Genomic DNA, 57,671 nt, shown 5'->3' with positions numbered 1-57,671 from the left:
AAATTAAACTGGGTAAAATCAGTTCATTTCAAGGTAGTGCGTTGCCTTATGTTACTAATTCCGTCGCCCAAGAAATCGTGAAAAATTTTGGACGCGAGGCATTAATCAAAGGCGGAATGCGGGTACAAACTACAATAGATGCTAAATTTCAATTAATGGCGGAAGCAACTATTAAGAAATGGCATAAAACTCTTTTAGGTCGAGGATTATATAAAAATCAAATGGCTTTAGTTGCCATCGATCCGCGTACCCATTTTATTAAAGCATTAGTCGGGGGAGTAGATTCTAAAGCTGGGGAATTTAACCGCGCTACTCAAGCATTACGTCAACCTGGTTCGGCTTTTAAACCATTTGTTTACTACACCGCTTTTGCTACTGGTAAATTTACACCCAATAGCACAGTAATTGATTCTCCCGTCAGCTATCGCGATGGTGATGGGTGGTATTATCCCCGCAACTATGACGGCGGCTTTATGGGCGCAATGCCAATTCGCACCGCCTTAGCATTATCTCGCAATGTGCCAGCGATTAAAATTGGTAAAGCAGTGGGGATGAATAGAGTTATCGACACCTGCCATACTTTAGGAATTAATAGTCCAATGGTAGCGGTGAGTTCTTTACCATTAGGGGCGATTGGTGTCACACCGCTAGAAATGGCTAGTGCTTATGCCACCTTCGCTAATTATGGTTGGCGATCGCCTGCAACGGCAATTATGAGAATTACTGATAGTAGTGGTAATATCTTATTAGATAATACACCTAAACCTCAGTTAGTCCTTGACCCTTGGGCATCAGCCGCAATTTTAGATGTGATGCAATCGGTAGTAACTGATGGAACAGGTAAAGGTGCTGCAATAGATAGGCCTGTTGCAGGTAAAACAGGGACAACTTCTGCAGAAAAAGATATTTGGTTTATAGGTACTGTACCCCAATTAACAACCGCTATTTGGGTAGGTAGAGATGATAACAAACAATTAGCCAGTGGTGCCACAGGTGGGGGAATGGTGACTCCCGTTTGGCGCGATTTTATGCAGCAAGCGCTTCAGGATGTACCAGTGATGAAATTTAAATCTCCTGCTGAATTTCCCCGCCCAAAGTCAAAGTGAAATATAGCCTTTCTCACCCGCCTGAGAATGAATTCTCAGGCTAATAGTCCAAGTCTACTAAAGTAGACTCAAGATTTTGAGCCTATCTAGTCATCTTTAGATGACTTTCGCTATTAGCAAGGAACTGAAGTTCCTTGCGGGGAAAAATGCGCCAAATTTATCATTTACACATATTCAGGACTCATTTTTAAATTTTTTGTAAACAAAAAAGCATTTCGCTTTCTCATTTATCGAAATCAAGTACCCATTTTCTTGTTTTAGGTAAGCAAAAAGCCATTTTATCTTCTCATTAAGCCTTAACGAGTTCTCACTTTGGTGTTTTCCGCAAGTAAAATACTATTTCACCTACTCAAAAAGCCATATCACTTACTCATTTCAGTAAATCGCGCACTTATTTTAGTGTTTTCCGCAAGTAAAAAGCCATATCACTTACTCATTTCGGTAAATCGCGCAATTGTTTTAGTATTTTCCGCAAGTAAAAAGTTATATTTCTGGCTCAAAAATTGTGCTGTTTGACAATAAACTGCTGTGTAGTTAGCCTTTCTCGTTTTTGGCGATGCCGAAGGCGGTTTACGCCTACGCACTTATTATCAAATCAAATTGTTTAATTGAATATACGAACCGTTCCCCGTTCCCTATTCCCTTCTTCGATGAGGTACGCGCTTCGGGGCATGGCAGTGCCAGTGCCCCTACAATCAACGATTATCTCTACCTCACCAACTTGCAATCTGCTGTAATTGCTAATTGCTAATTATTACCTATAAATAGCTAGCACTGATACTTTAAAAACAAAGTCAATATGCTCTGTATTTTATGTGTTTTAAATGCAGAAATATTTAATTTTATTCGGCAAAATTCATTGGCAAAACAGAATTAACCCAAAAAATTAAGCCTATGAAATTGCCTCATGGCCCGAAATCTCCAGCGCTTGTGCAAATGCTGAAGTGGATTTTCCAACCAATGCCTTTCATGACAGATTGTGCCCAGCGCTATGGTGATATTTTTACCATGCAATTAAATGCACCTGTGGTGTTTATTAGCAATCCCCAGGCTTTAGAAAAAATGTTGACTAGCGATACTAAAGAATTTGCCGCACCTAGCGATTTCAACACGGTATTTGAACCGATGTTAGGAAAAAATTCTGTAATTACAGTTAGCGGGGAAGTACATCGCCGTCAACGTCAATTATTAATGCCGCCGTTTCACGGTGATAGAATGCGTACCTATGGACAGGTAATAAATAAAGTTACAACCCAGGTAATTAGTCAATGGGAAATAGATAAACCATTTTGTACTAGATCGGCAATGCAAATTATTACTATGCGGATAATTATGCAAGCTGTATTTGGATTATACGAAGGCCCCCGCGCCCAAGAATTAGAGGAAATTTTAGCAGCAATGCTGAATGAAAACTCGCCTTTAAGGGTTGTAGAATTGTATTTTCCTGCCTTGAGAATGGATTTAGGCCCCCGCAGTTCTTGGGGAAGATTTTTGCGTCGTAAACAGCGCGTTCACGAACTATTAAACGCAGAAATTCAAGAACGGCGAGACAATCCCGATTCATCGCGGACTGATATTCTCAGTTTACTGATGGCGGCGCGTGATGAAGCAGGTGAAGCCATGACTGATGCAGAATTACGTGATGAATTGATGACACTGTTAACAGCAGGACATGAAACCACAGCCACAGCATTAACTTGGGCTTTGTACTGGATTCATAAGTTACCATCAGTTAAGGAAAAACTATTACAAGAATTAGATACTTTAGGTGAAAATCCAGACCCCAGCAGCGTGTTTAAATCACCATATCTTAACGCTGTTTGCTGCGAATCTTTGCGGATTTATCCTGTAGGAATGTTAACTTTCCCCCGTGTAGTCAGAGAACCTGTATCTTTATGCGGTTACGATTTAGAACCCGGTACAATCGTTCTTGGTTCCATTTATTTGACTCACCAACGCGAAGATTTATACCCACAACATCAAGAATTTAAACCAGAACGCTTTTTAGAACGTCAATTTTCGCCTTATGAGTTTTTACCCTTTGGCGGTGGTGTGAGACGCTGTATAGGTATGGCATTTGCCCAGTATGAAATGAAAGTAATATTAGCAAAAATCCTTTCTAGTTGGGATTTGGCGCTAGTCGATGAGAATTTAGAGATTTATCCAAAACGGCGTGGTTTGGTAACAGGGCCTAATCGCAGCGTGCAAATTGTAGCAAAAAACCATCATCGCTTACCATCTCTGACTTTAGAGTCGAGTAATATCTAACGATTTGGCGATTTTGACAATCACCTCCCTAAAAGTGCGGTGATTGTCAAATTTAGATGGAAAGGGGATGAGTTTGTCGCGATCGCATTAATATGATTGTATGGTGTGAAAAAGCGATCGCATTGGGTGACGATGAGATCGCAGGTAAATTCATGAAGCGATTTTTGGTTGATGATGCGATCGCAAAATTTAAAATTTGCAAATGCTAAATATAGTTAAGGTTAAGGTAAAGTTGACTCTGATGTTGTACAACTACCTGAAAAACAATATTTTCCAGGCTAGATAAAGGAACTGAGGCGATCGCTTATCCAAAAATCTCGTTGTTAGCTTTGGCTACACCTAAATTATCACTTCCTCTAGGGATAATTTTGTTGTATCCTAGACTAGCTTAAGTAATTTTCCACACCAAACTTTACAAGAACTTTTTACGGATTTATCTGTTAGTTTGGGAAAGACTAGATTGTGCTGTTCTTAATTCTCGCTCAGAGAATTATTTTTTTGTCAAATCATACAATTTAAACGTCAATGGATATCCAACTCATCAAAAGAATTGAAAAACCCATTCTGCCAAAGCCAGAAGCACAAGAAGAGTTATCTCAGCCAGCTTCCAGCGATGATACTTTTGAGATTCAAGAATCCACAATTCAGCAACAGCCATTACTTGATGTTAACTATCAAGAATCCAAATATATTCCATTGCGCGATCGTCCTCTGATTCAATCAGTTGGTAATTCCGGCTGGCAAGTTTCAGAAATTTGGCGAGATTTAAGAATAGATAACTTCTATGATTAAACAATTGTTATCTTGCCAGAACAACGTCTAGCAATGTTCTAGATTCAGAGAACGACTTTCACCAGTGTTTGACGCAAAGAAAGTGCCTAAATTAGTATTTGTCTGGAAAATCGCCAGCCCCATCTCTTTATGTGGTGGGGTTAATTCACCAAATTTTAGATTTTAGATTTTAAATTTTGCATTAAACAAAATTTAAAATCTAAACATATCTGTAACCTCAAAGCAGTCACAGAATAAATCTAAAATCAAAAATTGATTTATCTAGAGCAACCACTCTTAATCATGAACTCTACCATCGGGCATAATCGCCCCTTGAAAGTCAACATCATCAAGAATAGCTCCGGTTAAATCTGCTCCTTGCAAATTTGCATTGCGCAAAATCGCGCCATCAAGATTCGCATAGCTGAGATCGGCTCCTTGGAAACTGGCTCCGCTCAAATCTGTAGCCAAATCCCCCCACTGAAGTCTGCGGCTGAGGTTGGCGCGGCACAATTTGGCTTTATCCAAGTTAGCATGATGCATAGTAGCGGCTCTTAAGTCAGCGTAGCTCAAATCTGCCTCAGTTAAAATTGCATATCCTAAATCTGTACGCTGATCGGAACTAGGACGCAAATCTGCTTGAAACAATAGCGAACGGGAAAGTTTAGCACCTGTTAAATTCGCACCGCATAAACTAGCTTTAATTAAATTAGCTGCTGTTAAATTAGTTTGAAGTAGTTTTGCACTCGTCAAATCTGCTTCTCGCAGCAAAGCACCAGATAAATCTGCATCGCTCAAATCTGTACCCCAGAGTAGCGCTTCACTTAAATCTGCTTGTTTGAGCGCAGCTTGACTCAAATTAGTTTTGCCTAAGCGCGTCTGACGTAAATCTGCATAGCTAAAATCGGCACCTGTTAAAATTGCATTTGTAAGTTCTGCTTCTTGTAAATTGACTCGCGGAAAACTGCGTTCTCCAGCGCTATAACGTTTGAGAATTTCATCCACATCCATAAATTACTCGACTTTTGATTGACAACTGGAGCGCGATCGCATCCCCTGTTAGCCATCTGTAGCAACCTTAAACCGGAATATTACAAGGCTGGGTTAATTCTGCCATCAGTTCTGCAATTGACATGATTCGCTCAGTGTACCTAACATTCGTCCCCTTGTCCCCCTTATCCTCCTTGTCCCCTAACCCCTATTTTCAGAAAACACTGCTGTATTATCTCGCAGCGCTTTGAGGCTTTCGCTTTGCTGTAACATATGTTGGCTAATGCGATCGCACGCTAAATCGCAAAGCTCAAAAATCATCGGATCGGTAATTGCGTAAAAAGCACTAGTACCTTTCGTTTGACGCGATACCAACCCTGCTTGAGTTAACACTTTCAGATGCTTGGAGAGATTTGCTTGTCCTAAGCCTGTTGCATCCACCAAATCCATCACATTCATCGGCCCTGACTTTAAACAAGTTAAAATTTGTAGTCGGCTAACTTCTGATAGCACCTTAAAATAATCAGCAAGAGCCACAAGTACTGTTGAATTAGTCTGAGATGGCTTTGGTTCTGGCATAGGAGGTTGCATCTTCAGCACATCAATTAATTGTATAACTATTTAGTATAATAACCAGATATTTTTATTAGTAAATTTTACTCATCAGTAAGTGCTGGTGTAAAAAAATTCGCTTGTTGAGATTATGTGGCTGATAAAAAACTCCACCCACAGTCATTGAGTTTTGTAGGGGCAGGTTCATGAGCAATTATTGTTGATCCTTGTAGGGGCGGGTTTATTTAGATCTTTGTGAATCAATGAAGATATCGGTGAACCCGCCCATACTACAAAGACTTGCTATACGCGGGTATTAAACCAGATTTTTTGAACAACTGACAACTGACACTTGTACAGACGCGATTAATCGCGTCTCTAGCAACTAACAACTGACACGCACAGCGCCATAAAAATCTCGACAAAAGTCTAATTAACTTCCCCAGGTAGGTACAGATAGTCTAGATACATCTGGATTCGCTACCAGCCAACTACCTTCATGCTTATCTTCGTTCTTCAAACTTTAGCAGAAATTCTAGCTGGAGGAACCTCACTCACCAGTACAGAGCAAATTGACTTTAGTCATCCTAGTAATCGACGGGAAGAGGGTGCAGGGCCGACTCTCAATTTGTATGTTTATGACATTCGTGAGAGTAAGCAGTTTCAACAATCTGGTAGACAAGTGGAACGTAAAGCTTCACGAAGTTTACAACCCACATCTGTAGGTTGGTCGCCTAATTGGTTTGATGTCTCTATGTTATTAACAGCCTGGGATCGAACCGCCTTAGGCGAACATCATTTACTCAGCGAAGCTTTAACAGTACTGCTGCGTCATCGGTCTTTGCAAGAAGACTATTTGGTTCCAGAACTGCGGGGTTACGGGAATTTAGCTCTGACAGTGGCTTTAGATCCACCTATTGAGATTGGTTCACTATGGAGTGCGCTGAATGTACCATTGCGTTCCGCCTTGTATATCACAGCCATGATTCCAGTTGAACCACAAACTACCCTCGTACCGCTAGTTTACGAACGGATTTTCAATTTGCAAAACCAATTGAGTGAGAACGGTAACGGCACAGTAGTTACCAGGCGAGTAGCGATCGCAGGTATGGTGAAAAGTGCAGTTACTAATTTACCCCTAACTACAGCAGAAGTAACTATACAAAGAACTAAAAAATCAGCGATAAGCAATAAAGAAGGGCTGTTCTTTTTTGAAGATATGCGTCTGGGTAATTATGTCTTGACAGTCAACTGTCCCGGCTACTTACCCCAGAATGTCAATGTCTTGGTGGATAGCCAAAATTATAGCTTCAAAGAAATCTTACTAACTCCTGAATAAAGAGGGCATGGGGCATTGGGCATTGGGCATTGGGCATTTTTCTACCTCATCCCCTACCCCTCTGCCCTCTGCCATTAACTTTTAACTAAATTGGAGAGACTTTTATGGCTAGACTAGATTACTTTGCACCTGGTGTCTATGTTGAAGAAATAGACAGAGGTAGTAGACCAATAGAGGGTGTCAGCACTGCAGTTGGCGGATTTGTTGGCTTTACCGAAGATATTCGTGATGGGGCTGAACTATTTAAGCCCATGTTGGTCACCAATTGGACGCAATATCTTAACTACTTTGCCCGTCCTAACTCCGATGGCTTCACCGATTTCAACGCTTATTTACCCTTCGCCGTTTATGGCTACTTTATGAATGGTGGCGGGCGCTGTTGGATAACTAGTATCGGTACACAATTACCAGGCGCACCCAAACCGCCAAATCCCGAACCAGCCAGCATTCGCATTAGCGGTCGCGGTAATCGTCCTACCCTCCGGTTGACATTACGCCCCGAACAAGCAGCAGGCGGTGCAATTAACATTTTCATTAGCGATAGCGGCCCTCGTGCCTTACCAGAAGGTACAGAAGGCGAACAACCACCAAATACAGGGGAATACTTTACCGTCCAAATCCGTCGGGGTGATGAAGTTCTCGAACAATATGAGAACTTAACTATGAATCGCGAAGTTCCCGGACAAGTAGCAACTTATGCGATCGCGGCTTTGAGAGGTTCCATGTATGTCAACGTCGAAGATATTTCTCAATCTGGACAACCTTTATCTCGGCGTCCGACTAATGGCCAGTATGAACTAGCGCCCCCCATTGTCGCCCAAACAGTTGATAGATTTTCGCGAGACTTTGAAGGAGTCCGCGACGATCGCACAGGGGTCAGAGGGATTTTTGAAATCGATGAAATCACCATGCTAGCTTGTCCCGACTTAATGCGGGCTTATCAATCAGGCGTGATGAACTTGGATCAAGTCCACGGCATCATGGAACTAATGATTAGTATGTGTGAGGGTTCTGCTAGTGGCGACATTCCCAACCCACCCAACCGCATGGTATTAATCGATCCACCACCAGAACAAACCAAACCCCAACAGGTAGTGGAGTGGTTAAACAGATTTAACCGCCGTTCCATGTTTGCGGCGCTGTACTATCCTTGGATTAAAGTACCCAACCCACGCGATCGCGGTAATCCCATCCTCATCCCTCCTTGCGGACATGTCATGGGTGTGTGGTCGCGTACCGACGAAACCAGAGGCGTTTACAAAGCACCAGCTAACGAAGTACCTAGAGGCGTCATCGGTCTAGGTTATGAAACCAACTTCCGCGAACAGGAACTGTTAAACCCCTTAGGAATTAACTGTATACGCAGCTTCCCCAATCGTGGTATTCGCATCTGGGGCGCAAGAACACTAGTAGAACCAGATAAAACCGAGTGGCGTTACATCAGCGTCCGCCGCTTAATTAGTTATATTGAAAAATCCATCGAACTAGGTACTCAATGGGTAGTTTTTGAACCCAACGATGAAGATTTGTGGGCTAGAGTCAAACGCACCGTCAGTAACTTCCTAGAAAGAATTTGGCGTGAAGGTGCCTTATTTGGTGCATCACCAGAACAAGCATTTTATGTTAAATGCGATGAAGAACTTAACCCACCAGAAACCAGAATTTTAGGACGTTTATACATCGAAGTCGGTGTTTGTCCAGTCAGACCAGCAGAGTTTGTCATCTTCCGTATTAGCCAATGGAATGGCATAGAAGATGAAGAATAAACTTTCTTAATTCACTCGATTTTATCAGTGCAGGACTTACGCAAAAACTCTCAAATTTTTATTAATCTGTGTCCTCTGTATTTGGTGCGGTTTATTTCTCCCTCAACCATGCGTAAGCCCTGTTTATATCCTCAATTTTGGATTAAAAATCCACCAGCCACAATCATAAATAGGAGTTAAATCATGCCCGGTCAACCAGAATTATTAGCTGCTTGTCTATTTTATTTTGAAGCAGATGGAGTTACAGAGAAATCTATTAAAGAAATTAGCGGGTTAGGTGTAGAAAACACCCCAGCCCAAGAAGTACATGGTTCGAGTAAAAGCGGTAAAATTTGGCGACAAGCAACTCCTACCGTTACCAAATTTACGAATATTACCCTGAAAGTAATTGCCACCGCCGATGTAGACCTTTATCAATGGTACCAAAAGTGTAACGAGGATATGGGTACACCTCGTCAATGGGATCAAAATCGGAAATCAGCTTCTGTAGTTGCCTATAATCAACAACTCACAGAAGTGGCGCGCTGGAATATTGTCAATTGCTATCCTGTGAAATATACAGGCCCAACATTAACAGCTTCTAGTGGTGATATGGCTACAGAAACAGTCGAATTAGTTCATGAAGGTGTTAAACGTGTTAAATAAATTTCCCTAATTCATAGTTTCTCATTTAGGGCTATTTACAATCTTTGTGAAACCTGACTGTTGAGGTTTTATCAAGCAGCGTGAAAAGTCAGTTTTGACAGGGAGGAAAATAAACTACTGGATTTTACTCCCTGTCCTCTGTCTTGATTTGGTAAAAAAAAGTGGCTCAAGCAACTGAAAAACTTCCAGAAATTCTTGCTACCCATAGGTTCTATTTAGGATTGACATTAGACGGTCAAAAAGATAATAGTGATTGCTACTTTTTAGAATGTCAAGGTTTTAAAAGAACCCAAGATGCCATTGAAGTCTGTGAAGTTACCCCTAACAAATGGGGAGTAGCAGCTAAAGGTTTAGTAGTTAGAACTAAAATACCTGGAAATGTCAAAAGTGGCAATATAACTCTCAAGAGAGGGACAATTGCTAACTCTATGGTTTTTTGGAAATGGTTTGAAGAAGTGCAAAATGGTAAATGGGCAAATCAGCGAAAACTCATGGCTTTATCTATTTATAATCAAGCCAGTCAAGAAGAAGCGAGATTTGAATTAGCGGGTGCTTGGCCTGCTAGTTATAAAATAGCTGATTTAAACGCCCGCAGCACTGACTTACATATTGAAGAACTGGAGATTGCTTTCGAGGAATTTAAGCGAGTGAAGTAATCAGGAGAATTATGTTCCCGACAGAGTTTGAATTTACATTACCCAAGGGGTATCTAGACGCAGAAGGTAACCTCCATCGCCAAGGTATCATGCGTTTATCAACAGCGATAGACGAAATCGCACCACTGCGCGATCCCAGAGTTAAAGCTAACGAAGCTTACGCCACCATTATTATTTTGTCACGTGTCATTACTCGCTTGGGCGCTCTCTCGGAAGTAAATCCTGCGATCGTGGAAAATTTTTTCTCCCAAGATTTAAATTACCTCCAAGATTTTTATCGTCAAATCAACGGTTTAGAAACAGCAAATTCTCCAGCAGTTCTAGTCAATAGTCAATAGTCAATAGTCAATAGTCAATAGTCCATAGTCCATAGTCTATAGTCTATAGCTCATAGTTCAATATCCAATGACAAATGACCATTGACCATTGACAATCTTAAACTCCCGACTTCTACCCTCAAAGGACTAAAAAAGAAGCCGGGACTTTGCCCTAACTGCTCAAAACCTATAGAATCTATAATCTAAAACTAAAATTGTTATGGGTCGTAAGCAAGATAATCTCGTTACTGAATTTAACTTTATTCTTCCTAGAGGATTGATTGATAGCCAAAACCGAGTTCATCGTCATGGAGTGATGCGTTTAGCTACCGCCAAAGATGAAATTGTGGTACAACAAGAGCGCAAAGTTCAGGAGAATCCAGCCTATGGTACTTTGGTAATGTTAGCACGAGTTATTACCCGCTTAGGTAGCTTAAACTCTGTTAGTCCCGATTTATTAGAAGGTCTACTATTGCATGATATTGCTTATCTGAGAGAATTTTATAATCGTATTAATCAACAAGGAAATGTCGAGATACCCACACAATGTCCTCATTGCAATACTCAATATTCAGTCGAGCTAAAACTCGCGGGGGAGTAGTCAGCTACCCCTCTGATACCTTATATGAGGAGGTAGCTTTCATCGCTTATCACTTCCACTGGTCACAAGATGATATTTTTAATTTAGAGCATAAAACCCGTCAACGCTGGGTTACAGAAATTAATAAAATTAACCAAAAATTAATATGAAAATAAAAGTTAACTACTCACCAACCCTAAATGAAGTTAACGAACTTGATTTAGCATTAGCAACTACACCAAAAGGAGAATGCATTATCGGTCGTTCTCCTGATTGTGATGTAGTTCTAGACAGTCCTGATGTTAGTAGAATACACGGTAAATTCTTTATTCAAAGTGGAAATTACTATTTCTGCGACCTTGGTAGTAGAAATGGCTCGATCGTTAACGGTAAACTAGCAGAAAAAAATAGCCCCTTCTTATTAAAGGATAAAGACATTATTCGCATTGGCGATTACACGATGATAGTGGAAGATATAATTCCAGCATCAGAACAATTGGCAGAAACAGTATTTAGAACGATAGATCCAGCCATATTTTCTGGGCGACTTAGCGCTAATCAAACTCCAGAAGTAGTCAGTCAATCTGAAGTAGAAGTTAGCCAAACACAAAACGAAGTAGAAGCCACAGAATTAGAAGAAGCAATTAATGCTCTAGAAAATATCTTAGAAACTTCAGACGAAACTGGTGAACTAGAAGCTGATGTAAGTACACCAACAGCAGAAGAAGAAGTTACCTTTATACAATCCCAAGATGTTGATGTTATTACACCAACACCAGAAGCGGTAAGTGAAATTCCTGGGACTATTAATCAAGAAAGTGTCGCTACACCAGAATCAGAAGAAGTCACTTTTATACAACCTCAAGATATCATTACGCCAACATCAGAAGCAGTAAGTGAAATTCCTGGAACTGTTAATCAAGAAAGTGTGGCTACCCCAGAACCCGAAGAAGTCGGCTTTATAGAACCTCAAGATGTTATTACGCCCACATCAGAAGCGGTAAGTGAAGTTCCTGGGACTATTGATCAAGAAAGTGTGGCTACCCCAGAACCCGAAGAAGTCACCTTTATACAACCCCAAGATGTTATTACGCCTACACCAGAAGCGGTAAGTGAAACTCCTACAACGATAAATGAAGAAAGTGTTGCAACATCAAATGAAATTCCTGGAGATATTAACCAGCAATATCTTGATGAAGATGCAGAAATTTTGCGAGAATTCACAATAGTTCAACCACGAGATATTGCCAGCCAATCATATCAGACGGTGAGCGAAGTTCCTGCCGATATTAATGAACAAAATATCCTGGAAAAAGAGGAAATTCTCCAAGAATTTACTAATGTACAACCGCGAGATATTCTTGCTCAACCACCAGAATCAGCTAGTGAAGTTCCCGCAGATGTGGCGGAAATTTTACAAGACTTCACTATTGTGCAACCCCGTAATGTAAATCTACCTTTTGAGTCAATTAGCGATACTGACGAAAGTATTAGCAATGAAGATGCTGTAAATGAAGTTAACGTAGATATTGCACCAGTAGAAGCCCCAGAATTTGTTGATAACTTTACTCCAGAATTTAGTCACGATGAAGAAGGTACATTTACAGAAGATGTGCTGATTGTCTCCGGCTCTATAGTTAGTGGTTCATCCGATATCGTGAGTGAAGTTCATGATATTAGTGCTGATGATACATCAATAGTTGAAACACCAACCGAAGTAGTCAGTGAAGTGAGTCAATCAGCAGATATCAGCGATCACGAAGTTAATTTGATTGCCAATAATACAGAAGAATTAGTTGCAGATATTGGAAATTTAGAAACTGCACAAGATGTTGATGCTGTATCTCCAACAGTTAATGAAGTTGCGGAACCAACTAATATTGAATCTTTAGAACAACTAGAAGAATTAGTTGTTACTTCTAAATCTGAACCTGAAACTGCAGAAGATGAAACAACGCCAGAATTAGTTGTTACTTCTAAATCTGAACCTGAAACTGCAGAAGATGAAATCATGCCAGAATTAGTCAGTAATCAAACTTCAGAGTCAATTAGTCAAACGTTTGCCGAAATTTTTGGCACAGAAAAAACACTATCTGATGAAATAGCCGAACAACAAATACCTGTAAGTGAGCCACAAGCAATGATCAGTCAAAAAAATATAGTTCTTATAGCTCACGACAGCAAAAAATCAGAATTAGCTGATCTGGTAAATCAACACAAAGAATTTTTCTCACAGAGTCTGACTGTTGCTTGGCCATCTATCAGTGAAGTTTTAAGTCAACAAGCAGGTATCACTGTTAGTCAACAAATTCCAGCCGCTACATCTGGAGGATATCAAACTATTAATTCCTTGGTAAATTCAGGAGAGGTTTTAGCAGTAATTTTCCTCAGAGATTTTCTCATACCTCAGCCTGGTCAAGCTAATGAAGAAGCATTCTTAAGAAGCTGTAACATTAACCAAGTTCTCCTTGCAACTAATTTACCAACCGCAGAGGCGATCGTGCATTATCTCAAACATTTGTAGATCAGCTATTCTGCTTTTAAGTTGCACAATCCATCATGAGGGCTGTTGACTGTTGACAGCCCTTAGGGACTTCCAAATAAAAAAACATCCCAATCATTAACTTACTAAGCCCGCAACTCGTAGGGGCGGGGTTACCCCGCCCCTACAATTTGGGATAATTTATTTTCTGGAGTTCCCTTATTAGTAGTTATGCAATTTAGATGGACATTAGCTTATACCAATTCTCTGTGAAGCTGCACATAAACGCCCGCAGGCTAGAAGCCTGGGGCTAAACAAACAAAGCCTGCCTACGCAGGCTAAATTATATGCATCTTCATATTAAATTGGTATTACATGCATCAAGCACAGGAGTAGGCGCAAAGGAAAAATAGCTAATCCCCAATGCCCAATGCCCAATGCCCTATGCCCTATGCCCAAAAAAATGCGCAAATCAATCATTTACATGGGATGCTGGTTGATTGATTAGTGAGATTTGCAGATGTCTGTTGTTTCTGGTGTAACTGTTACTGTTCCCGCCACCACTGCTAATTTGGGGCCTGGTTTTGACTGTATCGGTGCAGCTTTAACGCTGTACAACGTGTTTAATTTCAGTCGTCAGGATGAAGGCGGGTTAACTATTCATGTCACGGGTGAGGAAGCTGACGGGGTACAAACTGATGAGAGTAATTTGCTCTATCAAGCTTTTGTGAAGCTATATCAATATATAGAGCAAATACCGCCAAGTGTGAAAATTGAAATTCAGCTAGGTGTACCGTTGGCGCGGGGTCTGGGTAGTTCAGCGACTGCAATTGTTGGGGGTTTGGTTGCGGCGAATCAATTAGCTGGGGAACCTCTCTCGCAGTTGCAAGTAATGGAATTAGCGATCGCAATGGAAGGACATCCAGATAATGTAGTCCCGGCTTTATTAGGCGGATGTCGTCTGGCGGCTAGCAATGGTGCAGCTTGGGAAATTTGTGATGTACCTTGGCAGGAAAATATTATTCCAATTTTGGCGATTCCTGATTTTGAACTTTCTACTTCCGAGGCGCGGCGAGTTCTCCCCACTGAATTTAGCCGTGCTGATGCTATTTTCAATACCGCCCATTTAGGATTATTGCTGCGTGGTTTGGCAACTGGTAAGGGAGAATGGTTAAAGACAGCTTTGCAAGATAAATTACATCAGCCCTATCGTAAAGCTTTGATTCGTGGTTACGATGCCGTGAATATGGCGGCTGTAGCGGCTGGTGCATATGGCATGGTAATTAGTGGTGCAGGGCCGACATTATTAGCTTTAGCCGATGCAGAACATGCTCAAGCTGTAGAAGCAGCGATGAAAACTGCTTGGCAAGCAGAAGGAATTACAGCTGTAGTGCGATCGCTTTCTCTGGATAACCAAGGCGCGAGAAGCGTTAAACAAGGATAAACAGGAATTATGCAGCAAATAGTCTCAGAAATAGCAGCCATTCGCCAGCAAATTCAGGCTCTCGAACAAGAACGCGCCAGCTTCACTGTAAATAATATAGTGCCCAGCGAGCATAATTCACCCAGCGCGATCGCCGAAGCTTACCGTCGCTTTGCCAGAGAAAATGCTCAACTCGCGGTAGAAATTAAAGGTATTGATGATGCGATCGCCGCCTTGGAACTTCAGCTAGAACAAAAACAAGTAGAACTTGCAAATTGGCATATTAATTCTAAACAACTCACCCTCCAGCAGCAGCTAGAAGAAGCTAGAAGTGTCGCCCAAGTTCATGCGCAACGCATTAATCAACTCGCTGGCGAACTAGCAACCGAAATCCGTCTGCTGAAATCTTGCGCCGATGAGCTAAGTCCCTTGTATTGGCAAGTTTATTACAAACCCTTCATTACCGGCTTCAAGACAATCTCCGTTCCTCACATCCGCTCAGATGGTGATGTGTGGACAATTGTCAACCGTATTGTTTAACTTTAGCAGCCATCACTATATATATAGTGATGCAACAACATTCAGCCCACAACAGTGGGCTTTGTAATGATAGCCACAGGCTTACAGCCTGTGGGCGTTATATCGGATTAGCAGCTATCTTCAATCAAAATTACCCCCTTAACAATGGCGCGAGTAATCACTCACAACAAAGCTTTACCAATTGAGTTACAAAGAATTGATTGTTTCTTCCAGCAAATTTCTAAATTTAACTTTTGCTATAAGCCTATCACTGACTAGCTTTCAGCCCATCCGCAAAATTCTGGTTTGAAATTTACAAAAAAATAGACCACACATTGACGTTGCAAAACTTTACAATTAGAATGGTGGACGGCAAAACGATGAGTATTTATCTCTATCCAAATCTTAAGATTTACTCTCGTAGGGATAAATTACGTTTACAAAACTACAAGCTCGTTCATATACTGTAATCAAAAGAAAATTGTAAATCAATTGTCAAAAGTGATGAGTCTTATTCAAGTCCCTTGGCTAACAGCCATAATACTCTTGCCCCTGATGGCATCCCTAGCCATCCCCTTGATTCCCGACAAAGAAGGTAAAACCGTTCGCTGGTATGGTTTGGGAGTAGCACTAGCAGACTTTGCTCTAATGATTTATGCCTTTTGGCATCACTACGACTTCCAAAACTCCGGCTTCCAACTAGTAGAAAAATATTCTTGGATACCACAGTTAGGATTGAACTGGTCTGTAGCAGTAGACGGTTTATCAATGCCTCTAGTGTTACTAACCGGCTTAATTAACACCCTAGCAATCTTCGCGGCTTGGAAAGTAACCAACAAGCCGCGTTTATTTTATGCATTAATGCTGGTGATGTACAGCGCCCAGCTTGGCGTGTTTGTTGCCCAGGATTTACTATTGTTCTTCTTAATGTGGGAAATCGAGTTAGTACCTGTATACTTACTAATTTCCATTTGGGGTGGTGCAAAACGCCGCTATGCTGCGACTAAGTTTATTATCTACACTGCTGCCGCATCAATATTTATTCTGATAGCTGGTTTTGCAATGGCATTCTCTGGAGATACTGTCACCTTTGACATGGTGGCTCTAGGAATGAAAGATTATTCTACAGCATTTGAACTATTAGTTTACGCAGGTTTCTTAATTGCCTTTGGCGTGAAAATGCCAATTTTCCCTCTACATACTTGGTTACCTGATGCTCACGGTGAAGCCTCTGCACCTGGTTCCATGATTTTGGCTGGTGTATTGCTGAAAATGGGTGGCTATGCACTCATCCGTTTTAATATTGAAATGTTACCTAATGCCCATGTAACTTTTGCCCCAGTATTGGCAATCTTGGGTGTAGTAAATATTGTCTACGGTGCTTGCTGTGCCTTCGCTCAAACTAACCTCAAACGTCGTTTGGCTTACTCTTCAATTGCCCACATGGGGTTTGTATTGATTGGGATTGCTTCCTATACAGAAATTGGCATTAGCGGCGCTGTTCTCCAGATGGTTTCTCACGGTTTAATTGCTGCTAGCTTGTTCTTCCTCTCTGGTGTAACTTACGAACGTACCCACACCTTGATGATGGACAAAATGGGCGGTATGGGTAAAGTAATGCCCCGTACTTTTGCTCTATTCACAGCAGGTTCAATGGCTTCCCTCGCTTTACCAGGAATGAGCGGATTTGTCGGTGAATTGATGGTATTCCTGGGTATTTCTAGCAGTGATGTTTACAGTTCTAGCTTCAAAGTTGTAGTTGTATTACTCTCCGCAGTTGGCGTAATTTTGACTCCGATTTACTTACTGTCGATGTTGCGTCAAGTATTCTACGGTAAGCAAAACGAAGAGTTACACCTCGATAAATTCATCCCTGATGTTAGACCCCGCGAATTGTTTATCACCGCTTGTCTTTTAGTTCCCATCATCGGTATTGGTTTATATCCCAAGTTAATCACCCAAACTTATGATGTCAAAGCAGTACAATTAGCTGCTCATGCACGCCAAGTTCTACCAGTAGTTGCTCATCAGCAACCATCAAGCCTCTACTCTCGTTTGTTGAAAGCTCCAACATTGGCTGCTTCTCCAGTTGAAAATTTGGTTAATATTACTGAGTAATTATATTTTTCACTAAGGGTGCTGCAAGTAAATTCTAAATATGAGGGGAAAATAGGTGGTTGCAAGACCACCTATAATTTTATGTATTTTTGCCAGAGAATTAATTTCAAAAATATATAGGTCGGGGTAATTAAATATAATGCAATACGGTTCAGTTAGCGTCAAAAAACTGATTTGGCGTAGGTTGGGTTGAGGGACGAAACCCAACATTTTCGGCGCTTTGTTGGGTTTCACTTCGTTCAAACGCCAGTTGCTACAACGGGGGGAACCCCCCTTCGGGTTCGCCAGTCGCCTGCGGAGGGAAACCCTCCCGCAGCGCTGGTCTCACCGCAATGCACTGGCTCCCCAACCTACATTTATCCTTAACTGAACCGTATTGAAATATAATGCTCAATGGTCAATCGTCATTTGTCATTGGTCATTGGTCAGAGACGCGATGAATCGCGTCTGTACAATTGTTAGTCGTCTTCCTTGTCCTCCTTGTCCCCCTTGTCCTCCTTTCTGTGTCCCTTTTATTTACATAGGATTCCTATATAAACATTTGTTTCTATCTTCCCAGTTACATATACCGTACTATAGATACCATCCTGAGCCTTCAAAGACTAAATTTAGTAGGTAAGCGGATACTAGGAGTATAGAAACTCATGCCAGATAAGCCAAGGCTGGAGGAGCAAATAATATCACAAGCAGCAGAAAATACCTTAGCTAACCGACTGGATGAAGTAGAACAAATAGACGTAGATGTGCGCACAGACTTGTTGAAAGTCGCTCAGGGACAAGTGGAAGAAGTTTCCCTAACTGGTAAAGGTCTGGTGCTGCAAAAAGATATCCGCGTACAGGAAATCAAAGTCAAGACAGATAGCGTTGCTGTCAATCCTTTAAGTGCGATTTTTGGGCAAATAGAACTAAATGAACCAGTAAATGCGATCGCGCGTATAGTTATGACAGAGGTTGATATTAACAATGCACTGTCCTCCGATTTAGTTAAAAGCCAAGCACAAATTTGGCAATTAAATGTAGATGGTGAAATTGTCAGTTTTCATCTGCAACAAATCCAGGTATTACTGCCAGGTAGCGGTAAAATGGAATTTATCGGCAATGTGTTGCTAGAAGAAAAAGGACAAAGCCATCCGTTAAGTTTTACTGCAAGGGTTAGCCCACCTACAAATTCACAGCCCTTGATGTTAGAAAGTTTTAACTGTACTCAGGGAGAAGGCGTTTCAGTCCCTCTAATTGCAGCTTTAATGCGTAAGCTGAAAGAATTGCTGCAATCATCTTATTTTGCATGGGACAATATGATGTTACGCATCAAAGATATAGAGGTTCAAAAAGCAAATCTCATACTTTTAGTCGAAGCCCATGTAAAGCAAATCCCCTCTACAGAAAATCTACCCTTAAGTAAGTAAATTCTGCATTCAAACCATCAAAATTTACTTACTATTTTGTGTGTCAATCTCTTTAATTCTCTAATTTCCGAATATGCAAGAATACGATGTTGTCATTATTGGTGCAGGACATAACGGTCTAGTTTGTGCTGCTTATTTACTCAAAGCTGGCTATAGCGTTTTACTATTAGAAAAGCGTTCTGTTCCTGGTGGTGCAGCGACAACAGAAGAATGTTTACCCCAAGAAGCACCAGGATTTAAATTTAATTTGTGTGCTATCGATCACGAATTTATTCATTTGGGGCCAGTTGTAGAAGAATTAGAACTAGAAAAATACGGTTTAGAATATCTGGAATGCGATCCAGTAGTTTTCTGTCCTCATCCTGATGGTAAATATTTTTTGGCACACAAATCTCTAGAAAAAACTTGTGCAGAAATTGCACGTTACAACGAACGTGATGCGAAAAAATACGCCGAATTTACCGACTATTGGCAACGAGCATTAGGGGCAATGATTCCCATGTTTAATGCGCCACCAAAGTCAATTATAGATATTCTCGGCAACTACGATATTACAAAACTCAAAGATTTATTTTCTGTCATTGGTTCGCCTAATAAAACGCTGGATTTTATTCGCACCATGTTAACCAGCGCTGAAGATTTACTAAATGAGTGGTTTGATGAAGAATTTCTCAAAGCACCCCTAGCCAGATTAGCCGCCGAACTTGGCGCACCACCATCACAAAAAACTATTGCTATTGGTGCAATTATGATGGCAATGCGTCACAATCCTGGTATGGCTAGACCTCGCGGTGGTACTGGCGCACTTGTCAAAGCTTTGGTGAATTTAGTTACTAGTAAAGGTGGGGTGATTCTCACAGATCAGCATGTAGAAAAAGTGTTGATTGATGATAAAAAAGCAGTAGGTGTGCGGGTAGCTGGTGGTAAAGAATATCGAGCTAAATATGGCGTTATTTCTAATATTGATGCCAAGCGTTTATTCTTACAAATGACTGATAAAAGTGATATTGATGCAGTCGATCCGGATTTATGGGAAAGATTAGAACGGCGAATTGTTAATAACAATGAAACAATTCTCAAAATAGATTTAGCCTTAGATGAACCATTACGCTTTCCTTATCATGCACATAAAGATGAATATCTAATTGGTTCTATTTTGATTGCTGATTCTGTTGCTCATGTAGAACAAGCTCATAGTAAATGCACTTTAGGAGAAATTCCTGATTCTGACCCATCAATGTATGTTGTTATGCCCAGTGCTTTAGATCCAACTTTAGCACCACCAGGTAAACATACTGTGTGGATTGAATTTTTTGCTCCTTACCAAATTGCAGGTGCAGAAGGTACTGGTTTAAAAGGTACTGGTTGGACAGATAAATTAAAAAATAAAGTCGCAGATAAGGTTGTTGATAAATTAGCAACCTATGCACCAAATGTGAAAAATTCAATTATTGCTCGGCGTGTAGAAAGTCCAGCAGAATTAGGAGAAAGATTAGGCGCTTACAAAGGGAATTATTACCACGTTGATATGTCTTTAGATCAGATGGTATTTTTCCGCCCATTACCAGAAATAGCCAACTATAAAACACCAATTGATAATCTATTTTTAACTGGTGCGGGAACACATCCCGGTGGTTCTATTTCTGGAATGCCAGGACGCAATTGTGCTAGGGTATTTTTACAAACCAAACATCCGATTGCCCAGACTTTAAAAGATGCGAGAGATTCCATTAAGTCTACTGTCGGTTCTGTGTTTGGAATTATGTAGTTTTTAGCATCAAAAAGCAAAGATACGAAGGAACATTTTGTGTCTTTGCTTTTTTATTTAAATCTGTAAAAGGTTAGCGATCGCCTGCGGTAATGGCAGTACAATAATCACCAATAATGCCATTGATAATAAACCCAAAATATCCCGTTTATTATCCAGTTCTGTAACATCATTAAGGGCTGGTTCATCAACTAAGGGTATGAGTAATAAGATGATTGCCCAAATGAAATATTCTGATTGGATAAAAGACAGTAATAACAGCAATAAACGCGCTATTTGCCCAATAGCGATCGCAGTTCTTTGTCCAAAGATAGCGTGAACAATATGACCGCCATCTAATTGTCCTACAGGCATTAAATTTAAGGCGGTGACAATTAATCCTAAAAATCCAGCAATTGCAACTGGATGTAAGTTAATAGCCGACGTTGCAGTTAAACTATTTCCTAGTGCTAATTTGGCAAGTATAGCTATCAAAATAGAATATTTAGGATTCAGCGCCTCTGGATTTAACATACCAATTTTTGGGTTTAAAGCCACCACTTCTGAATGAGCTAAACCCCAAATTAATAAGGGTAAAGTGACAATAAAACCAGCAATTGGCCCGGCAATACTGACATCAAATAAAGCTTTGCGGTTAGGGATTGGACTCCGCATTTGTATAAATGCGCCAAATGTGCCTAAGAAAAAAGGCACGGGGATAAAATAGGGCAAGGTGGCGCGAATTTTGTAGTATCTAGCTGTTAAATAATGACCGAGTTCATGGATACCCAAAATTGTCATTAAGCCTAAAGCATAAGGTAGCCCTTGAAGTAAAAGCTGGGGATTGGATTGTAATGCTTTGGGAGTGACACCAGCAATTGACGAGCCAACTAAGGTAGTAGTTACTAAAGTAGCGAGTAACAGCACCAGTGCTACTACTGGGCGGGTTAATTTTTCTGGTTTGGGAGAATTAACCTGTTTTGCTGCTTGAGTGTTGGGAACAAGGACAAAGAAAGGTTTGCTGTTGATACCTTCTTGAAATATCAGCAAAAAGCGATCGCCAAATTGGGCTTCGATATTAGACTTAATTTGCTGATAAGCCTGAGTGGGTGAAGTTCGCAATTGACCGCGACAAATCACCGCCTGGGGTCGATACTCAATGTTTTGAATGTAGTATGTAGACCAGGGAAAGCAATTTCGCAGTTGGGTTTCTTCCGTTGGTTCGATGGGACGCACTGTCACTGGTTCTGCGGTAGGATGGATAGCCGATTGTGTTGCTTCTATAGCTTGTGGTTCTGTTTGTTTCTCTCTGGGCGATCGCCTTCCCCATTGAAATAACAGCCAGTATAACAAAATACAGATTATTGATGACCACAGAATCAGCGATGCTGGCGGCGGTACTTTTGTCCCATACCGCAGCGTCCACCCACTCAATAAAAATGCTGGGGTCATTAAAACCAGCCACAATAACCAGACGGGTGTCTGGGTGCTATGGGCGACAACACGCTGCACCATTAGATAAGTAGCTAGTCCCAGTAAAAGGAGAAACCAAAATGTCATTTGCTCTTCGGTAATTGGAAACAATGTCTTACTAGTAGGGTTAGCACCACATCTGTGACTACTAGCCAGACTTAAAAAACCCCATTTTTTACCCAAAGGTTAACAACAGTTGTTAACTCTCCAGCTTGTAGCCTGCTGCAGTTTAACTGTGTAACGATTGATTACAACTCCTCAGTTTCGGTTTTTTTATGTGTCCCTTACCTCAACAGCCAAATCATACAGTTAAGCCACCAAGGGCTGTACTTGATAGTATTTATGCTTTTCCACCAAATCGGGACACATTAGGGGGAACCTCTTATTTTATTGTAAGAAATGAAAGTAATATCCTCATTGATTGTCCGGCTTTAGAACAGACAAATTTAGATTTTGTGCGATCGCATGGTGGTGTTCGCTGGTTATTTATCACTCATCGCGGTGCTATCGGTAAAACAGCAGAAATCCAGCAAGAATTGGGTTGTGAGGTCATAATTCAAGAGCAAGAAGCATATTTATTACCAGGCTTAACTGTAACTACCTTTGCTAAAGAACTGACTTTAGATAACACCGCCCAAGTATTTTGGACACCAGGACATTCACCTGGCTCATCTTGTCTTTACTATGACTGCTTGGGCGGCGTGCTATTTTCCGGTCGTCACTTAGTTCCCAATCTTCAAGGAGAGGCAGTACCATTACGGACAGCCAAAACCTTTCACTGGCCGCGACAACTAAAAAGCCTCAAATACATATTAGAACGCTTCACCCCAGAAACCCTAGAATACCTTTGCCCTGGTGCAAATACTGGTTTTTTGCGGGGCAAAGGTGCGATCGCTCAAGCTTATCAGAGTCTGGCTCGATTTGAGGACAAGGGGGACAAGGGGGACAAGGAGGACAAGGCAGATAAATTATAAATGCCCAATGCCCAATGCCCAATGCCCAATGCCCCATGCCCCATGCCCAATGCCCAATGCCCAATGCCCAATGCCCTATGCCCTATTCCCCATTCCCACCACTACTTGATTTTTCGTCAAAATTTCCACAGCAGCTTGATATTGTTGATCTGCTTCTGTTCCTATTTGTTCGCGGGTAATTGCATCTTGGGGAATAATTTTGTCTGGTTTGATACCTAGTTTGTTAATATCTCGGTGTTGGGGAGTTTCATATTTAGCAATGGTGACTGCCAAACCAGAACCATCTGATAATTCAAACAAGGATTGAATTAAGCCTTTACCAAAGGTGGTTTCCCCTACGAGTTGGGCGCGACCGTTATCTTGGAGTGCGCCGGCGAGAATTTCGCTGGCACTGGCAGTACCTTGATTGACTAAAATAACTAAGGGATCTGATGTCAGAGCCGGGCCAAAAGCCTCAAAACTGCCTTGAATGCCTTGGCGATTGACAGTGTAGACTATGGTGCCAGAATCTAGCCACAGGCGAGCAATTTCAATTCCGGCTTGTAATAGCCCTCCAGGATTATTGCGTAAATCTAAAATGTAGGCAGCCGCACCTTTTTTTTCTAAACTATTAATGGCATGTGCCAGTTCCATTGAGGCGTTGGCATTAAATTGATTGAGGCGTAAATAGCCAAGGGGCGTACCTTGGGGGGTGACGCGCAATTCTGAGATGACAGGATTTAAAGCAATGCGATCGCGTACTACCCTAAATTCTTGCTCGTCTACACCCTCCCGTTCAATTAATAGGGTGACGAGACTGCCAATCGGCCCGCGCATTTTAGCCGCAGCTTCATCTAGGGTAAGATTTTCTGTGGAAACACCTTCAATTTTCAGGATGCGATCGCGCGGTCGAATTCCGGCTTTATCTGCGGGCGAACCTGCGATTGGTGCAACGACTTCTAACTTACCAGTTTGAGAGTCTAGAGCAATTTGCAAGCCTACCCCGGTGAGTTCTCCAGAAGTATTTACCTGTAAACTCCGGTACTGTTCCGGGTCTAAAAACCGGGTAAAGGGGTCGTCTAAGCTTTTGAGCATATTCTGAATCGCTGCATAAGCTGCTTCCTGACTTTTCAGAGGTTTCTCTAAAGCCTTTTGCCGCACCGATGCCCAATTTTGATGATTAAACGTTTCATCTAAATAATTTCGATTGACTATTCGCCAAACTTCTGATACTAATTTCTGTTCTTCCGTCAAAGCCGTTGCTGGTTGAGGAATTGCCCCCCAAGCCAGCCACACCGCCATCAACAATGAAAATACCCGTCTCAAAACCTTTTTGTCCATGAACAAGCCCATGTTGAATTCCACCTCAAGCCGAATTGCCTAGAACTGCCCAGTTGCTTTGTTTTTGATGAAATCTATCTCTCGATTATGTTACTTTTTTTATAGAAGTGGTGCATTAGTCTTAATCAAGTTGTTAAGTCAGCCGATCGGCTTGCATCCCACTCAACAAACGATAAGATCTACTTTGTGCCCATAATTTAGTGTTGGTTTGCCTCACAAACGCAATACATACCATGTTTACAGAGTGTTAAGTTTATTAAAAGTCTTATCACTCTGACGCCTTAAAAGCAAACGACCACAAACCTCTTTGCTAAAATCCCAAAATTGCTAATTGGGAGATTTATCAACCGCACCCGATTTTTAGGAACTTGAGATTGTATGGCCAACGTTTACGACTGGTTTGAGGAACGCTTGGAAATTCAAGCGCTAGCTGACGACGTTACTAGCAAGTACGTTCCTCCCCACGTCAATATTTTCTACTGCTTGGGTGGCATTACCCTGGTTTGCTTTCTCATCCAGTTTGCTACTGGGTTTGCCATGACCTTCTACTACAAGCCAACTGTTGCTGAAGCTTACTCTTCAGTACAGTACATCATGACGGAAGTAAACTTCGGCTGGCTGATTCGCTCCATCCATCGTTGGTCTGCCAGCATGATGGTGTTGATGATGATTTTGCACGTTTTTCGCGTGTACCTCACTGGCGGTTTCAAAAAGCCCCGCGAATTGACCTGGGTAAGTGGTGTAATCCTGGCTGTAATCACCGTTTCTTTTGGTGTAACCGGCTATTCACTACCTTGGGATCAAGTAGGATATTGGGCTGTGAAAATCGTTAGCGGCGTTCCCGAAGCAATTCCTGTGGTTGGTGTACTAATCTCTGATTTGCTGCGTGGTGGTTCCAGCGTCGGCCAAGCTACCCTAACTCGCTACTACAGCGCTCACACATTTGTGCTGCCCTGGTTGATTGCGGTATTCATGCTATTCCACTTCTTGATGATCCGCAAACAAGGCATTTCTGGGCCTTTGTAATTTCCGCCTCATACCTAACAGGCAATGGCGATCGGTTTCAAGATTGAGTTGTTTGTTTTAAACTGATGAACAATGAGACAAAAACTTGATATTTGAAGCTGAAAGTTAAAGAAACCCGCCTGCGCAGATTATTTAAGATCCGCAGGCTAGGGTTACCTGATAGCTGATGGCTTTTACAAATGCTTTAACTCAACTTAAGCAGGAGAGCATATTTAAAAATGGCAACACAGAAGAAACCCGATCTCAGCGATCCTATCCTTAGAGCCAAGCTGGCTAAAGGTATGGGCCATAACTACTATGGCGAACCAGCTTGGCCTAATGACCTACTGTATGTGTTTCCAGTGGTAATTATGGGATCTTTCGCTTGCGTCGTGGCTCTAGCAGTGCTAGATCCCGCGATGAACGGCGAACCAGCAAATCCTTTTGCGACACCATTGGAAATTTTACCAGAGTGGTACTTGTACCCTGTATTCCAAATTTTGCGATCGCTTCCTAACAAACTCTTAGGAGTATTAGCGATGGCTTCAGTACCACTGGGACTAATTCTCGTTCCCTTTATTGAGAACGTTAACAAGTTCCAAAACCCCTTCCGTCGTCCCGTTGCTACCACAGTATTCCTCTTTGGTACACTTGTAACTCTGTGGTTAGGTATTGGTGCTGCTTTACCTTTAGACAAATCTTTGACTTTGGGCTTGTTCTAAATTAGTCACCAAACAGCAGTTTGACGCCTGTGATTTTCCCTAGCATGTAACGAATTTATGATATATGACAATCTGCCTCAATTAACTGGCAGTTATAGCTCATAATTTTCGTAATATATGCTTGTGAAAAATAATTCACAGGCGTCAATTTATATATATTAGGTTGCATCTTAAATATTTAGTTTTAAACTTAACTGGCTTTTAACCAGCAATCCCCCACAATATCTTGATTTTCTTGATGTTGATTTATTCAGATACTACTCTTCCTTGGTACTGGGATAATGTACTAAAATATGTCCGGTGTGATAGCCAATTATCAATTTTTTTTGGCTGCTAACTCCATCTACAATCCCTTTGACCTGCTCTACCAAAATATCAAAACCCAGGAAGATCAAAAATATAAATTGTCAACAAATCCTCACTTATTAAATAATTCAAGTCACGGTCAATGCTTAGCATAGTGCAGCGAGACCATCTGACGGTGAAGAGCGAACTTAAGCTCTTAAACCAAGTACAACAATGGTTTGAAAAATTCTGTCGGCAAAATTTATCGGAAATAAGCTGGTTAGAAAACCAACTCTATCGGCTGAACTTGGCGTTAGCAGAAGGCTTTACTAACGCAGTTCGTCATGCACATTCTGCTTTACCGCCGGACACAATTATCGAGATTGAAGTTTGTCTGTGGATGGACAAACTAGAAATGCGAATTTGGGATTATGGACAACCGTTTAATCCAGATGCGATCGCCGAACCAAAACCCGGTACTCTTCAAGTAGGCGGTTACGGCTGGTATCTCCTGCGACGTTTAGGCGATCGTGTGGTTTACGAACGTGGTTCCGATGGGCGAAATTGTCTAGTAATTGTAAAACATGCGACAGAGCAGTAGTTAATAGTCAATAGTCAATAGTCAACCGTCAACAGTCAACCGTCAACCGTCAACCGTCAACCGTCAACCGTCAACCGTCAACAGTTAACATTCTCTACGGGATGTTGACCATAATAAGGCAAAGCCTCACTCCAGTGGGGACGCTTACCTTGTTGCCAATCTAGGTAAGCTAGTGACAAAATGCTAGTGACTGTGGCTGCTAAGTCAGATTTGGCTTCAATTAATTGATAATTAGTCTGCCAATTTGCTAGCGTTTCTTGCCAAGCTTCCGGTGTAAATACTGTATCTGGTAATAAAGCTGTTAATCCCAAATTATCGGGCTGAATTTGATAAATCCCGCCAAAAACTTGACCTCTTTGCGCCGCCATTTGAATAGCGATCGCATCAGCATTTTGATTTTTACTAATTTCTGTCCAAGCAACTGCGGCTAAAGTAGAAACCGCGAATACCGGAATTTCTAACTGTTGTCCTAAAGTCCGTGCGAGAACCACCCCAATCCGCGTACCTGTAAAACCACCAGGCCCTTTGGCAACTGCCAGAAATGCCAAATCTGACCAAGTTTGTGGTTGAATAAATTCAATTAAGTATTGATGTATCAGGCTAGATAAATCCCGCCCTAAATTCCATACCTGAGAGCGAGAGTCACCTGCAAAATTATTAATTGCTAAACCTAATTCAGGTGTTGTAGTGTGCAGTCCCAAGCCGTATTTTGTAACGGAAAGATGTTCTAGTTTAGTATTCAAAATAAATTTAAATATGTTTCTTTTATCACTTTAGAAAAAACCATATTTAAAAGTCAACTGAAGCAAAAAATTAAGTTACAGCCTATTTCAGGGAAATTGGTTATGCAGGTAGGCGTATGGTACTGAATCTGTGTCAACTTAAGTTCAAACGCTTACCCAACAGATCGCCCACAGGCTGTAAGCCTGGGGCTAATGTTACAAAGCCCACCTACGTGGGCTAAATTTTCTTAGCCCATGTAGGTGGGCTTTGTTCAATTAGCCGCACCCTTCGAGGGTGACGGCGGTTTATTGGGTAAACGCGGGGTTGGGGATGAGGATAAAACCTTTTCAACCAAAAGGGTTTCGCGTTAAGTTGACCACAATGGACACTGCCATGACCTGATAATTATCTGTACCTCATCAACTTGCAATCTGTTGTAAGTTGGCGTGAAAAAACACACTATTTCCAGCAATTTGAACGAGTGGATGGGAAATATCTGCCAATTCACAAATATTCCCAAATTCCTCGCCCCGTAAAAGCTTATACTTTATCACATCGTCAAGTTGGGACTAGTTCACCCGGACGCAATTTCGCCCATTTACCAGTTTCTTGCTTAAAGCTGAGACAACCGACTACATCCCATTCCATTTCAATGATTTCCCCTTGGGTGCGGATATTGACATTGATTGAGGGTTCATTGGGGTCAAAAGTGGGTGTTTCTGTTAAATGGGGTTGTTGATGCTGCGTTTCTACGGCATGATAGGTTAAACATCGGTCTACATAGTGGCAATTCACGCAAATACACATAATAGAGCCAACTCCAGGAACCTTTATTGTTAATCTAGCTTAAGCCAAAGTTATATTCACTAGTTTCTGGGTTGATTTTTATTACAATGCATAATTTAGTTTCTTCTACCTTAGCTCCAGAAAATTGGCCGTTTAGCATAGATTTATTACCACAACCAGCATATATGGTAGGTGGTGCGGTGAGGGATGCTTTATTAGGTAGAAGTCGCGAATACTTAGATTTAGATTTTGTTATTCCTACAGATGCAGTTAAGGTAGCACGCGCGATCGCGCATCATTATCAAGCAGGTTTTGTTCTTCTCGATCCACAACGACAAATTGCGCGTGTAGTCTTCCCTAACGCTACAGTTGATATTGCTCAACAGGAAGGCGCGAGTTTAGAAACCGATTTGCACAGGCGGGATTTTACCGTGAATGCGATCGCCTATAATCCCCATACCCAAGAAATTATCGATCCATTGCAAGGTTTGGCTGATTTAGAAACGCGAGTTTTGCGGATGGTTTCGCCAAAAAACTTAGAAGACGATCCTTTACGTTTACTGCGAGGCTATCGACAATCAGCCCAACTTGGTTTTACTATCGAAACCAATACCCAGCAAACAATACGTTCTTTAGCTTCACACATCACCACAGTAGCCGCAGAACGAGTCAGGGTAGAAATTGGTTATTTATTAGCAAGTTCTCAAGGTAATCATGCGATCGCTTCTGCTTGGTTAGATGGTGTACTCGCACCATTCTTTAAAAACGCCACCAGCGAAAGCTTTGAGAACCTCACCGCAGTTGACAAAGCCGCCGACTATATCGCCAAAAATTGGCAACCTCTGGGGGTTGAACTGCAACAATACATCCGCGATACTATCAAAACCACGCGCTTAGGTATCGCTAAACTTGCTTGTCTTGTCCACCCTCATCCAGAAGCTGCGGAAATTGAGCTAACGGAACTCACCTACAGCCGTGCCGAAATCCAATCTGTGACTACAGCCCTCAGACTGTTCCCAAGGCTAAAAACACCTGATATGTCTATTAGAGAACAGTATTTTTTCTTTCAGGAAGCAGGCACTGTATTTAGTACTGCTGTAGCGCTGGCCTTAGCTTTTGATAATCTGGTAGGGGCGATATCTGGAGATAAATCGCTCTGCGTTTACGCACCTTTAATCGGCCGCTACCTGAACCCTGATGATCTGGTCGCTCATCCCGCTCAAATTGTGAGTGGGAAGGAGATTATTATAGCATTAAATCTTTCTCCGTCGCCATTAATTGGTAAATTGCTTACAGAAATTGCTATAGCTCAGGCTGAAGGAAAAATATCTACACCAGAAGAAGCGATCGCTTTTGCAAGCAGCTTACTTGATACGCTTTGAAATATTGAAGCAGAAACGGGAACGCATACAAACCCCCAGGGCGAAAATGTAGCTTGAAAAATAGGCGATGATTTTAATCTAGTAAGTTGCGATTACATTAATGACTGGCAACAGTTTCAGATATATTCTTCATTCTTTCAGCATCTACAACTTTATCCCGTTGTTTAAACTCGTCCAACAAACTGAAGAAATATTCAAAACCTGCCTTTTCATCATGGCAGTAAAGCATAATCATCTTTGACCATGAACTTACAGTGGTTATTCCTAACTTTTTTTGTAACCAAGGTTGAAATTCTCCATAAAAATCATCTTCCTCATCAGTAGGTTCAATACCTAGCTCACTGCGAGAACATTCATATCCCACTAAAAACATAAATAAATCGCTCACTGAAGGACGACCAAGATACATTCCTGGCTTGGTTTTAATTTTTTCTAAGATCTCAAAAACTCCACTCATCCTGATCAATAAACCAGATACTGATGTCTTAATACCGAATTCGCGGATCGACGTAAGCATTTAAAATATCAATTAAAATACTAGCGCTGACAACGATCGCGCCGAAAAATACCAACACGCCTTGGACAATGGGATAATCGCGATCCGCGATCGCTTGATACAATCTATTAGCTAAACCAGGCCAAGAAAATGTGACTTCAGTTAAAATCGCTCCCCCTAACAAAGAAGCAAAGGTTAAACCTAAAACTGTAATCACTGGAATCAAAGCATTTTTTAAAGCATGGGCAACTAAAATCTTACCTTCAGGAATACCTCTAGCTCTAGCTGCTTCTACATAATCTGCTTGCAGAGTTTGCTTTAAATTCACGCGCACAATTCGCTCAAAAATTCCACTTAATAAAATACCTAAAGTTAAGCTAGGAAGGGCGATATGATGCAATGCTATGAAAAAATGACTGAAGTTACCCGCAAGTAAGCTATCAAGAGTATACAAACCAGTAATGTGAGTTGGTGCGGTAAGGTTCGGTGGAAAGCGATTAGAGTTAGGAAACCAACCTAGTTGTACTGAAAAAATCAACTGAAGAATCATCCCCGCCCAAAACATTGGTAATGCGTAAGTTACTATTCCAAATAAACGTCCTCCTACATCTACAACTGTACCCGGACGAGAAGCGGAAAGCGTACCGACGAAAATACCAACAATCAGCGCCACTGCCATACTAAATACAGCTAACTCTACTGTAGCGGGGAAATATTGTCCGATAATTTCTCCTACATTTTGTCCCCGACTAGTTAAAGAAGTTCCTAAATCAAATCGCAGTAAATTTCCTAAATAATTTAAATATTGCAACCACAAAGGTAAGTCTAAACCTAATTGTTGACGCAGTTCCGCCTTTGCACTTTCTGGCGCACGCCCACCTAAAATTGCATCGGCTGGATCTCCTGGTGTAGCTCTCAATAAGAGAAATACAATCGTGACAATTGTAAATAGCTGAAGTGGTGCTAAAAGTAACCGGGAGACTATGTAATATTGTAGAGCTTTGGAGCGAGACATATTTAGTCAAGAGTCAATGGTTAATCGTCAATAGTTAATGGTCAATAGTCATTGGTCATTGGTCATTTGTCAAGATAAACGCCCACATGCTGTAAGCCTGGGGCTATAATACGAAGCCTACCTACGCAGGCTTTGTATGTGTAGCAATACCCTTGAGGGTATTGATTAAAAAAGCGAGATGCTCCCTTTGACTGTTGACTATTGACTCTGGACTATTGACTAAAAATTACTTTTTAATTGGCTTGTAAACTAAATTTTGCGTGGGATCGAGTTGGACGTTACTCACACCTTTTTGTGCAAAAACATAGTCTTTATTTTGCCATAAGGGAACGTAAGGTACATCATTTGTTACCTGTTCTTGAATTTGGGTAAATATCTGCTTACGTGTTTCTGGTTTTTGTTCTTTGCGTTGTTCATCGATGAGCTTATTGATGGTTTCATTGTAATAGAAAGAACCTTGAGTTTGACTACCGCCATCTTCACAGCCTTTAGCAACAGAACCTTTCTGACAAGATAAAAATGGTTGCACGTAATTATCAGGATCTAAAAAGTCTGGATACCAATCAAGTAAAGCTGCTGGATATAAACCTTTGCTAATGTCTTTAAAGAAAGTCGCACCTTCTACGGTACTAATTTCAAATTGCAAGATTCCATCCATTTTTTGATCGACTAATGATTTGAGTGTCTGGGCGACTAAACTGCGAGTAGCGGAACTCGAAGGATACCAAACTTGTACTTTGGCGGGATTTTCTTTAGAAAAACCAGCACCAGTTAATAGTTGTTTCGCCTTATCAAAGTTAGCATCACCATATTTATCTTTGAATAAAGGCGCAGACACATTAAATGTGGTGGGAATCATGCTGTAAAGCGGATCGGCTTGATTAAACAAGACACGCTGATTTAATAGCGGACGATCAATTAACGATGCGATCGCTTGTCTGACTTCTGGTTTATCCAACGGTTTTTGATTCCGGTTCAAAACCATGTAACTCACTACACTACCTTGAGCGCTAATCGCTTGCCAATCTCCCTTTTTCGCCCCTTCTTCTAAGTTACGGATTTGATCGGGCTGTAAAGAAAGATAAGCTACATCAACAGCACCAGTACGGAAAGCGTTAAACAAGTTCACTGGGCTAGTTTGAATTTGGACGTTAATTCCTTGATTCGCTGGTTTTTCGCCCCAATATTTATCAAACACATCCAATCTTAAGGAATCAGTACCATATTGGGCTAACTTATAAGGCCCAGTTCCCACAAATGTCCCTGGCTTAAATTTCCCCGCACCGATTTCGTAAGCTTTTGGTGAAACTGGACAAACCCCAGAAAACGCCAGTAGTGAAGGAAACGCCGCAAACGGTTTTTTCAGCTTGATAGTTAACTCGTTCTCAGATGCAGCTTTGACTGAATCGACAATATCAGCTAGCAAAAACGAAGGTTTACCTTTATTTTCAATGAAGCGCTTGATAGTAAAGGCCATTGCGTCCGCATTAAAGGGAGTGCCATCATGGAAAACGACTCCTTGGCGTAAGGGGATAGTGTAGGTTAAACCATCGGCGCTGACTTTGGGTAATGCTGTCGCCAGTTGGGGTTTAATTTCTGTACTCCCAGGCTCATAAGTATAGAGGCGATCGCTCATATTAAACACTAAACCCAACGATGCCAATTCATAAGCATCAGCCGGATCTAAAGTTCTGGGTTTGCTTGTCGTCCCGATAGTAATCCGTCCATCACCTGTACCTGTAGCCGGAGTTCCGGGATTATTTGGTGTGGATGTTTGTTGACGAGGAGCGCAACTCACAACTAACAATAAACATAGACAGAACAAAGACAGGAATTGCGTCATCCGTCTCCATCGTCTAACTGATACGGTAAACCTGGTCATATCTGGAAAATTATTGAGGTAGGCGGTGAGTCATTTTACCAAAAACCTGGGTCTAAAGCCCCGTCCACTTCGGCAAGCTCAGTGCGCCGCTTAAAGGACGGCTTTTTGATAGAATTGTGCAAACAGGCAGGGCATTGTCTGTCGGGCGAGATAGTGTAAGACGGGCTATGCCTGCAACTGTTGTTTGAACCCAGAATCCCCACGCCTTTAGGCTGGGGAGTATGTCAATATAGGTTGGTGAATTTACTACATAAAAATAGCAATATTTACCACAAAAATCCGCGAAAAATCCATATCCTGAGATTAAATACCCAGATAATCGCGGATTTAACTCATTTAATGTTTTGAAAATGGGCATAGGGCATAGGGCATGGGAAAGACTGATTTTCATGCTTGGTTGTGGGTTTTTCCCATGAGGGGCTGTCTTGAAAATAGGGAACAGGGAACGGGGAACAGGGAAGAGAAATTTTCATGCTTGGTTGTGGGTTGTTCCTATGAGGGGCTGTCTTGAAAATAGGGGTTAGGGAAGAGATTTTTATGTTTGGTTGTGAGATTTTCTCGTGATTGACTGTCTTGAAATAATAAGTATTACAAAACGTAAATACTCTTGAAACTTTTACCAATGCCCAATGCCCAATGCCCAATGCCCAATGCCCAATGCCCAATGCCCAATGCCCCACTTGAAAATCTGATTAACCTGAGTAGAAAAATAGATATTTATTAAGATTTACAACAGTAATTGATTTTGTCGTCACGGTAAGAAGCGATCCAAAATATTTGAGATAGTTTAGCCTTGAGCAAAGGCCAAGTAGTGTCAATCAAAAATTAGCCATTTACTGCCTAGCTTTGCTGACAATAATATTGCGCAATATACATCAGCCCGGAAGGCGATCGCGATATCGTAATCAGCAGGATTAATAGTCTAATAGTGAGACTAAGAACGTGAAATATTTTTTCCTCTCGGAAGGTTGGGCAGTTTCTAGAGTCTGGGCGTCTGATGGACTCTGGCAAATCACCGCATGGCGTCGCCAACCAGATATTCAGAAACTGAATGTTTGTTTGGTAGAAAATAACGAGTTGTTGTGGCTATATCGAGTAGAAGAAGCCGTATTAACCATAGAAGTCAAGCCAACAACAGCCGCACTGACAAATACTAGCATCGGACAAGTAGTGCTGAAGCGTTTGATCACAGCAGAGCAAGTAATCGAACGCTTGGGTACTGCCGAAGCCAAGTGTCAGCTGCACAACATTCAAGCCTTCGCGCAGTAGATTAGGGCATGGGGCATTGGGCATTGGGCATTGGGTAGAGACGCGATGAATCGCGTCTCTACAGTCCTCCCAGCCTCCTTGTCCCCCTTGTCTCGGTTCTCGATTCCTCCAGAAGAATACGCAAAATAGATGTATGACCGGGATTGGTAGCGAAAAATATCATAGATGCTACGCGATCGCATCTATTTACACGCTTGCAAAGCGTTCCATCAATAGTTACACTTTTTAAAATATTCTCATTTTTGCTTGGCACTTGCCTAGCACGCTTAACTACCCAAATGTCTGTCAAGACATTTAGCTGATTCTCCAAGAATCAGGAAGAGTTTTCGCAAGAAAACTTTTAGGTAGTGAAAAATCATAGAGCGATCGCTACCCAAACGGGTAAAGAGCGCCCCGCGTGTCAGCACTGCCAGAGCAACCACACTATTTGTCTAATAAGACTAGGCTGTGGTAAGAAATACCCTGGCAATAACAAAAACAACAGAGAAGCAAGAGCGGTAAATTTTGCCGCCCGTAACTTCCGTAAGAAAATTGCTTTGTAAACTAACTCATCGAGGAGGAGCGTAGTCGATGGGACTACCCTGGTACCGAGTACACACAGTCGTTCTGAACGATCCAGGACGGCTGATTTCTGTACACTTGATGCACACAGCTCTAGTGGCAGGCTGGTCTGGTTCGATGGCATTGTACGAACTAGCTATTTACGACCCCAGCGATCCAGTTCTCAACCCCATGTGGCGTCAAGGGATGTTCGTGTTACCCTTCATGTCACGTTTGGGCGTTACTCAATCTTGGGGCGGTTGGAGCGTTACTGGCGCTCCTGCAACAGATCCTGGTTTCTGGTCATTTGAAGGCGTTGCTGCCGCTCACATTGTCCTTTCTGGTTTGTTGTTCTTAGCTGCCGTATGGCACTGGGTTTACTGGGATTTGGAACTCTTTAGAGATCCTCGTACTGGTGAACCTGCTCTCGACTTGCCAAAAATGTTTGGCATTCACCTATTTTTATCTGGTTTACTCTGTTTTGGCTTCGGTGCTTTTCACCTCACTGGACTATATGGCCCGGGTATGTGGGTTTCCGATGCCTTTGGAGTTACAGGTAGCATTCAACCAGTAGCACCCGAATGGGGGCCAGGTGGCTTTAACCCCTATAATCCCGGTGGTATTGTTGCTCACCATATAGCTGCTGGTATCGTCGGCATTATTGCAGGCTTATTCCACCTCACAGTTAGACCACCCGAACGGCTTTACAAAGCCCTACGGATGGGTAACATTGAAACCGTACTTTCTAGCAGTATTGCTGCGGTATTCTTTGCTGCCTTCGTAGTCGCTGGTACCATGTGGTACGGTAACGCAGCTACACCAATTGAACTGTTTGGCCCTACCCGTTACCAATGGGATCAAGGCTACTTCCGTCAAGAAATTAATCGCCGCGTTCAAACCAGCGTGGCTAATGGTGCCAGCCTTTCCGAAGCTTGGTCACAAATTCCTGAAAAACTAGCCTTCTACGATTACGTGGGTAACAGCCCTGCTAAAGGCGGTTTATTCCGTACAGGGCCAATGGTTAAGGGTGATGGTATTGCCCAATCTTGGCAAGGTCATGCAGTATTCAAAGATTCTGAAGGCAGAGAATTGACTGTACGTCGTCTGCCCAACTTCTTTGAAACCTTCCCAGTAATCTTGACCGACAAAGATGGTATCGTCCGCGCTGACATCCCATTCCGTCGGGCAGAATCCAAATATAGCTTTGAACAATCTGGTGTAACCGTTAGCTTCTACGGTGGCGATTTGAATGGTCAAACATTTACAGATCCCGCCGATGTGAAGAAATACGCCCGTAAGGCTCAAGGCGGTGAAATATTTGAATTTGACCGGGAAACCTTGAACTCTGATGGGGTATTCCGCACATCTCCTAGAGGTTGGTTTACCTTTGGACACGCTGTATTTGCTCTGTTATTCTTCTTTGGTCACTTGTGGCATGGTTCACGTACCATCTACCGCGATGTATTCGCTGGTGTGGAAGCGGATCTAGAAGAGCAAGTAGAGTGGGGTCTATTCCAGAAAGTGGGTGATAAGACAACCCGCCGTAAGGAAGCCCTCTAGTTATTAGGGACTAGGGACTAGGGGCTAGGGGCTAGAAAAGTTTTTTCTAATTACTTAATACTTAGTTCCCAGTCCCCAATCTCCTAGCTTGTTACAATATTATTACTGGCTGGATAGGCAGGAACTTGTAATATGGAAAGCGTTGCGTACATCTTAATTTTCACTCTGTGTATCGGAGTTCTCTTCTTTGCGATCGCATTTCGTGAACCCCCCCGAATTGCGAAAAAAGACGACTAGTTCGCTATTCCCAGATTGTTAATACCATCGAAAGCAAAATATCTGCTGGTAACTTTGTAGTATCAGCAGATATTTTGCTTTAAAGCCTAGAGAATTAGTTTGCCGAGTAAAAATTAAACTATCTGCCATTACTTCAATTAGCGATAATTCCTGATAATCCTGAATAATTGGGGAAGACTTTGGTGTAAGCTAGATGCTGGGTCAAAGACTCTAATTATGAGTAATTTGATAACGAATTATGAATACTTAGGGTGAAAAACCCTTGACGATAAACACCAACTTCCGATAAATGACTTGTCATCAGGCATTATGATATAATCTTCTATCTGGAAGTTAATATGTGTTGTTACTAGCTTTTCTACGCTAGGATGAAATAGGTTTAGACTAGCAAGATAAGCGCTTGTCTAATAATTCCACTTGCGACAAAAAATTACGGAGACTAGAACCAGGAACAAATTAGCATGGTCAATCAGAATTTAACCGCTACAGAAATTGGATTTACTCACGAAGATTTCGCTGCTCTACTTGATAAGTACGATTACCACTTTAGCCCTGGCGATATTGTACCAGGAACCGTTTTCAGTATAGAGCCGCGCGGCGCTCTGATTGACATAGGTGCTAAAACCGCAGCATACATACCTATACAAGAAATGTCCATTAACCGGGTCGATGCCCCGGAAGAAGTATTACAGTCTAACGAAACAAGGGAATTTTTCATTCTCACCGATGAAAACGAAGATGGTCAGCTGACTCTCTCAATTCGTCGGATTGAATATATGCGGGCTTGGGAGCGTGTACGTCAGCTACAAGCTGAAGATGCTACAGTTCGTTCTGGTGTATTTGCTACTAACCGTGGTGGTGCATTAGTGCGGATTGAGGGATTACGCGGGTTTATTCCCGGTTCCCACATCAGCACTCGTAAACCCAAAGAAGAATTGGTAGGTGAAGAACTACCATTGAAATTCCTAGAAGTAGATGAAGAACGTAATCGCTTAGTTCTGTCTCACCGTCGGGCGCTAGTTGAGCGGAAGATGAACCGCCTCGAAGTTGGTGAAGTTGTAATTGGTACAGTGCGCGGTATTAAGCCCTACGGTGCATTCATTGATATCGGCGGTGTGAGCGGTTTGTTACACATCTCAGAAATTTCTCACGAGCATATCGATACACCTCACAGTGTATTTAATGTTAATGATGAAGTGAAAGTGATGATCATTGACTTAGATGCAGAAAGAGGTCGGATCTCCTTATCAACTAAGCAGCTGGAACCAGAACCAGGTGACATGATTAAGAACCGCGATTTGGTTTACGATAAAGCAGAAGAAATGGCTGCTAAATATCGCGAACAGTTGCTAGCAAAACAACAAGGTATCACTGCTGTTGCTGCTGATGTTGCTGATGTTGTAGTTGAAGAAGAAATTCCCCCAGCTACAGAAGAAGATATCCCAGCAGCTATTGAAGAAGAAATTCCAGCAGCTATTGAAGAGTAATACACTTCTATATTGTCTGTAATTAAAAAGATGAAAGTTTTGCAAAAAGGGGGATTTTCCCTCTTTTTTTATGGAATTATAGCAATTCTCAATTGTGATTTTTAGAAATTTTTTATTGATAACTAGGGGTGAAGATTTTGGTAACTATTAAATGTAGAAATATCACATTTACCAATATTCAGGCGATTTTGTTTGATAAAAACGGTACTCTAGAAGATTCAGAAACTTATTTGCGATCGCTCGCTCAAAGAACAGCCAGGTTAGTAGATGCACAATTCCCTGGTATTGGCGAACCCTTACTTATGGCTTTTGGTGTCAATGGAAATAGCCTCGACCCAGCAGGTATTATGTCAGTCGCCAGTCGCCGCGAAACAGAAATCGCCACCGCCGCATATATTGCGGAAACTGGTAAGGGATGGTTTGAATCTTTAAAAATTGCCCGTCAAGCCTTGGATGAAGCTGAAAAATACATCAGTCAAACTCCTTCGCCACTATTTGCAGGTAGCGTAGAGGTGTTGAAGTCACTTTCCGAAGCAGGATTAAAACTCGGTATCGTCTCAGCAGCGACAACTCAAGAAGTCCAAAACTTTGTCGCACATCACCAATTAAGCGATTATATCCAGCTAGAAAAGGGAGTAGATGAAGGGCCGAGTAAACCAGACCCCATAATATTTTTACAAGCTTGCCAAGCCTTAGGGATAGAACCAAGCGCTACATTAATGGTAGGTGATTCTGTCGGTGATATGCAAATGGCAAAGAATGCTCAAGCCGCAGGTTGTATTGGGATTACTTGGATTAATAAATTAGATCATGTCCAAGGTGCGGATGTGGTAATTAATCGGCTTGATGAAATTCAAATTGTTGAGGTTTAAGTAGGACGAGGCAAATAAAGCTAACTAGTGGGGATTGTCAATAGTCATTTGTCAATAGTCATTTGTCATTTGGAATGGTATTCATGAGACGGCTGAGAAAAATCCGCTAAACTTACATTAAAACTCATCATGAGAAACTATGATGCTACCAGTTAAACATCAATTTCAAACCTTTGAAGAATACCTATCTTATGATGATGGCACAGACAAAATCTATGAGTTGTTTAACGGGGAGTTAATCGAAATGCCTCCAGAATCAGGGATTAATGTTCAGATTGCGACATTTTTACTGATTCGATTTGCTTCACTGTTAGATTATAGAAGAGTTCGGGGACATGGCTTAGAACTGGAAGTTAGAGGAGAACCCAGAAACCGTTATCCTGACTTGACTATTATTCGGGAAGAACATATTCAGCAGTTAGCAAAACGTAATACTATTCGCCTATCAATGCTACCTCCGCTACTAGTAATTGAAGTAGTAAGTCCAGGAGAATTACAACGGGATAGAGATTTTATTGCCAAGCGCGGACAATATCAAGATTGTGGAATTCCTGAATATTGGATTATTGACCCCGAAAATCAAACTGTCTTGGTTTTAGAATTAACCGGAAATATTTACACTGAGGTGGGTAACTTTTCAGGTGATGAAGTGATTATCTCTCCACAATTTAATCAGATGAATCTCAAAGTATCACAACTATTTGATGCAGTAACTCAGGATTAAAATAGGATATTAATTAACCTTCAGCTTTGCTAAACAAACCATGCAAAACACAGACACAACATTAAAGCTTCGCCTGTGGACTGTGGATGAATACCACCGAATGGCTGAGGCTGGAATTTTTGCTGATGATGAACGTGTGGAACTTTTAGAAGGAAAGATTATTTGGATGATTGCAAAAGGGACAGCCCATCGTTCATCTGTAGGGAGGACAGATTATTTATTAAAAAATAGATTAGCAAATCGGGCTTGGGTATCGATTCAAGATCCAGTAAAGTTAAATGAACGGTCTGAACCAGAACCTGATATTGCTGTAGTTAAAATAGATCCTCTGGACTATGCAGATCATCATCCTACACCTTCAGAAGTTTATCTAATTATTGAAGTAGCAGATAGCAGTCTTAAACTAGATTGTGAAACTAAAGGAAAAGCTTATTCAAAAGCAGGAATTACAGATTATTGGGTATTAGATGTAATTGGGCGTCAATTACATGTATTTCGAGAACCAAGTGAAGATGGTTATCAAAGTGAAGTGATTTTGGCAGAAAATGAGACTATTTCGCCTCTACAGTTTCCTGATTTACAGATTGCGATCGCTGAAATGTTACCACTTTTGAGAGGGTTTTAATAAAAAGCGATCGCACTTTTAATCACTCTACATTAGACTTCTTGCATAAATATTGTCGCTGTTTTGATTAGGAGTTTGAAAAGCTCACGCAGAGCCGCAGAGACGCAGAGAAGAATGAGAAAATTAGGACTTTTGCAAGAGGTCTATTAAAAATTGCTCTTTCATACCCCTCTCAATATTACTCACAACGCCAAATTTTAATTGTTTTGTCTTCACCACCACTAACAATAGTTTTTCCATCAGGACTGAAAGCTAGAGCATAGATATTCCATAAATGTCCTGAAAGAGTAGTTATCAACTCTTTTGTACCTAAATCCCAAAGCTTAATTGTACTATCAGCACTACCACTAACTAATGTTTTCCCATCAGGGCTAAAAACAACAGATCTAATAGCATTTTCATGCCCATAAAATGTGTGAATAAGTTTCCTTGATGGAAGATGCCAAATTTTTATAGTCTTGTCATAACTACCACTAGCAAGAGTTTCTCTATCAGGACTTATGGCAATACTCCAAACAGATTTTGAGTGTTCTTTAAAAGAATGAATGACTGAGCCTGTTTTTAACTCCCATATTTTAATAGTCTCATCAAGACTACCACTAATTAATGTCTCACCATTAATAGTAAACACAACACATGTAACAGAATTTTTATGCCCAGAGAGTGTATGAATTAGCTCATTTTTTCTTAAATCCCATATTTTAATAGTATTATCTCCACAACCACTAGCTAATGTTTTACTATCAGGACTAAACGCGACTGAAGTTACATTATTTGAATGTTCTGTCAAAGTCTTTCCTGCAGAAGCTTTGCCTGTGAAAGAATACCAGAGTTTAACTGTATTATCATTGCTACCACTTGCGAGAATCAGCCCATCAGATCTAAAAGCAAGTGACCTAACTGTATTTAAATGCCCATTTAAATTAGAAATAATCTCGCCATTATGCAGATTCCAAACCTTGATGATATTATCTCCACTACCACTGACTAATGTTGTGCCATCAGGACTTATAGCAATAGAATAAATTGTACTTTTATGTCCATTAAGAGTATTTACACATTGCCATTTTTGAGTTTTATTATTTTGCAAATCTGCAATTAATTCCAATTCATCCTTATAAACTTCTCTCTGCCTTATTTGAGTTTGTTGGATTTGCAAATCTGCTAGTGCTTTCAACTCATTGTCATAAATTTCTCTATACTCTTGTCGTATTGCAGCAAGCTTTTCAATAAGCGTTGATTTCCACTCATCAGGTATATGTGACTCTATATTAAATAATTGAGGTTCATAATTTGGATTAATATTCAGGTAATACCAATCAGCTAAAAAAGCTGCTAACAGCTTATGTAAAGTGACAATAGTTTGTCTAATTACCCGAAGACTTTGTTTTTCATCATTACCAGCTTCTTCAAGTTCTTTTTTGACTTCTTCCCAATTCCAAGGTTCAAAGGATAAAGATACTGGCTCTTGCAATCCCCAAAACCGAACATTAAAATAAACTTCGTGGTCGGTAACATCTGTGTAAATTATCGCCGTTGGTACAGCAGATAAAATTGTTTCTAACTGCTTAACTTCTGCGTCAAACACCGAGCGCTCAAAATATTTACCGTAAAATTCTACTGGACATAAATCACCCTGAAGTGAATAATACTTTTCTAAAAATATTTTTAATTGATTGCGAATTTCTTTATTCAAGCTGTCGCGAAATGATATCGGGAAATCCTCACTGATATCTGGTGGCGGAACTAACATTAATAAGCGTGGTTTCTTTTGTTCATCAATAAAAATTCTCTGGGCTTCATCACGACTTAAAACACCAGGCCACCTTTGCTGGTCAAAAATCGCTTGAATTTCCTTTTGTTGGAGTTCAATTTCTTTAGCTGTTTTCTCACGAATTAAATCTAAATACAAGGCGCTTAATTTGCGCTTGTCTTCTAATTCTTCTTGCTTTAATTGTAGCGCCCTTTCTTCTCGTTCTGCTTTTGCGGCTGCAATTTGCATATCTGCTTTCAGACGTAATTCTTGAATTTGCAGTAATTCTTTTTCTCTAACTTCTCGACGATGATAATAGTCTATTTCTGCCTGTCTTATACGCTGATCTTGTCTAATTTCTTGAACTTTTACAGGTAGATTACGTTTATCTTCTTTACTAAATTTTTGGTCAATAAATGCTGAAATAATTTTTTCAGCAGCAGGAATAACAAAGCCGACTACTGCACCGATGATATTAAATCCCATACAATTTTAAACATTGAGAAAATCAATACTTGTATCTATTTTAACCTTTAATTTTCTCAAGGTCTCTGCAAATTGACGGTTAGCGGCGATTTATCTGGAATTTACAGCCATTTTCAGGTTAAAAATCATACCCGAAGGAGTAGCCCAATCTTTACCCATATCTTTTTCATATCCCGCTTCGTTGTTATTCCGGCTAGGAATGAATTCCCAGCCTCATAGCTCAAGTCTACTGAAGTAGACTAAACTTCATCCCAGTCCACTTTAGTGGACTTCAGCTATGAGCCAAGAACTTCAGTTCTTGGCGGAATATTGCTCAATGCAATATTTTGACTAGTACAAAAATGTAGGAATTAAAACTAAGTCTTTTTAAATCGAATAAGACAAGGGGAAAGATTTAGCATCCTTGGGCTTGACATAAACCCGTTGTTGTGGTTCTAATTCCAATTCTTTATAGCGATCGCGTGTTAAATGCGCCATCACTACTTGTCCTTCATCTAAGCTTAATTCTACTTGAATTTCCCAGCCTAAATGTATAACTCGGCTCACGGTTGCTGGTGTAGTTGCACCGTTAGCATGTTTCTCCACAATTACATCTTGTGGGCGTAAAAATACTTCTGGATGGGGAACTTCAAATTCGCTGCTTGTGAAAATTCGGGAAGAACTAGGTAACACGTTTACCGGGCCGATAAAACTCATCACAAAGGAACTCGCAGGATGATCGTAAATTTGCTCTGGAGTTCCTACTTGTTCCACGCGCCCTTTATTCATCACCACAATTTCGTCGGAGACTTCCATTGCCTCTTCTTGGTCGTGGGTAACGAAAACAGTGGTAACATGAACTTCATCATGGAGCCGACGTAACCATGCGCGTAAATCTTTCCGCACTTTTGCATCCAGCGCGCCAAAAGGTTCATCCAGTAATAACACTTCTGGTTCTACAGCCAAAGCCCTAGCTAAAGCTACCCGTTGTCTTTGTCCGCCAGAAAGTTGTGAAGGATAGCGATCGCCTAAACCAGTCAATTGTACTAGTTCTAATAACTGTTCTACGCGCCCTTGAATTTTCTTAACGGGAACCTTGCGAATTTCTAAGCCAAAAGCAATATTTTGACGTACAGTCCTGTGCTTAAATAGAGCATAGTGCTGGAACACAAACCCAATATTGCGATCCTGTACGCTTTGATAGGTGGCATCTTTACCAGTTAAAAAGATTTTGCCACTATCTGGTAACTCTAAGCCTGCAATTAACCTTAGCAGGGTCGATTTCCCAGAGCCTGATGGGCCAAGCAAGGCAACAAGAGAACCAGTTTTTACCTCTAAATCTACCCGATCGATAGCTTGGAAACTTCCAAAATTCTTGGATACATTTTCAACTAATATGCCCACTGCTCTTCCCCTGCCAATAATCTACGAATAATTGCTAGGATTACCGTATTACATATATACCATAAGACCATTACTTTTGAACTACTCAAAAATAAAATTATTTAGTTAGCTACAGCTACCACAATCCAGGAAGCTACAATCAGCACCGCTACAATCTAAAGCACTGCAATCTAAAGCATGACAATCAAGAACACTACAATCAGGACTCATGCTCGCAAATTCAGCACAATTGCAGCCTAAATCTGCACAATCAACGCAGTAAGTACCGTCATTACTGTTGAAGGAAGATTTGTTACCATTGCTCACTATGGCTTTTTTTGGGTTTTTGTTTGGTGAATGCAGATTTGAGTCAGACTCATCCTCAGTTGGTTCTGATTCCTCAGCTTGCGACAGCGAAGCGCCGCCACCTCTGGCAGATCGCAAAATCCGGTTAGCTTGCTTACAAGCTTGAAATCGCTGACGAGATTTAGTCAGTAAGGCTTTAAATCCATCTTCTGTAATTACCCGTTTAACATATTGAGAGCAAGATTCCCCACCATATAACACTCGGTGCGCGCAAACAAACCCTTTGTGGGGAGAAAGGTATTTTTGATATCCAGTAATTGCCACAATACCAGCTTTTCTGCCTAGAGAATCTAATAGAGAAATTTCCATTACTAATACTTCTTTATTTCGGAAAGAGAGTCCAAATCAATTTTTGTGATTGGTCAAATTTAACTCAATTCTCAAAGTATTTATACGTAAATTTACATAATTGCAGTCAAAAAAGGAATATGCATAGTTACCAAGTCAACCCAACAAAATCGGGGACAAGGAGGAAAAATCACAAATGACCAATGACTAATGACAATTGTACAGACGCGATTAATCACGTCTCTGACCATTGACTCTTGACTATTGACCCCATAGCTATTCGTATCGAAATATTAAGGAATATTGCATTTCTGTCAAAACCAGAAGCAAGAGCGAGAAATGAGCCAAACGTCCGTGGTAGGATGCTTTCGGTAAATCTCAAGATTGGGAGAAAACCTTTGACACTACGGGTTGCTGTTGTTGGTTCGGGCCCAGCTGGTTCATCTGCCGCCGAAACACTGGCAAAAGCTGGGATTGAAACTTATCTAATCGAGCGGAAGCTAGATAATGCCAAGCCTTGCGGGGGAGCCATTCCCCTGTGTATGGTGAGTGAGTTTGACTTACCACCGGAAATTATCGATCGCCGCGTGCGCAAGATGAAAATGATATCACCCTCAAATAGAGAAGTTGATATCAATCTGATAAATCAAGATGAGTATATAGGAATGTGCCGCCGTGAGGTTTTGGATGGCTTCCTCCGGAATCGTGCGGCAAAATTAGGTGCAATTTTAATTAATGCCACCGTTCATAAACTTGATATACCTACCAACAATACTGACCCCTATACCATCCATTATGTAGACCATACAGAAGGTGGCTCAACAGGTATTGCTAAAACCTTAAAAGTGGATTTAGTAATTGGGGCTGATGGGGCTAATTCCCGGATTGCGAAAGAAATGGATGCTGGGGATTACAATTATGCGATCGCATTCCAAGAGCGCATTCGTCTACCCCAAGACAAAATGGCTTATTACAACGATCTCGCCGAAATGTATGTCGGTAATGACGTTTCTACTGACTTCTACGCTTGGGTATTCCCCAAATACGATCACGTAGCCGTCGGTACTGGCACAATGCAGGTAAATAAAGCCAGCATTAAGCAGTTACAAGCAGGGATTCGCGCCCGTGCTAGCGAAAAGTTAGCAGGCGGTAAAATCATCAAAGTTGAAGCCCACCCCATCCCCGAACATCCCCGTCCTCGCCGCGTTGTCGGTAGAATCGCTTTAGTAGGAGATGCAGCAGGCTACGTTACCAAATCTTCTGGTGAAGGTATCTACTTTGCGGCTAAATCTGGGCGGATGTGTGCCGAAACCATTGTGGAAATGTCCGACAACGGTAAAAAAATCCCCACAGAAAACGATCTCAAAGTTTACCTAAAGCGCTGGGATAAAAAATACGGACTTACCTACAAGGTATTAGACATTCTGCAAACCGTATTTTATCGTTCCGACGCTACCCGCGAGGCTTTTGTAGAAATGTGCGCTGACTTGGATGTGCAAAAACTCACATTCGACAGCTACCTGTACAAAACAGTTGTCCCCGCTAACCCCATAACTCAATTAAAAATTACTGCCAAAACAATTGGTAGCTTGATTCGCGGTAACGCCTTAGCGCCCTAATAGCTTTTGGCTGTGGCGATGTCTAGCGATAAGCCGCTTTGCGTCTACGCAATCTGAACTTGCAGAGGAGATGAGGGGCAAAATTCACATTTTGCGTGTATTTGCCTCTCCACTCCTCTGCAATATTTTTTATCTATAGCTGTAGCCAGACAGATTAGGACATCAAGCTAAGATTAAACCCTGACCATAAAAGGCTTTTCAGTCTGTCAACAGTTAACTGTCAACTGTCAACAGCTATATCTGTAAATTTCTCTAGCTTGAAAAAATTTAACTATTACCTTGTCCAAGAAAATACTGTATTATACTTGGATTTAATATATACCAATATATAAAGTTTTTAAGTAGTAATATAAAGCTTGTGTAAAAATTTAATTAAGTTGGCGGAAACTTCTTGGTTTATTTCCGCATCTTTACTAAGGTATATGGGTTAGGTATCAGGTAGGAGTCGAAACCTGACGTATGAACATTAGTTTGGTTTTTGCCACTGCTATATCTGGTTGTTCAATGTTTGCCCTAGCAACATTTGGGTTTTCTAGTCAAGCCCAAGCTTTCACTCTTTCCGGTAGCGCGGATGGTGTATGGAGCAACCCGATTTTAGATGAAGCTAACCTTTGCTTAAAGACCCCGAACCATCCTGAGTGCGCAACAATGGTTCAGGGTGTAGGTACAAACAAATTTAGCTGGGGTACAGTAGCTAAGATTTCGGCTACCAAGAACCCTAATGAACTGACATTTACGGGAAATTCCTTCTCAGCAGATGAAGGCTCTTGGACGAAAATAGGTACTTTAAAATACTTTAACGCTATCAACTACGCAGACACAAATGTCAAAAATGTAACTTTAAATCTGGCTCTATCTTTTGGCGATCGCCAAAAACCAGTAAATAAATTGTTACAAGTAAATTTTAATTTAGTAAACACACCCAATCCAGCAAAACCAAAAAATATTCAAGAACTGAAAGACGCAGCCTATGCAGACCGTGTTGAATTTGCTACACCGTTACCCACAACCGAATTTATCTATAATGTAGATTCATTTATATTTGAGATCGGTGGCTTTGGCAGACCAACATTTTTCCGTCCACCTCAGACTAGTATCTCTGCTCTGGAAGATGAGTTTGCACAGAACCAGTTTGGCATTGAACATGAGATTTATGCCAGAGTAAGTTATGGGAAAAAACCTGATTCAGTTCCCCCAAAAAACAATGTACCCGAACCCTCAACCGTTGCTGGTTCATTGTTAGCAGGGATGTACCTGTTATATCGCAAAAATTTCTCTAAACAAAAAGCTAAATCTTCATGTGGGTAGTTTGCTAGAAAAAACAAGTAATTTCCAGAATACAGGAGGCAGAAGGCAACTTAGCTACTGCCTCCTGTATTATCTTGTGTGTCACGGTATCCTAGCCTGTATTGTATTCAACCGAGAACTGCTATATTTGTAGCGACTTGAAAGTGATAACGATCTGAGTTCCCCAAACTAGGCCTGTACAAGCCAAAATAAAGTATGAGGGTCATGTTCAACGTCAATGTATCAGTTCGAGTTACGATCTTGTCATACTTTCTTGTTTAAAAAGTTCTAATTCCAGAATTTTCTGGCTAAAATAGTATATCTGTTCTACTCAGACTCCAATCCCAAAAGTCCTTAAATCCATATATTTAGTTAGAGGCAGGAATGGCTATCAATACCGATACTTCTGGCAAGCAAAAAGCGCTGAATATTGTACTCAACCAGATTGAGCGCAGCTTTGGTAAAGGAGCAATCATGCGCTTAGGGGATGCTACTCGGATGCGAGTAGAGACAATTTCCACAGGCGCACTCACCTTGGATTTAGCATTGGGTGGAGGTTTACCCAAAGGTCGGGTGATTGAGATTTATGGGCCGGAAAGCTCCGGTAAAACCACAGTAGCACTACATGCGATCGCAGAAGTGCAAAAAGAAGGCGGTATTGCTGCCTTTGTGGACGCAGAACACGCTCTCGACCCCACCTATGCCGCCGCCTTAGGTGTAGATATTGAAAATCTTTTGGTTTCACAGCCAGATACAGGTGAATCAGCTTTAGAAATTGTCGATCAATTGGTTCGCTCTGCGGCAGTTGACATTGTAGTTATTGACTCCGTAGCCGCCCTAGTACCCAGAGCCGAAATCGAAGGCGATATGGGAGATGCTCACGTTGGTCTGCAAGCTCGCTTAATGAGCCAAGCTCTCCGGAAAATTACTGGTAACATTGGTAAATCTGGCTGCACAGTAATTTTTATCAACCAATTGCGGCAAAAAATCGGCGTTACCTATGGTAGTCCAGAAACCACAACAGGTGGTAATGCCTTAAAATTCTACGCCTCGGTACGCTTAGATATTCGTCGGATTCAAACCTTGAAAAAAGGTACAGATGAATTTGGTAACCGCGTCAAAGTCAAGGTAGCAAAAAATAAAGTAGCACCACCCTTTAGAATTGCGGAATTTGACATTATTTTTGGCAAAGGAGTTTCTACTATAGGTTGTCTTGTTGACCTAGCTGAAGAAACAGGAATTTTGCTCCGTAAAGGTGCTTGGTATAGCTTCAATGGCGAAAATATTTCTCAAGGTCGGGACAACGCCATCAAATACCTAGAAGAAAAACCAGACTTTGCTGCACAAATTAAGCAGTTAGTTCGTGAAAAGCTAGACAAAGGTGCAGTTGTTTCTGCTAACTCTGTCACTAAGGTAAGCGATGAAGAGGAAGAAGAAGATTTAGAAGAAGAAGAATAAACACAAAAAGATGGGATATATAGTTAATTTAGCTATATATCCCATTATCTGTCACATTCTTTTTTTAACTGGTATGGCAACTAATTCATTTTGCCTTTAATTTAAAAAAGATGAGACTTATGTTTGCTAAAAAAGCGATCTAAAATCTCAGACTTTTCTTCTTCAGTAAAGTGAGATTGCTCATATTTCAAATCATCAATTAAGTATGAGCCTTTAGTAATTTGTAAAGTACCGTTCAGAGACTGAATTTTATAATTTTTTTGGTTGCTGCTGGAATTAAGTAAATTTAGTGAATTATCATCCCTTGCGGGTACAAGCTGCATCAGTAACTCTACAGCCACTGTGGGTAGAGTGGAGCGAGTCTGATTCACAAAAAAATCAAAAGTTATCATTCCTAAACGAATGCGATCGCCATCATTAAGTTTCGTCGGCTGGTAAACTGGTTCGCCGTTGATAAATGAACCATTTGCACTGTTAAAGTCAATCAAGTAGAAGCCTTGATTATCAATATATTGAATCGCTGCATGGCGATCTGATAGATATAGATCGGCAATAGATATACCATTGCACTCATCTTTACCTATAGTCCAAATTCCCTGGGTTTGTTGCAAAGCTTGGGTTTTTTGGTCACACAGATTAGTAATTATATAAACTGTAGAACCCTCTACAACACCTTGGACGTAAATTTTATTTACTGCTGATGATGTTTGAGCTAGGTTTTCTAATTGCAGGAAGTCATCTAGAACGTTGCTATGTTGTTCATATAATTTGAGAAATACTTGAAATAAACTTAATCGCCGTTCTAGTTCTTTCTCTTGCAACTCAGCCTGTATAGATAAGCCTTTCATTGGCAAAAAATGTGATTTGCTGATTTCGGTCATTAATATTTCTTCTCAGCCTACTATCAGTGAACAATTTACTTATCGCTACTAATTAAAAACAGAGGTAGCTTAGGGCGTTAAGTTGATCGTTTTTTAGGTAACAGTTTTCTTGGGTAAATAAAAATAAATACATTTCATCAGAATCTTTTATGAAAAATTATTGTTTCGGTTTATTTTTTATTGTAAATTATTTTTAGCAAAATGTAACAGATTATAAATATAAAAAAATTATTAAAATTTTTCATTAATAATTAAAATAACGATATGCATTAGCGATACCGTTGCTCAAAAATTTTAGATAGAGCAAATAGCTGTTGCAAAGAAAATCGCCATATCATCAGCACTAGGTTTTTTCACCAACCTTTTAGCTACTAATGTTGAGTAAAGAAATCTGAGCTACTGTTCTGAAGAAGCGGAAATTACAATAAACCTCGTTTGCCATTAGGGCGGACTGTCATCCAATTTGTTTTTGCTACTACCAGTTGCTCATCGGTAATTTTGGCACCTGTGAGATTAGCACCACAAAGATTAGCACCGCGGAGATTAGCATTGCTGAGATAAGCATAGCTAAGGTCAGCACCGCGTAAATCTGCACCTTCTAAATCAGCGTTGCTAAAGTAAGCTTTGCTGAGGTTCGCATCTCGCAGATTAGCCTCATTTAGACTAGCTCTACCAAAGTCACTTTCGTGGAGATTAGCACCCTGAAGGTTAGTTTTTTGCAATTGCGCAGAATGGAAATTTGTTCCTGATAAATCAGCACCTTGCAGGTTGAGCATTTTTAAATTGTGTAAAGCAAAATCTCTTCTGCCTTTAACATAGGCGGTTAGTAAATCTTGAGTACTTAATTTTCGTACTACTTTAGGATTTTGATTTGACGAGTTATTACTATTGTTACTCTCCATCATTGTAGGTTTTGCCATTACTACCCCTGAGCGCGCTCCCCGATGCTGCAATCCCAGGCTTTCTGAAGATTTAGCTCGTCTAGCTCTAATAGCGGCTGCTACATTGGCTACTCCTAGATTATTGGGATTGCTGGCAGGATTGTTGGACAAAATTGCCGAATCTGCCATCCGGTTATGTGTCTGCTCTTTCACAGAGCCATCTGATTTAACCAGCAGTCCCTTAGCTAAACTATCTAGATAGGGTTCCATTTCCAACCCTCTAAGTACTTCTTGGGCTGACTTGTAGCGATTGCGGACTGACACTTCCAGCATTTTCCGCAACACGCTGGCTAAATGATCGCTCACTTGTACCAGTGGCTCCCAAATCATTTCCCCTGTGGAGGGATTGTATTCTATATCTTTAGGTGTTTTACCACTCAATAAATAAATACAAGTTACTCCTAGTGCGTAGACATCACTAGCGAAAACTGGACGCATCGCCATTTGTTCTGGAGGTGCAAAACCTGGAGTACCAATTGCATAAGCAGTTAATGCTGTTTGCTCGGATTGGCCGGGAAAACCTTGGGTGACTTGGTTTTTAACTGCACCAAAGTCAATTAGTACCATGCGGGAATCTTGAGTACGGCGAATCAAGTTAGCTGGTTTAATATCGCGATGAATTACCTTTTGGTCGTGAATATACTGCAGCAATGGCAAGATTTCGCTTAAAAATTGCTTGACTCCAGCTTCTGTAAAGCTACCATTACGTTGTACTTCCTGCTGAAGAGTCGCACCACTAATATATTCTTGAACTAAGTAAAATTGCTGTTGGGCTTCAAAGTAGTCTAGCAACCTGGGGATTTGAGGATGGTTACCAATTTTACCTAAGGTTCTAGCTTCTCGCTCAAAGAGTTCCCGCGCCATTTGTAAAACATGTGGTGCGGTGGCTGAGGGACGTAGCTGCTTGATCACACAACTGGGTTCTCCAGGTAAGCCTTGATCTTGGGCTAAAAAGGTTGCACCAAAGCCCCCCTGACCTAATGGTTTAACCACCTGATAGCGATTGTTTAATAGTAGTTGTGAGCCACAAGACTGACACCTTCGGCTAGTTGCCAAATTTTCTGGATGAGAACAAGTAGGATTTAAGCAGTAGCTCATGCACTGTCAACTCGCTGCACGAATGATGGTGAGTAGTTTTATACTCTCACTCCATTATTGTGATGGAAAATTGATTTGTGCCAGGTCATTTTTGCTGGAAAACCTTTGAAGAGTTCCTAAAGTTAGAATTTTCCTGACCTAATATACTGGTAATTTTACTATCATTAATTTCACTTAAATTTGACAACCAGTTATGCAGCTATTTTGGCAACTACGTGACAACTAATTTTGAGTTGCTGTACATGATAGTTTAACCATAGTTTAGCGAAAATTATTTGGTTATTTTTAATAAATTTAACATTTTTGTTCCGGGTGTGAGAGTGATGACAAAACTGTCTTTAAGATTCTTCACCCCAGGTTCGCAATTGCAAATACACAAATACTAAGGTGACTGCTAGTAGTACTGTTGCCGCCGCCGCCGCATAACCAAAATCAAATTGACCAAAAGCTTCTTGATAAATGTAATAAACCAGCAAATTTGTGGTATTCAGAGGGCCGCCACCTGTAATTACGTAAACTTGCTCAAAACTGCGTAAGGTAAATATTGCTGTGGTAACAATTGCAAATATTAAAGTCGATCGCAATCCGGGGAGGGTAATATGCCAAAATTGTTGCCAACCATTTGCACCATCGAGTTCGGCGGCTTCGTAACGGCTGGGGGGTATGGCTTGCAATCCGGCTAAAAATACGACCATATTAAAGCCGAGTTGTTTCCAAATACTTAATAAAATAAGTACTGGCATAGCCCAAAATGTATCGCCTAACCAAGGAATAGATGGGATAGCAAAGATATTTAAAAAGCTGTTTACGGGGCCAGTGGTTTGGAATAGCCAGCGAAATCCTAAGCCAGCAGCGACGAGAGAAATAATTGAAGGTAAAAAATAGGCGCTGCGCAGGACACCCCGCAAAGCCAAAGAACGGTTTAATAATACTGCTAACCCTAGAGGAATTACTAAGCTGGGAATGACTGTGGCAATGGTAAAGTAAGCAGTGTTACCCAAGACTTGCCAAAAATCGGCATTGAATAGCAAGCGCCAGTAATTTTTTAAGCCTACAAGATAAGTTCCTTTGGAGGTAAAACTCCCTGCGGTGAAACTGAGGTAAAACAAATAGGCGATCGGCCAAATGATAAATAAACCTAGTAAAATCAGGGCTGGTGTGAGAAAAATCCAAGCGGCGACTGTATCATTATCTAGCAGCTGGGTTTGATGGGAACGGGATTTAGTCATGACTATTTTGGCAGTGAAATGCGGTGGGGTGTGATTCTCTCAAGAGGTGCTGCTAAGATCCTGTCAATCGATTTGGCTTAAACGGATGCCTCAAATTTTCCCCTACTTTGGCAGATTTGCGATCGCTAGCACAATGCTGACTAACTGCCTACTTATAGCATTATCAATGACTTTGAACAAGGCTGTGCTAGCTCAAACAACACCAACACCAGCACCAACCCCAACTGCACCAGCGACAAATCAGCCAAGTAACCCAATTGCACAGCAACTAATAGGTCAATGGGAAAGTAAAGATCCTGGATCTGAGTTAATACTTACCTTTGTGTTCTCGCCAAATGGTAAATTATATATTCTTTCGCCTAATTCGCAAAAGCCGATGGCTGTGGAATTTGGGTATATTATTAACCCGACTCCACAACCAATGCATCTTGATGTGATTATTTCCCAGGAGCAAAAAAAGGCACTCACAATTTTTGAATTTACTGCTAACGGTCAGTTAAGAGTGCAATTAGATAATACCGATCCAGGTAAACCTAGACCTACAGCTTTTTCTGGTACAGCAACTTTATTTACTAAAGTTTCTGATAATCCCAAATTACCAGAAAATATCCAAATTATCGACCTTAATTTATGAGCGATCGTTCTGTTGTTGATCCGGCTACGACTAGTTTAATTTCTCCTCCTATTTCTCATCATCAATTCGCATCTACCACGCCTATAAAATTAGGTATTCTCGCTTCAGGAAATGGCAGCAATTTTGAGGCGGTGGCTCAAGCTATTGATACGGGAAAGCTGAACGCGCAAATTCAAGTTTTAATTTACAATAACCCTGATGCTAAAGCGGCAATTAAAGCTAAAAATCGCGGTGTAGAAGCGGTATTATTGAATCACCGCGATTATAAAAACCGAGAAAAGTTTGATGGGGTACTTGTACAAACTTTACAAAACTATGATGTGGAATGGGTAATTTTAGCTGGCTGGATGCGGCTGTTAACACCAGTTTTAATTGATGCTTTTCCCGAACAAATTATTAATATTCATCCCAGCTTATTACCAAGTTTCAAGGGTATCCATGCAGTAGAACAAGCTTTAGCTGCGGGGGTAAAAATTACTGGTTGTACGGTGCATTTAGTTTGTCTGGAAGTAGATAGCGGCCCTATCATTATGCAAGCAGCAGTGCCAATTTTAGCAGAGGATACGGCAGACACGCTCCATGCCAGAATTCAAATTGAGGAACATCGAATTTTACCACAGGCGATCGCCCTAGCGGCACAAAGGCGATCGCTTCTCCTCAATCATGTTTAAAAGTTAAAAAAAATGTAGTGATGGACATTGCTCATCACTACATTTTTGAGGGAAAATATCAATAGATGTAGTGAATTATTTTGTTTACCCTTTGCGCAATTTCCACATATAACTAGAAATCAAATTAGTGATAATATGGGCAATAATTGGTACTAATAAGTTACCACTCAATATTGCGCTGTATCCTAACATTAAACCAACAATTGTTGCCCACAGCACGTAAGGCCATTGTTGGGAACCACTCAGGTGCAATACACCAAAACAAAGGCTGGAGACGATAACAGCTACATGATCCGCACCTAAAGCAGGAATCATCACACCTCGGAATAATAATTCTTCACTTAATCCTGGTAGTAATCCCAGCCAAATAATATCTGGTAAAACTAAAGGTTTGAGTACTAAATCTAAGTAATAATCTGCACTTTTACGATAGGCGGGGATCAAGCGATAAGTTAAACCACTCAAAGTAGTGATAATTAATCCCAACCCCACCCCTAAGAGTAAATCTTGTTCATGCCAACGCCAAGGAAATATCGACACTCCACCAAAGCGCAACCACAGTTTGGCGACTATCCACAAAATGATAGCAGTCGCTCCCATCGCTCCTAGTACTTGGATGCGTGTTAGGTAAGGAATTTCTGGTTCTTGTTTTTGTTGTTCAACCACGGGTGTTTAGGGGAAGGGAAGGGGGACAAACAATTCAAAATTCAAAATTCAAAATTCAAAATTCAAAATTAAGAATTCTATTTGACTGTTGACTGTTGACTATTGACTGTTGACTATTGACTATTGACTGTTGACTATTGACTGTTGACTGTTGACTATTGACTGTTGACTGTTGACTAATAATTCAGTTGCTTTAAAGAATTGATTTGTGGATGGAGAATATGAGGATCGACGCCTGCTTTGTGTGCGGCTAATACACCGACTGCTTCTAAATAGGAGTTTACCTGGATGGATTTGATCCCTAAGGGTTGAGGAGGAACTTGGATTTGAGTTTGATTTTCCGCAACTGTGATAATTTGGCATCGGCTGTGATTTAAGCTGAGAATTGCACTATTACCACAAGCGGTTGCTGGTATTATTGCAGCATCAATTTGTTCTGCCCAAATATCTTCTGGTAGATATTTGCTCGTTCCTTTCTCTATGATAAATTGTGGTGCGCGACTTAAACCGACAAGTACGCACGGTAAAAAAGTATAGCCTAATTCTTCGGCGGCGGAACGGGGAGATAAATTTGCCTCTGGTGGTGCAGCAGCTAATGCGGGAGAATGGGCGCAGGGAATTTGAAAGGTACGCACAATTAAATGGCTAATAACGGCTTCTGCGCCTGCTAGGGGATCTACGCCTTTACCTTGGCGGTAGTTTTCGACTGCTTCGGTTTCCATATTATCGGGGAAACGGGCGACTACTGCGATCGCATCTGCACCAGCTTGTTTAATTAATACTTCTGCTGCTCTTAATAAACTATCGGGGTTACCAATGGTTCCCCAACTAATCCCCGATGGCGATTTACGTAATTCTATATTTAATGGCGTATCTGTAATTACATAATCTGTCAAGGTTAAGCCTAATGTCGCTCTGGCTGCATCGGCTGCTTGCAAGTGTCGCAGCCTTAATTCTGGCTCTATCCCCTGGTCTAAAAGCAAACCTATTTTATTTTTATGGACGGGACGCAAACCCCAGCACCCTGCGGCAAATTTGTCAAGTCCGTAACCTTCCACATAGAAAGTATTGGGTAGATTCCAGTACAAACTCGCACCGTTGAGGACATTGGGATGGGTTATCAGGCGATCGCACACCTGTGAGATAACTCTGGCTACTGGTAAAGCATCCCCAGCATAACCGCCGATTGCTGCTCCAACGCCAGTTGGTACAATTAAAATAGCAGTATATGGACGTTGCATATCAATTCCTGAGTGCTGAGTAGTCAGATTAATCATCAGTAGTTTAACTTTTGTTTCATATTCAACTACTCAGAACTCGTTACTCGTTACTCTGCACTTGCTGTAGTCACAACAGCTTCCACAGTAGCCTTTTGTTGTTCTGTATCCACAGCAGTAATCGCCCATCGTAAAGATTCGCCTTGTTTTTGCAATTCGGCGGCGATCGCTTGCTCTAACTCTGTGGGAGTTTCTTGGAGGTCGATTTCTGCGGTAATAAAATGGGTAGTCATCGTTGCTTATTCTCGCGAACTGTGTTTCTAGAATAACTGATATCAGCATAAAGGATGAAGTATTAAAAGAGCAATTTCTGTCAATTTTTCATCCTTTAGCCTTAATACTTCATTGTTAAATTAGTCTTTGCCAAATTGCAGTTGATAAAGTGTATCTTCTTTTTCTGTTTCCACTTTGATATCAGACAGAGGTTTAGCTACACAAAGCAACACGTAACCTTGTTGTTGTAACTTTGGACTAACGCCCATACCATCCTTTTGATCGACAGTTCCCGAAATAATTTTACCCGCACAAGTTGTACAAACACCTGCATGACAAGAACTAGGTAATTCTAAACCAGCAGCATCAGCTACAGATAAGATAGTTTCGTTTTCCGGGACTTGTAAAGTGTGGCTTTCACCTTGATGGATAACTTCAACGGTGTATGTTTTGGACATATACTAATAAATGTGATGCAACAGACAAATTTATTATTTTATCTGAATTAGTTAACAATATTGCAGATATTCAATAAACTTTTGATTTCCCACCAAGGAGCGATCGCCATAACTCCATAACCCAAGACGATTTAGTTAAGGATCTAGGACTTACGCAGTGTCAGATATTTTTCATGCTTTTTGTCAATGGTCAATAGTCCATAGTCCAAAAAGCTGAATTCTGGAGTTTAGACTAAATGGAAGCAAACAGAAAATAACAGCAACAGATTTACTGAACTAAAAAAATACACCATAAACGGGTAGGGGAAGCGCCCCAAAAAA

54 protein-coding genes (1 of these 54 running past the window's edge) are annotated in these 57,671 nt (G+C 41.1%); 33 read left to right on the top strand and 21 right to left on the bottom strand.

Annotated elements, in window-relative coordinates:
- Window positions 1–1,106: the 3' portion of a transglycosylase domain-containing protein gene (locus AACW45_RS20720; RefSeq protein WP_190634362.1), read on the top strand. It extends 820 nt beyond the left edge of the window; the window shows 1,106 of its 1,926 coding nt (coding positions 821–1,926); its start codon lies beyond the left edge, outside the window; it ends in the stop codon at window positions 1,104–1,106.
- Window positions 1,107–2,000: 894 nt separating this feature from the next.
- The gene (locus AACW45_RS20715; protein WP_190634360.1) at window positions 2,001–3,374 is read left to right on the top strand and encodes a cytochrome P450; all 1,374 of its coding nucleotides are present in this window, start codon (window positions 2,001–2,003) and stop codon (window positions 3,372–3,374) included.
- A gap of 52 nt (window positions 3,375–3,426) precedes the next feature.
- Here the strand turns inward: AACW45_RS20715 and AACW45_RS20710 are convergent, their stop codons facing one another.
- Window positions 3,427–3,576, bottom strand: a complete 150-nt coding sequence (locus tag AACW45_RS20710) for a hypothetical protein (RefSeq protein WP_190634358.1) — start codon at window positions 3,574–3,576, stop codon at window positions 3,427–3,429.
- Between the two features lie 323 nt (window positions 3,577–3,899).
- Here AACW45_RS20710 and AACW45_RS20705 point away from each other — a divergent pair, with 323 nt between their 5' ends.
- A complete protein-coding gene (locus AACW45_RS20705) occupies window positions 3,900–4,166 on the top strand; it encodes a hypothetical protein (protein WP_190634355.1) in 267 nt (88 codons plus the stop codon).
- Window positions 4,167–4,442: 276 nt separating this feature from the next.
- On the opposite strand, the gene hetL is transcribed toward AACW45_RS20705, so the two are convergent.
- Window positions 4,443–5,156 carry a heterocyst differentiation pentapeptide repeat protein HetL gene (gene hetL / locus AACW45_RS20700; RefSeq protein ID WP_190634354.1) on the bottom strand — a complete coding sequence of 238 codons (714 nt, stop codon included), beginning with the start codon at window positions 5,154–5,156 and terminating at the stop codon, window positions 4,443–4,445.
- 180 nt (window positions 5,157–5,336) lie between these two features.
- On the bottom strand, window positions 5,337–5,714 hold the full coding sequence (locus AACW45_RS20695; protein WP_190634414.1) for an ArsR/SmtB family transcription factor: 378 nt from the start codon (window positions 5,712–5,714) through the stop codon (window positions 5,337–5,339).
- Between the two features lie 472 nt (window positions 5,715–6,186).
- Between AACW45_RS20695 and AACW45_RS20690 the strand changes: the two genes are divergently transcribed.
- The 13 genes from AACW45_RS20690 (at window position 6,187) to crtO (ending at window position 20,706) form a co-directional block, all read left to right on the top strand.
- The gene (locus tag AACW45_RS20690) at window positions 6,187–7,026 is read left to right on the top strand and encodes a Pvc16 family protein (RefSeq protein WP_190634352.1); all 840 of its coding nucleotides are present in this window, start codon (window positions 6,187–6,189) and stop codon (window positions 7,024–7,026) included.
- Between the two features lie 104 nt (window positions 7,027–7,130).
- Window positions 7,131–8,792 (top strand): phage tail sheath family protein, encoded by a 1,662-nt coding sequence (locus tag AACW45_RS20685; protein WP_190634350.1) that lies wholly within the window; start codon window positions 7,131–7,133, stop codon window positions 8,790–8,792.
- A 183-nt stretch (window positions 8,793–8,975) separates the two neighbouring features.
- Complete coding sequence (locus AACW45_RS20680) at window positions 8,976–9,437, top strand: phage tail protein (RefSeq protein ID WP_190545124.1); 462 nt, start codon at window positions 8,976–8,978, stop codon at window positions 9,435–9,437.
- Between the two features lie 161 nt (window positions 9,438–9,598).
- Window positions 9,599–10,093, top strand: a complete 495-nt coding sequence (locus tag AACW45_RS20675; RefSeq protein ID WP_190545121.1) for a phage tail protein — start codon at window positions 9,599–9,601, stop codon at window positions 10,091–10,093.
- 11 nt (window positions 10,094–10,104) lie between these two features.
- The gene (locus AACW45_RS20670; RefSeq protein ID WP_096643395.1) at window positions 10,105–10,431 is read left to right on the top strand and encodes a hypothetical protein; all 327 of its coding nucleotides are present in this window, start codon (window positions 10,105–10,107) and stop codon (window positions 10,429–10,431) included.
- Between the two features lie 199 nt (window positions 10,432–10,630).
- Window positions 10,631–11,011, top strand: a complete 381-nt coding sequence (locus AACW45_RS20665; RefSeq protein ID WP_190634347.1) for a phage tail assembly protein — start codon at window positions 10,631–10,633, stop codon at window positions 11,009–11,011.
- On the top strand, window positions 10,957–11,160 hold the full coding sequence (locus AACW45_RS20660) for a DUF6760 family protein (RefSeq protein ID WP_096643393.1): 204 nt from the start codon (window positions 10,957–10,959) through the stop codon (window positions 11,158–11,160). Before AACW45_RS20665 ends, AACW45_RS20660 begins: the two co-directional genes overlap by 55 nt.
- A complete protein-coding gene (locus AACW45_RS20655) occupies window positions 11,157–13,514 on the top strand; it encodes an FHA domain-containing protein (RefSeq protein ID WP_190634346.1) in 2,358 nt (785 codons plus the stop codon). The genes AACW45_RS20660 and AACW45_RS20655 overlap by 4 nt, the downstream gene beginning before the upstream one ends.
- A gap of 478 nt (window positions 13,515–13,992) precedes the next feature.
- Complete coding sequence (gene thrB, locus AACW45_RS20650; RefSeq protein WP_190634344.1) at window positions 13,993–14,916, top strand: homoserine kinase; 924 nt, start codon at window positions 13,993–13,995, stop codon at window positions 14,914–14,916.
- Between the two features lie 9 nt (window positions 14,917–14,925).
- A complete protein-coding gene (locus AACW45_RS20645) occupies window positions 14,926–15,435 on the top strand; it encodes a hypothetical protein (protein WP_190634341.1) in 510 nt (169 codons plus the stop codon).
- Window positions 15,436–15,918: 483 nt separating this feature from the next.
- A complete protein-coding gene (locus AACW45_RS20640; protein WP_190634338.1) occupies window positions 15,919–17,532 on the top strand; it encodes an NAD(P)H-quinone oxidoreductase subunit 4 in 1,614 nt (537 codons plus the stop codon).
- A 644-nt stretch (window positions 17,533–18,176) separates the two neighbouring features.
- Window positions 18,177–18,938, top strand: coding sequence for an LmeA family phospholipid-binding protein (locus tag AACW45_RS20635; RefSeq protein ID WP_190634337.1), 762 nt, complete (start codon window positions 18,177–18,179; stop codon window positions 18,936–18,938).
- A gap of 73 nt (window positions 18,939–19,011) precedes the next feature.
- Entirely contained in the window at window positions 19,012–20,706 is a 1,695-nt protein-coding gene (gene crtO, locus AACW45_RS20630) for a beta-carotene ketolase CrtO (RefSeq protein WP_190634334.1), read from the top strand.
- A gap of 57 nt (window positions 20,707–20,763) precedes the next feature.
- Here crtO and AACW45_RS20625 read toward each other — a convergent pair whose 3' ends face one another.
- On the bottom strand, window positions 20,764–22,245 hold the full coding sequence (locus AACW45_RS20625) for a site-2 protease family protein (protein ID WP_190634412.1): 1,482 nt from the start codon (window positions 22,243–22,245) through the stop codon (window positions 20,764–20,766).
- Between the two features lie 188 nt (window positions 22,246–22,433).
- Between AACW45_RS20625 and AACW45_RS20620 the strand changes: the two genes are divergently transcribed.
- A complete protein-coding gene (locus AACW45_RS20620) occupies window positions 22,434–23,132 on the top strand; it encodes an MBL fold metallo-hydrolase (protein WP_190634332.1) in 699 nt (232 codons plus the stop codon).
- Between the two features lie 75 nt (window positions 23,133–23,207).
- Here AACW45_RS20620 and ctpA read toward each other — a convergent pair whose 3' ends face one another.
- Window positions 23,208–24,464: a carboxyl-terminal processing protease CtpA gene (ctpA, locus tag AACW45_RS20615; protein ID WP_190634331.1), complete on the bottom strand. Its 1,257-nt coding sequence runs from the start codon at window positions 24,462–24,464 to the stop codon at window positions 23,208–23,210.
- 366 nt (window positions 24,465–24,830) lie between these two features.
- Between ctpA and petB the strand changes: the two genes are divergently transcribed.
- The 3 genes from petB to AACW45_RS20600 all read left to right on the top strand — a co-directional run bounded on the left by petB (window position 24,831) and on the right by AACW45_RS20600 (window position 27,065).
- Window positions 24,831–25,478 (top strand): cytochrome b6, encoded by a 648-nt coding sequence (petB, locus tag AACW45_RS20610; RefSeq protein ID WP_045867444.1) that lies wholly within the window; start codon window positions 24,831–24,833, stop codon window positions 25,476–25,478.
- A gap of 218 nt (window positions 25,479–25,696) precedes the next feature.
- Window positions 25,697–26,179, top strand: coding sequence for a cytochrome b6-f complex subunit IV (gene petD / locus AACW45_RS20605; protein ID WP_096643383.1), 483 nt, complete (start codon window positions 25,697–25,699; stop codon window positions 26,177–26,179).
- A 448-nt stretch (window positions 26,180–26,627) separates the two neighbouring features.
- Entirely contained in the window at window positions 26,628–27,065 is a 438-nt protein-coding gene (locus AACW45_RS20600; RefSeq protein ID WP_190634329.1) for an ATP-binding protein, read from the top strand.
- A 77-nt stretch (window positions 27,066–27,142) separates the two neighbouring features.
- Here the strand turns inward: AACW45_RS20600 and tsaB are convergent, their stop codons facing one another.
- Window positions 27,143–27,808, bottom strand: a complete 666-nt coding sequence (tsaB, locus tag AACW45_RS20595) for a tRNA (adenosine(37)-N6)-threonylcarbamoyltransferase complex dimerization subunit type 1 TsaB (RefSeq protein WP_190634327.1) — start codon at window positions 27,806–27,808, stop codon at window positions 27,143–27,145.
- A 538-nt stretch (window positions 27,809–28,346) separates the two neighbouring features.
- Window positions 28,347–28,595, bottom strand: a complete 249-nt coding sequence (locus AACW45_RS20590) for a Ycf34 family protein (RefSeq protein ID WP_096643380.1) — start codon at window positions 28,593–28,595, stop codon at window positions 28,347–28,349.
- Between the two features lie 86 nt (window positions 28,596–28,681).
- Between AACW45_RS20590 and AACW45_RS20585 the strand changes: the two genes are divergently transcribed.
- Window positions 28,682–29,956: a CCA tRNA nucleotidyltransferase gene (locus AACW45_RS20585; RefSeq protein ID WP_190634325.1), complete on the top strand. Its 1,275-nt coding sequence runs from the start codon at window positions 28,682–28,684 to the stop codon at window positions 29,954–29,956.
- 97 nt (window positions 29,957–30,053) lie between these two features.
- Here the strand turns inward: AACW45_RS20585 and AACW45_RS20580 are convergent, their stop codons facing one another.
- From AACW45_RS20580 to AACW45_RS20565, 4 genes are all read right to left on the bottom strand, one after another.
- Window positions 30,054–30,413, bottom strand: a complete 360-nt coding sequence (locus tag AACW45_RS20580) for a hypothetical protein (RefSeq protein ID WP_190634323.1) — start codon at window positions 30,411–30,413, stop codon at window positions 30,054–30,056.
- A gap of 28 nt (window positions 30,414–30,441) precedes the next feature.
- Window positions 30,442–31,467, bottom strand: coding sequence for an ABC transporter permease (locus AACW45_RS20575; protein ID WP_190634321.1), 1,026 nt, complete (start codon window positions 31,465–31,467; stop codon window positions 30,442–30,444).
- A 226-nt stretch (window positions 31,468–31,693) separates the two neighbouring features.
- On the bottom strand, window positions 31,694–33,349 hold the full coding sequence (locus AACW45_RS20570; RefSeq protein ID WP_190634319.1) for an ABC transporter substrate-binding protein: 1,656 nt from the start codon (window positions 33,347–33,349) through the stop codon (window positions 31,694–31,696).
- A gap of 52 nt (window positions 33,350–33,401) precedes the next feature.
- On the bottom strand, window positions 33,402–33,707 hold the full coding sequence (locus AACW45_RS20565) for a hypothetical protein (protein ID WP_190634317.1): 306 nt from the start codon (window positions 33,705–33,707) through the stop codon (window positions 33,402–33,404).
- Window positions 33,708–34,291: 584 nt separating this feature from the next.
- Between AACW45_RS20565 and AACW45_RS20560 the strand changes: the two genes are divergently transcribed.
- From AACW45_RS20560 to AACW45_RS20530, 7 genes are all read left to right on the top strand, one after another.
- The gene (locus tag AACW45_RS20560; protein WP_190634315.1) at window positions 34,292–34,618 is read left to right on the top strand and encodes a hypothetical protein; all 327 of its coding nucleotides are present in this window, start codon (window positions 34,292–34,294) and stop codon (window positions 34,616–34,618) included.
- A gap of 570 nt (window positions 34,619–35,188) precedes the next feature.
- Complete coding sequence (gene psbB, locus AACW45_RS20555) at window positions 35,189–36,718, top strand: photosystem II chlorophyll-binding protein CP47 (protein WP_190634313.1); 1,530 nt, start codon at window positions 35,189–35,191, stop codon at window positions 36,716–36,718.
- Window positions 36,719–36,850: 132 nt separating this feature from the next.
- The gene (locus AACW45_RS20550) at window positions 36,851–36,955 is read left to right on the top strand and encodes a photosystem II reaction center protein T (RefSeq protein ID WP_071989499.1); all 105 of its coding nucleotides are present in this window, start codon (window positions 36,851–36,853) and stop codon (window positions 36,953–36,955) included.
- Window positions 36,956–37,416: 461 nt separating this feature from the next.
- On the top strand, window positions 37,417–38,442 hold the full coding sequence (locus AACW45_RS20545; protein ID WP_190634311.1) for a 30S ribosomal protein S1: 1,026 nt from the start codon (window positions 37,417–37,419) through the stop codon (window positions 38,440–38,442).
- Between the two features lie 137 nt (window positions 38,443–38,579).
- On the top strand, window positions 38,580–39,314 hold the full coding sequence (locus AACW45_RS20540; protein WP_190634309.1) for an HAD family hydrolase: 735 nt from the start codon (window positions 38,580–38,582) through the stop codon (window positions 39,312–39,314).
- Window positions 39,315–39,456: 142 nt separating this feature from the next.
- Entirely contained in the window at window positions 39,457–40,038 is a 582-nt protein-coding gene (locus AACW45_RS20535; protein ID WP_190634410.1) for a Uma2 family endonuclease, read from the top strand.
- 40 nt (window positions 40,039–40,078) lie between these two features.
- The gene (locus tag AACW45_RS20530; RefSeq protein ID WP_190634307.1) at window positions 40,079–40,663 is read left to right on the top strand and encodes a Uma2 family endonuclease; all 585 of its coding nucleotides are present in this window, start codon (window positions 40,079–40,081) and stop codon (window positions 40,661–40,663) included.
- 178 nt (window positions 40,664–40,841) lie between these two features.
- On the opposite strand, the gene AACW45_RS20525 is transcribed toward AACW45_RS20530, so the two are convergent.
- The 3 genes from AACW45_RS20525 to yidD all read right to left on the bottom strand — a co-directional run bounded on the left by AACW45_RS20525 (window position 40,842) and on the right by yidD (window position 44,939).
- On the bottom strand, window positions 40,842–42,902 hold the full coding sequence (locus tag AACW45_RS20525) for a beta-propeller domain-containing protein (protein ID WP_190634305.1): 2,061 nt from the start codon (window positions 42,900–42,902) through the stop codon (window positions 40,842–40,844).
- Between the two features lie 366 nt (window positions 42,903–43,268).
- Complete coding sequence (locus AACW45_RS20520; protein ID WP_190634303.1) at window positions 43,269–44,285, bottom strand: TOBE-like domain-containing protein; 1,017 nt, start codon at window positions 44,283–44,285, stop codon at window positions 43,269–43,271.
- A gap of 105 nt (window positions 44,286–44,390) precedes the next feature.
- Complete coding sequence (yidD, locus tag AACW45_RS20515) at window positions 44,391–44,939, bottom strand: membrane protein insertion efficiency factor YidD (RefSeq protein WP_190634301.1); 549 nt, start codon at window positions 44,937–44,939, stop codon at window positions 44,391–44,393.
- A gap of 341 nt (window positions 44,940–45,280) precedes the next feature.
- Between yidD and chlP the strand changes: the two genes are divergently transcribed.
- From chlP to recA, 3 genes are all read left to right on the top strand, one after another.
- On the top strand, window positions 45,281–46,537 hold the full coding sequence (chlP, locus tag AACW45_RS20510; RefSeq protein ID WP_096643368.1) for a geranylgeranyl reductase: 1,257 nt from the start codon (window positions 45,281–45,283) through the stop codon (window positions 46,535–46,537).
- A gap of 459 nt (window positions 46,538–46,996) precedes the next feature.
- The gene (locus AACW45_RS20505; RefSeq protein WP_190634299.1) at window positions 46,997–47,845 is read left to right on the top strand and encodes a choice-of-anchor K domain-containing protein; all 849 of its coding nucleotides are present in this window, start codon (window positions 46,997–46,999) and stop codon (window positions 47,843–47,845) included.
- A gap of 363 nt (window positions 47,846–48,208) precedes the next feature.
- A complete protein-coding gene (gene recA / locus AACW45_RS20500; protein WP_190634296.1) occupies window positions 48,209–49,282 on the top strand; it encodes a recombinase RecA in 1,074 nt (357 codons plus the stop codon).
- A gap of 101 nt (window positions 49,283–49,383) precedes the next feature.
- Here recA and AACW45_RS20495 read toward each other — a convergent pair whose 3' ends face one another.
- The 3 genes from AACW45_RS20495 to AACW45_RS20485 all read right to left on the bottom strand — a co-directional run bounded on the left by AACW45_RS20495 (window position 49,384) and on the right by AACW45_RS20485 (window position 53,431).
- On the bottom strand, window positions 49,384–50,130 hold the full coding sequence (locus tag AACW45_RS20495; protein WP_242045724.1) for an FHA domain-containing protein: 747 nt from the start codon (window positions 50,128–50,130) through the stop codon (window positions 49,384–49,386).
- Window positions 50,131–50,582: 452 nt separating this feature from the next.
- Window positions 50,583–52,202 carry a serine/threonine-protein kinase gene (locus AACW45_RS20490; RefSeq protein WP_190634292.1) on the bottom strand — a complete coding sequence of 540 codons (1,620 nt, stop codon included), beginning with the start codon at window positions 52,200–52,202 and terminating at the stop codon, window positions 50,583–50,585.
- 338 nt (window positions 52,203–52,540) lie between these two features.
- The gene (locus AACW45_RS20485) at window positions 52,541–53,431 is read right to left on the bottom strand and encodes a carbohydrate ABC transporter permease (RefSeq protein ID WP_190634290.1); all 891 of its coding nucleotides are present in this window, start codon (window positions 53,429–53,431) and stop codon (window positions 52,541–52,543) included.
- Between the two features lie 85 nt (window positions 53,432–53,516).
- On the opposite strand from AACW45_RS20485, the gene AACW45_RS20480 reads away from it, so the two are divergent.
- Window positions 53,517–54,065 (top strand): hypothetical protein, encoded by a 549-nt coding sequence (locus tag AACW45_RS20480; protein ID WP_190634288.1) that lies wholly within the window; start codon window positions 53,517–53,519, stop codon window positions 54,063–54,065.
- Window positions 54,062–54,736: a phosphoribosylglycinamide formyltransferase gene (gene purN / locus AACW45_RS20475; protein ID WP_190634286.1), complete on the top strand. Its 675-nt coding sequence runs from the start codon at window positions 54,062–54,064 to the stop codon at window positions 54,734–54,736. The genes AACW45_RS20480 and purN overlap by 4 nt, the downstream gene beginning before the upstream one ends.
- 84 nt (window positions 54,737–54,820) lie before the next feature.
- Here the strand turns inward: purN and AACW45_RS20470 are convergent, their stop codons facing one another.
- From AACW45_RS20470 to AACW45_RS20455, 4 genes are all read right to left on the bottom strand, one after another.
- Window positions 54,821–55,402, bottom strand: a complete 582-nt coding sequence (locus tag AACW45_RS20470) for a CPBP family intramembrane glutamic endopeptidase (protein WP_190634284.1) — start codon at window positions 55,400–55,402, stop codon at window positions 54,821–54,823.
- A gap of 176 nt (window positions 55,403–55,578) precedes the next feature.
- Window positions 55,579–56,643 carry a DUF3326 domain-containing protein gene (locus AACW45_RS20465; protein ID WP_190634282.1) on the bottom strand — a complete coding sequence of 355 codons (1,065 nt, stop codon included), beginning with the start codon at window positions 56,641–56,643 and terminating at the stop codon, window positions 55,579–55,581.
- 86 nt (window positions 56,644–56,729) lie between these two features.
- Complete coding sequence (locus tag AACW45_RS20460) at window positions 56,730–56,912, bottom strand: hypothetical protein (protein WP_190634281.1); 183 nt, start codon at window positions 56,910–56,912, stop codon at window positions 56,730–56,732.
- Between the two features lie 120 nt (window positions 56,913–57,032).
- Window positions 57,033–57,350: a 2Fe-2S iron-sulfur cluster-binding protein gene (locus AACW45_RS20455; protein ID WP_190634280.1), complete on the bottom strand. Its 318-nt coding sequence runs from the start codon at window positions 57,348–57,350 to the stop codon at window positions 57,033–57,035.
- Between the last annotated feature and the right edge of the window lie 321 nt (window positions 57,351–57,671).

The sequence above is a fragment of the Calothrix sp. FACHB-168 genome (assembly GCF_963889195.1).
Taxonomy (GTDB): domain Bacteria; phylum Cyanobacteriota; class Cyanobacteriia; order Cyanobacteriales; family Nostocaceae; genus Aulosira; species Aulosira anomala_A.
Note: the sequence above shows the minus strand (reverse complement) of the source record. Positions and strands in the feature narration are given on the sequence as shown.

Bases quoted from the DNA above. Each gene is read 5' to 3' on its own strand.
- AACW45_RS20715 (WP_190634360.1), top strand. From the start codon at position 2,001: ATGAAATTGCCTCATGGCCCGAAATCTCCAGCGCTTGTGCAAATGCTG.
- AACW45_RS20705 (WP_190634355.1), top strand. From the start codon at position 3,900: ATGGATATCCAACTCATCAAAAGAATTGAAAAACCCATTCTGCCAAAG.
- hetL (WP_190634354.1), bottom strand. From the start codon at position 5,156: ATGGATGTGGATGAAATTCTCAAACGTTATAGCGCTGGAGAACGCAGT.
- AACW45_RS20695 (WP_190634414.1), bottom strand. From the start codon at position 5,714: ATGCCAGAACCAAAGCCATCTCAGACTAATTCAACAGTACTTGTGGCT.
- AACW45_RS20690 (WP_190634352.1), top strand. From the start codon at position 6,187: ATGCTTATCTTCGTTCTTCAAACTTTAGCAGAAATTCTAGCTGGAGGA.
- AACW45_RS20685 (WP_190634350.1), top strand. From the start codon at position 7,131: ATGGCTAGACTAGATTACTTTGCACCTGGTGTCTATGTTGAAGAAATA.
- AACW45_RS20680 (WP_190545124.1), top strand. From the start codon at position 8,976: ATGCCCGGTCAACCAGAATTATTAGCTGCTTGTCTATTTTATTTTGAA.
- AACW45_RS20670 (WP_096643395.1), top strand. From the start codon at position 10,105: ATGTTCCCGACAGAGTTTGAATTTACATTACCCAAGGGGTATCTAGAC.
- AACW45_RS20665 (WP_190634347.1), top strand. From the start codon at position 10,631: ATGGGTCGTAAGCAAGATAATCTCGTTACTGAATTTAACTTTATTCTT.
- AACW45_RS20660 (WP_096643393.1), top strand. From the start codon at position 10,957: ATGTCCTCATTGCAATACTCAATATTCAGTCGAGCTAAAACTCGCGGG.
- AACW45_RS20655 (WP_190634346.1), top strand. From the start codon at position 11,157: ATGAAAATAAAAGTTAACTACTCACCAACCCTAAATGAAGTTAACGAA.
- thrB (WP_190634344.1), top strand. From the start codon at position 13,993: ATGTCTGTTGTTTCTGGTGTAACTGTTACTGTTCCCGCCACCACTGCT.
- AACW45_RS20645 (WP_190634341.1), top strand. From the start codon at position 14,926: ATGCAGCAAATAGTCTCAGAAATAGCAGCCATTCGCCAGCAAATTCAG.
- AACW45_RS20640 (WP_190634338.1), top strand. From the start codon at position 15,919: ATGAGTCTTATTCAAGTCCCTTGGCTAACAGCCATAATACTCTTGCCC.
- AACW45_RS20635 (WP_190634337.1), top strand. From the start codon at position 18,177: ATGCCAGATAAGCCAAGGCTGGAGGAGCAAATAATATCACAAGCAGCA.
- crtO (WP_190634334.1), top strand. From the start codon at position 19,012: ATGCAAGAATACGATGTTGTCATTATTGGTGCAGGACATAACGGTCTA.
- AACW45_RS20625 (WP_190634412.1), bottom strand. From the start codon at position 22,245: ATGACATTTTGGTTTCTCCTTTTACTGGGACTAGCTACTTATCTAATG.
- AACW45_RS20620 (WP_190634332.1), top strand. From the start codon at position 22,434: ATGTGTCCCTTACCTCAACAGCCAAATCATACAGTTAAGCCACCAAGG.
- ctpA (WP_190634331.1), bottom strand. From the start codon at position 24,464: ATGGGCTTGTTCATGGACAAAAAGGTTTTGAGACGGGTATTTTCATTG.
- petB (WP_045867444.1), top strand. From the start codon at position 24,831: ATGGCCAACGTTTACGACTGGTTTGAGGAACGCTTGGAAATTCAAGCG.
- petD (WP_096643383.1), top strand. From the start codon at position 25,697: ATGGCAACACAGAAGAAACCCGATCTCAGCGATCCTATCCTTAGAGCC.
- AACW45_RS20600 (WP_190634329.1), top strand. From the start codon at position 26,628: ATGCTTAGCATAGTGCAGCGAGACCATCTGACGGTGAAGAGCGAACTT.
- AACW45_RS20590 (WP_096643380.1), bottom strand. From the start codon at position 28,595: ATGTGTATTTGCGTGAATTGCCACTATGTAGACCGATGTTTAACCTAT.
- AACW45_RS20585 (WP_190634325.1), top strand. From the start codon at position 28,682: ATGCATAATTTAGTTTCTTCTACCTTAGCTCCAGAAAATTGGCCGTTT.
- AACW45_RS20580 (WP_190634323.1), bottom strand. From the start codon at position 30,413: ATGAGTGGAGTTTTTGAGATCTTAGAAAAAATTAAAACCAAGCCAGGA.
- AACW45_RS20575 (WP_190634321.1), bottom strand. From the start codon at position 31,467: ATGTCTCGCTCCAAAGCTCTACAATATTACATAGTCTCCCGGTTACTT.
- AACW45_RS20570 (WP_190634319.1), bottom strand. From the start codon at position 33,349: ATGACCAGGTTTACCGTATCAGTTAGACGATGGAGACGGATGACGCAA.
- AACW45_RS20565 (WP_190634317.1), bottom strand. From the start codon at position 33,707: ATGCCCATTTTCAAAACATTAAATGAGTTAAATCCGCGATTATCTGGG.
- psbB (WP_190634313.1), top strand. From the start codon at position 35,189: ATGGGACTACCCTGGTACCGAGTACACACAGTCGTTCTGAACGATCCA.
- AACW45_RS20550 (WP_071989499.1), top strand. From the start codon at position 36,851: ATGGAAAGCGTTGCGTACATCTTAATTTTCACTCTGTGTATCGGAGTT.
- AACW45_RS20545 (WP_190634311.1), top strand. From the start codon at position 37,417: ATGGTCAATCAGAATTTAACCGCTACAGAAATTGGATTTACTCACGAA.
- AACW45_RS20535 (WP_190634410.1), top strand. From the start codon at position 39,457: ATGCTACCAGTTAAACATCAATTTCAAACCTTTGAAGAATACCTATCT.
- AACW45_RS20530 (WP_190634307.1), top strand. From the start codon at position 40,079: ATGCAAAACACAGACACAACATTAAAGCTTCGCCTGTGGACTGTGGAT.
- AACW45_RS20525 (WP_190634305.1), bottom strand. From the start codon at position 42,902: ATGGGATTTAATATCATCGGTGCAGTAGTCGGCTTTGTTATTCCTGCT.
- yidD (WP_190634301.1), bottom strand. From the start codon at position 44,939: ATGGAAATTTCTCTATTAGATTCTCTAGGCAGAAAAGCTGGTATTGTG.
- chlP (WP_096643368.1), top strand. From the start codon at position 45,281: ATGCTTTCGGTAAATCTCAAGATTGGGAGAAAACCTTTGACACTACGG.
- AACW45_RS20505 (WP_190634299.1), top strand. From the start codon at position 46,997: ATGAACATTAGTTTGGTTTTTGCCACTGCTATATCTGGTTGTTCAATG.
- recA (WP_190634296.1), top strand. From the start codon at position 48,209: ATGGCTATCAATACCGATACTTCTGGCAAGCAAAAAGCGCTGAATATT.
- AACW45_RS20495 (WP_242045724.1), bottom strand. From the start codon at position 50,130: ATGAAAGGCTTATCTATACAGGCTGAGTTGCAAGAGAAAGAACTAGAA.
- AACW45_RS20490 (WP_190634292.1), bottom strand. From the start codon at position 52,202: ATGAGCTACTGCTTAAATCCTACTTGTTCTCATCCAGAAAATTTGGCA.
- AACW45_RS20485 (WP_190634290.1), bottom strand. From the start codon at position 53,431: ATGACTAAATCCCGTTCCCATCAAACCCAGCTGCTAGATAATGATACA.
- AACW45_RS20480 (WP_190634288.1), top strand. From the start codon at position 53,517: ATGCCTCAAATTTTCCCCTACTTTGGCAGATTTGCGATCGCTAGCACA.
- purN (WP_190634286.1), top strand. From the start codon at position 54,062: ATGAGCGATCGTTCTGTTGTTGATCCGGCTACGACTAGTTTAATTTCT.
- AACW45_RS20465 (WP_190634282.1), bottom strand. From the start codon at position 56,643: ATGCAACGTCCATATACTGCTATTTTAATTGTACCAACTGGCGTTGGA.
- AACW45_RS20460 (WP_190634281.1), bottom strand. From the start codon at position 56,912: ATGACTACCCATTTTATTACCGCAGAAATCGACCTCCAAGAAACTCCC.
- AACW45_RS20455 (WP_190634280.1), bottom strand. From the start codon at position 57,350: ATGTCCAAAACATACACCGTTGAAGTTATCCATCAAGGTGAAAGCCAC.